Source organism: Acetoanaerobium pronyense (genome assembly GCF_017874355.1).
In the GTDB taxonomy this organism is placed as follows: Bacteria; Bacillota; Clostridia; order Peptostreptococcales; family Filifactoraceae; genus Acetoanaerobium; species Acetoanaerobium pronyense.
In genome coordinates this window covers 1-57671 of sequence record NZ_JAGGLI010000002.1, presented here as the reverse complement: position 1 = coordinate 57671, position 57671 = coordinate 1, and the positions used below count along the sequence as shown (strand labels likewise).

The 57671-nt window shown below is 33.1% G+C and carries 54 protein-coding genes and 1 pseudogene (1 of these 55 running past the window's edge); 36 read left to right on the top strand and 19 right to left on the bottom strand.

The window, feature by feature from the left end; all coding sequences use genetic code 11:
- The 4 genes in view from J2Z35_RS01495 to J2Z35_RS01480 are tightly spaced (at most 44 nt apart) and all read left to right on the top strand, a layout consistent with a single transcriptional unit that may run on beyond the window.
- On the top strand, positions 1–1943 hold the 3' end of the coding sequence (locus J2Z35_RS01495) for an acyl-CoA dehydratase activase (protein ID WP_209658645.1). It extends 2095 nt beyond the left edge of the window; the window shows 1943 of its 4038 coding nt (coding positions 2096–4038); its start codon lies off the left edge, out of view; it ends in the stop codon at positions 1941–1943.
- Positions 1936–2658, top strand: coding sequence for an ABC transporter ATP-binding protein (locus J2Z35_RS01490; protein ID WP_334300514.1), 723 nt, complete (start codon positions 1936–1938; stop codon positions 2656–2658). The genes J2Z35_RS01495 and J2Z35_RS01490 overlap by 8 nt, the downstream gene beginning before the upstream one ends.
- 44 nt (positions 2659–2702) lie before the next feature.
- Entirely contained in the window at positions 2703–3707 is a 1005-nt protein-coding gene (locus J2Z35_RS01485) for an ABC transporter substrate-binding protein (protein ID WP_209658644.1), read from the top strand.
- The gene (locus tag J2Z35_RS01480) at positions 3682–4434 is read left to right on the top strand and encodes an ABC transporter permease (protein ID WP_209658642.1); all 753 of its coding nucleotides are present in this window, start codon (positions 3682–3684) and stop codon (positions 4432–4434) included. The genes J2Z35_RS01485 and J2Z35_RS01480 overlap by 26 nt, the downstream gene beginning before the upstream one ends.
- A gap of 63 nt (positions 4435–4497) precedes the next feature.
- Here the strand turns inward: J2Z35_RS01480 and J2Z35_RS01475 are convergent, their stop codons facing one another.
- Complete coding sequence (locus J2Z35_RS01475) at positions 4498–5391, bottom strand: LysR family transcriptional regulator (protein WP_209658639.1); 894 nt, start codon at positions 5389–5391, stop codon at positions 4498–4500.
- A 254-nt stretch (positions 5392–5645) separates the two neighbouring features.
- Here J2Z35_RS01475 and J2Z35_RS01470 point away from each other — a divergent pair, with 254 nt between their 5' ends.
- From J2Z35_RS01470 to J2Z35_RS01435, 8 genes are all read left to right on the top strand, one after another.
- Positions 5646–6557: a hydroxymethylglutaryl-CoA lyase gene (locus tag J2Z35_RS01470; protein WP_209658637.1), complete on the top strand. Its 912-nt coding sequence runs from the start codon at positions 5646–5648 to the stop codon at positions 6555–6557.
- Between the two features lie 82 nt (positions 6558–6639).
- Complete coding sequence (locus J2Z35_RS01465; RefSeq protein ID WP_245330700.1) at positions 6640–8112, top strand: aldehyde dehydrogenase family protein; 1473 nt, start codon at positions 6640–6642, stop codon at positions 8110–8112.
- Positions 8113–8124: 12 nt separating this feature from the next.
- A complete protein-coding gene (locus J2Z35_RS01460; protein ID WP_330623316.1) occupies positions 8125–9942 on the top strand; it encodes a thiamine pyrophosphate-binding protein in 1818 nt (605 codons plus the stop codon).
- Between the two features lie 22 nt (positions 9943–9964).
- Positions 9965–10786, top strand: coding sequence for a sugar phosphate isomerase/epimerase family protein (locus tag J2Z35_RS01455; RefSeq protein WP_209658636.1), 822 nt, complete (start codon positions 9965–9967; stop codon positions 10784–10786).
- 47 nt (positions 10787–10833) lie between these two features.
- Complete coding sequence (aroE, locus tag J2Z35_RS01450) at positions 10834–11706, top strand: shikimate dehydrogenase (protein ID WP_209658634.1); 873 nt, start codon at positions 10834–10836, stop codon at positions 11704–11706.
- 52 nt (positions 11707–11758) lie between these two features.
- Positions 11759–12331 (top strand): TRAP transporter small permease, encoded by a 573-nt coding sequence (locus J2Z35_RS01445; protein WP_209658633.1) that lies wholly within the window; start codon positions 11759–11761, stop codon positions 12329–12331.
- Entirely contained in the window at positions 12331–13614 is a 1284-nt protein-coding gene (locus J2Z35_RS01440) for a TRAP transporter large permease (protein WP_209658631.1), read from the top strand. Before J2Z35_RS01445 ends, J2Z35_RS01440 begins: the two co-directional genes overlap by 1 nt.
- 34 nt (positions 13615–13648) lie before the next feature.
- Positions 13649–14710 carry a TRAP transporter substrate-binding protein gene (locus J2Z35_RS01435; protein WP_209658629.1) on the top strand — a complete coding sequence of 354 codons (1062 nt, stop codon included), beginning with the start codon at positions 13649–13651 and terminating at the stop codon, positions 14708–14710.
- A gap of 146 nt (positions 14711–14856) precedes the next feature.
- Here J2Z35_RS01435 and J2Z35_RS01430 read toward each other — a convergent pair whose 3' ends face one another.
- The 5 genes from J2Z35_RS01430 to J2Z35_RS01405 all read right to left on the bottom strand — a co-directional run bounded on the left by J2Z35_RS01430 (position 14857) and on the right by J2Z35_RS01405 (position 20476).
- Positions 14857–15327, bottom strand: a complete 471-nt coding sequence (locus J2Z35_RS01430) for a peroxiredoxin family protein (protein WP_330623315.1) — start codon at positions 15325–15327, stop codon at positions 14857–14859.
- A gap of 14 nt (positions 15328–15341) precedes the next feature.
- The gene (locus J2Z35_RS01420) at positions 15342–16181 is read right to left on the bottom strand and encodes a nitroreductase family protein (protein WP_209658623.1); all 840 of its coding nucleotides are present in this window, start codon (positions 16179–16181) and stop codon (positions 15342–15344) included.
- Between the two features lie 167 nt (positions 16182–16348).
- Positions 16349–18277, bottom strand: coding sequence for an ABC transporter ATP-binding protein (locus tag J2Z35_RS01415; RefSeq protein WP_209658621.1), 1929 nt, complete (start codon positions 18275–18277; stop codon positions 16349–16351).
- On the bottom strand, positions 18270–20021 hold the full coding sequence (locus tag J2Z35_RS01410; protein ID WP_209658619.1) for an ABC transporter ATP-binding protein: 1752 nt from the start codon (positions 20019–20021) through the stop codon (positions 18270–18272). The genes J2Z35_RS01415 and J2Z35_RS01410 overlap by 8 nt, the downstream gene beginning before the upstream one ends.
- Before the next feature lie 11 nt (positions 20022–20032).
- Complete coding sequence (locus J2Z35_RS01405; protein ID WP_209658617.1) at positions 20033–20476, bottom strand: MarR family winged helix-turn-helix transcriptional regulator; 444 nt, start codon at positions 20474–20476, stop codon at positions 20033–20035.
- Positions 20477–20662: 186 nt separating this feature from the next.
- Here J2Z35_RS01405 and J2Z35_RS14750 point away from each other — a divergent pair, with 186 nt between their 5' ends.
- Both J2Z35_RS14750 and nadE read left to right on the top strand, forming a co-directional pair.
- Complete coding sequence (locus tag J2Z35_RS14750) at positions 20663–20791, top strand: hypothetical protein (protein WP_281063607.1); 129 nt, start codon at positions 20663–20665, stop codon at positions 20789–20791.
- Positions 20763–21557 (top strand): NAD(+) synthase, encoded by a 795-nt coding sequence (gene nadE / locus J2Z35_RS01400; protein WP_209658616.1) that lies wholly within the window; start codon positions 20763–20765, stop codon positions 21555–21557. Before J2Z35_RS14750 ends, nadE begins: the two co-directional genes overlap by 29 nt.
- 58 nt (positions 21558–21615) lie before the next feature.
- Here the strand turns inward: nadE and J2Z35_RS01395 are convergent, their stop codons facing one another.
- Entirely contained in the window at positions 21616–23037 is a 1422-nt protein-coding gene (locus tag J2Z35_RS01395) for a sensor domain-containing diguanylate cyclase (RefSeq protein ID WP_209658614.1), read from the bottom strand.
- Between the two features lie 227 nt (positions 23038–23264).
- Here J2Z35_RS01395 and J2Z35_RS01390 point away from each other — a divergent pair, with 227 nt between their 5' ends.
- The 10 genes and pseudogenes from J2Z35_RS01390 (at position 23265) to J2Z35_RS01345 (ending at position 32029) form a co-directional block, all read left to right on the top strand.
- Positions 23265–23984 carry an ABC transporter ATP-binding protein gene (locus J2Z35_RS01390; protein ID WP_209658612.1) on the top strand — a complete coding sequence of 240 codons (720 nt, stop codon included), beginning with the start codon at positions 23265–23267 and terminating at the stop codon, positions 23982–23984.
- Positions 23977–25572, top strand: a complete 1596-nt coding sequence (locus J2Z35_RS01385; protein WP_209658610.1) for a putative ABC transporter permease subunit — start codon at positions 23977–23979, stop codon at positions 25570–25572. Before J2Z35_RS01390 ends, J2Z35_RS01385 begins: the two co-directional genes overlap by 8 nt.
- An 11-nt stretch (positions 25573–25583) precedes the next feature.
- Entirely contained in the window at positions 25584–25976 is a 393-nt protein-coding gene (locus J2Z35_RS01380; protein WP_209658608.1) for a GntR family transcriptional regulator, read from the top strand.
- A 1-nt stretch (position 25977) separates the two neighbouring features.
- Positions 25978–27087 (top strand): DUF1648 domain-containing protein, encoded by a 1110-nt coding sequence (locus tag J2Z35_RS01375; protein WP_209658606.1) that lies wholly within the window; start codon positions 25978–25980, stop codon positions 27085–27087.
- A 59-nt stretch (positions 27088–27146) separates the two neighbouring features.
- Positions 27147–27767, top strand: coding sequence for a phosphatase PAP2 family protein (locus J2Z35_RS01370; RefSeq protein WP_209658604.1), 621 nt, complete (start codon positions 27147–27149; stop codon positions 27765–27767).
- 63 nt (positions 27768–27830) lie between these two features.
- Positions 27831–28901 carry an EAL domain-containing protein gene (locus tag J2Z35_RS01365; protein ID WP_209658602.1) on the top strand — a complete coding sequence of 357 codons (1071 nt, stop codon included), beginning with the start codon at positions 27831–27833 and terminating at the stop codon, positions 28899–28901.
- Between the two features lie 57 nt (positions 28902–28958).
- A complete protein-coding gene (locus J2Z35_RS01360) occupies positions 28959–29348 on the top strand; it encodes a hypothetical protein (protein WP_209658600.1) in 390 nt (129 codons plus the stop codon).
- Between the two features lie 12 nt (positions 29349–29360).
- A pseudogene (locus J2Z35_RS01355) lies at positions 29361–30242 on the top strand (sigma 54-interacting transcriptional regulator); the annotation flags it as partial.
- A gap of 145 nt (positions 30243–30387) precedes the next feature.
- Complete coding sequence (locus tag J2Z35_RS01350) at positions 30388–31560, top strand: RNA-guided endonuclease InsQ/TnpB family protein (RefSeq protein WP_209658596.1); 1173 nt, start codon at positions 30388–30390, stop codon at positions 31558–31560.
- Positions 31561–31642: 82 nt separating this feature from the next.
- The gene (locus tag J2Z35_RS01345; RefSeq protein ID WP_330623314.1) at positions 31643–32029 is read left to right on the top strand and encodes a DUF871 domain-containing protein; all 387 of its coding nucleotides are present in this window, start codon (positions 31643–31645) and stop codon (positions 32027–32029) included.
- On the opposite strand, the gene J2Z35_RS01340 is transcribed toward J2Z35_RS01345, so the two are convergent.
- The 5 genes from J2Z35_RS01340 to J2Z35_RS01320 form a co-directional block, all read right to left on the bottom strand.
- Positions 32007–32813: a prolipoprotein diacylglyceryl transferase family protein gene (locus tag J2Z35_RS01340; protein WP_209658592.1), complete on the bottom strand. Its 807-nt coding sequence runs from the start codon at positions 32811–32813 to the stop codon at positions 32007–32009. The two genes, J2Z35_RS01345 and J2Z35_RS01340, sit on opposite strands and share 23 nt — an antisense overlap.
- A gap of 27 nt (positions 32814–32840) precedes the next feature.
- Positions 32841–34985 (bottom strand): hypothetical protein, encoded by a 2145-nt coding sequence (locus J2Z35_RS01335; RefSeq protein WP_209658590.1) that lies wholly within the window; start codon positions 34983–34985, stop codon positions 32841–32843.
- Between the two features lie 194 nt (positions 34986–35179).
- Positions 35180–36103: a chemotaxis protein gene (locus tag J2Z35_RS01330; protein ID WP_209658588.1), complete on the bottom strand. Its 924-nt coding sequence runs from the start codon at positions 36101–36103 to the stop codon at positions 35180–35182.
- An 85-nt stretch (positions 36104–36188) separates the two neighbouring features.
- Positions 36189–37481, bottom strand: coding sequence for a sensor histidine kinase (locus J2Z35_RS01325; protein WP_209658586.1), 1293 nt, complete (start codon positions 37479–37481; stop codon positions 36189–36191).
- A complete protein-coding gene (locus tag J2Z35_RS01320; RefSeq protein WP_209658584.1) occupies positions 37478–38161 on the bottom strand; it encodes a response regulator transcription factor in 684 nt (227 codons plus the stop codon). Before J2Z35_RS01320 ends, J2Z35_RS01325 begins: the two co-directional genes overlap by 4 nt.
- A gap of 198 nt (positions 38162–38359) precedes the next feature.
- Here J2Z35_RS01320 and J2Z35_RS01315 point away from each other — a divergent pair, with 198 nt between their 5' ends.
- The 6 genes from J2Z35_RS01315 (at position 38360) to J2Z35_RS01290 (ending at position 43843) form a co-directional block, all read left to right on the top strand.
- Positions 38360–39052, top strand: a complete 693-nt coding sequence (locus J2Z35_RS01315) for a zinc metallopeptidase (protein WP_209658582.1) — start codon at positions 38360–38362, stop codon at positions 39050–39052.
- Positions 39053–39063: 11 nt separating this feature from the next.
- A complete protein-coding gene (locus J2Z35_RS01310) occupies positions 39064–39855 on the top strand; it encodes a GTP pyrophosphokinase (protein ID WP_209658580.1) in 792 nt (263 codons plus the stop codon).
- A gap of 259 nt (positions 39856–40114) precedes the next feature.
- Positions 40115–40939 carry a DUF169 domain-containing protein gene (locus J2Z35_RS01305; RefSeq protein ID WP_209658578.1) on the top strand — a complete coding sequence of 275 codons (825 nt, stop codon included), beginning with the start codon at positions 40115–40117 and terminating at the stop codon, positions 40937–40939.
- Positions 40896–41741, top strand: a complete 846-nt coding sequence (locus J2Z35_RS01300) for an ABC transporter permease (protein ID WP_245330698.1) — start codon at positions 40896–40898, stop codon at positions 41739–41741. Before J2Z35_RS01305 ends, J2Z35_RS01300 begins: the two co-directional genes overlap by 44 nt.
- Before the next feature lie 31 nt (positions 41742–41772).
- Positions 41773–42807 (top strand): ABC transporter substrate-binding protein, encoded by a 1035-nt coding sequence (locus tag J2Z35_RS01295; protein ID WP_209658575.1) that lies wholly within the window; start codon positions 41773–41775, stop codon positions 42805–42807.
- Between the two features lie 19 nt (positions 42808–42826).
- The gene (locus J2Z35_RS01290) at positions 42827–43843 is read left to right on the top strand and encodes an ABC transporter ATP-binding protein (protein WP_209658573.1); all 1017 of its coding nucleotides are present in this window, start codon (positions 42827–42829) and stop codon (positions 43841–43843) included.
- A 107-nt stretch (positions 43844–43950) separates the two neighbouring features.
- Here the strand turns inward: J2Z35_RS01290 and J2Z35_RS01285 are convergent, their stop codons facing one another.
- Both J2Z35_RS01285 and J2Z35_RS01280 read right to left on the bottom strand, forming a co-directional pair.
- Positions 43951–45294, bottom strand: coding sequence for a TldD/PmbA family protein (locus J2Z35_RS01285; RefSeq protein WP_209658571.1), 1344 nt, complete (start codon positions 45292–45294; stop codon positions 43951–43953).
- Positions 45295–45299: 5 nt separating this feature from the next.
- Positions 45300–46682: a TldD/PmbA family protein gene (locus J2Z35_RS01280; protein ID WP_209658568.1), complete on the bottom strand. Its 1383-nt coding sequence runs from the start codon at positions 46680–46682 to the stop codon at positions 45300–45302.
- A 240-nt stretch (positions 46683–46922) separates the two neighbouring features.
- Between J2Z35_RS01280 and J2Z35_RS01275 the strand changes: the two genes are divergently transcribed.
- The 4 genes from J2Z35_RS01275 (at position 46923) to J2Z35_RS01260 (ending at position 50324) form a co-directional block, all read left to right on the top strand.
- Entirely contained in the window at positions 46923–47480 is a 558-nt protein-coding gene (locus tag J2Z35_RS01275) for a TetR/AcrR family transcriptional regulator (protein WP_209658567.1), read from the top strand.
- 100 nt (positions 47481–47580) lie between these two features.
- Positions 47581–48270: a hypothetical protein gene (locus J2Z35_RS01270; protein ID WP_209658565.1), complete on the top strand. Its 690-nt coding sequence runs from the start codon at positions 47581–47583 to the stop codon at positions 48268–48270.
- A 74-nt stretch (positions 48271–48344) separates the two neighbouring features.
- On the top strand, positions 48345–49571 hold the full coding sequence (gene dpaL, locus J2Z35_RS01265) for a diaminopropionate ammonia-lyase (protein ID WP_209658563.1): 1227 nt from the start codon (positions 48345–48347) through the stop codon (positions 49569–49571).
- 15 nt (positions 49572–49586) lie between these two features.
- Entirely contained in the window at positions 49587–50324 is a 738-nt protein-coding gene (locus J2Z35_RS01260) for an NAD-dependent protein deacylase (protein ID WP_245330697.1), read from the top strand.
- A 61-nt stretch (positions 50325–50385) separates the two neighbouring features.
- On the opposite strand, the gene J2Z35_RS01255 is transcribed toward J2Z35_RS01260, so the two are convergent.
- The 4 genes from J2Z35_RS01255 to J2Z35_RS01240 form a co-directional block, all read right to left on the bottom strand.
- Positions 50386–51345, bottom strand: coding sequence for an ABC transporter ATP-binding protein (locus tag J2Z35_RS01255; RefSeq protein ID WP_209658562.1), 960 nt, complete (start codon positions 51343–51345; stop codon positions 50386–50388).
- A 4-nt stretch (positions 51346–51349) separates the two neighbouring features.
- Positions 51350–52900 (bottom strand): ABC transporter permease, encoded by a 1551-nt coding sequence (locus tag J2Z35_RS01250; protein WP_245330696.1) that lies wholly within the window; start codon positions 52898–52900, stop codon positions 51350–51352.
- Between the two features lie 121 nt (positions 52901–53021).
- On the bottom strand, positions 53022–54068 hold the full coding sequence (locus J2Z35_RS01245; protein WP_209658558.1) for an ABC transporter substrate-binding protein: 1047 nt from the start codon (positions 54066–54068) through the stop codon (positions 53022–53024).
- A gap of 261 nt (positions 54069–54329) precedes the next feature.
- Positions 54330–54989 carry a YczE/YyaS/YitT family protein gene (locus tag J2Z35_RS01240; protein WP_209658556.1) on the bottom strand — a complete coding sequence of 220 codons (660 nt, stop codon included), beginning with the start codon at positions 54987–54989 and terminating at the stop codon, positions 54330–54332.
- A gap of 240 nt (positions 54990–55229) precedes the next feature.
- Between J2Z35_RS01240 and J2Z35_RS01235 the strand changes: the two genes are divergently transcribed.
- Positions 55230–56198 (top strand): dipeptidase, encoded by a 969-nt coding sequence (locus J2Z35_RS01235; RefSeq protein WP_209658554.1) that lies wholly within the window; start codon positions 55230–55232, stop codon positions 56196–56198.
- A 108-nt stretch (positions 56199–56306) separates the two neighbouring features.
- On the top strand, positions 56307–56645 hold the full coding sequence (locus tag J2Z35_RS01230) for a hypothetical protein (protein WP_209658552.1): 339 nt from the start codon (positions 56307–56309) through the stop codon (positions 56643–56645).
- A gap of 63 nt (positions 56646–56708) precedes the next feature.
- On the opposite strand, the gene J2Z35_RS01225 is transcribed toward J2Z35_RS01230, so the two are convergent.
- The gene (locus J2Z35_RS01225) at positions 56709–57506 is read right to left on the bottom strand and encodes a copper amine oxidase N-terminal domain-containing protein (protein WP_209658550.1); all 798 of its coding nucleotides are present in this window, start codon (positions 57504–57506) and stop codon (positions 56709–56711) included.
- Between the last annotated feature and the right edge of the window lie 165 nt (positions 57507–57671).

Genomic DNA, 57671 nt, shown 5'->3' with positions numbered 1-57671 from the left:
TAGATTATATATTTATGCCAAGTATATATACTATGGCTCATGAAGTTTCTAAGACAAGACAAAACTATGGATGCGTCTATATGCAGTCATGGCCAAAGCTTATTGATAAAACCATGGGATTAAGAGAAAAGGGAATAAAGCTACTTACTCCTGAACTTTCATTTGAGTTTGGGAAAAAATACATGATGAAGACACTTCTAAATCTTTCCCAGGAGCTTGGAAAAAATACTATCCAAGGATCAATTGCCCTTGCAAAAGGGATGAAGGCACTAAATACATTTGAAACAAAGGTTGAAAAATTAGGAGAGCAAACTATTAAAGATCTTGGAAAAGATGAAAAAGCTTTTGTTATAGTAACTAGAACTTATGGAATAGTAGATCCTATACTAAACATGGGCATTCCAGAAAAGTTAGAAAAGCTTGGATACAAAGTCCTCACCCTTTCTAACCTTCCAGCCCATGATCATGATACATCAAAGGAGCATCCAAATATGTACTGGCCATTTGGACAACATATACTTTCGGGAGCACAGATAATCAAAAACCATCCGAATCTCTATGCCATATATATTACGAATCATGGATGCGGCCCTGATACTGTGGTTTCCCACTATTTTAAAGAAGAAATGAAGGGAAAGCCCTATCTAAATATAGAAGTTGATGAGCATTTTTCAAGTGTAGGAGTATTAACGAGGGTAGAGGCTTTTGTAAATAGCTTAAAATCAAAAATAGTAAAAAATGAAGATGCAAAGACACTTAAATATTATTCTGAGCAAACTGCTCACATACCTACAAATATAAAAAACTCAATTAGTGAGATTGATAAGGATGCTACAATATTGATTCCATATATGTATCCATACAGCAGTCTTTTTAAGGCATATCTTGAAGCAAATGGCAGGAAAGCTAGTGTCCTTCCTATGACAAACGAAAAATCTTTAGATATGGGAAGAAAATATACTCTTTCCAAAGAATATCTTTCTCTTACAGCCCTTTTAGGGGACTGTATATATAACCTAAAGGATAAAAAGGAAAAAGAGAAATACTCTCTTTTAATTCCTGCAACAGAAGGGTCAGAAGCTGATGGACAGTATAGCAGACTTATAAGAGATAAACTCAATAAAGAAAATTTAAGTGATGTAGATATAGTATCTCCTTTTGCAGAAGAAATTATAAAAAATGACAGAATCTCAAAAGATACATTTTTAGTGCTTCTTCTTGGAGACATTATAAATCTAGCAAATATAAAAGATAGAGAAACTTTTTTAAAGGAAGCTGAAAATCTAATAAAAGCGAAAAAACTTTCAATAGATACTTTAAAGGACATGGCTCTTAGGGTTAAAGCTTCACTTAGTAAAACAGTCTCAAAAAAACTTTTGGCAACAGGAGAAGTAAGTATTCTTTTCAATAACTTCTTAAACAACAATATGTTAAAGAATCTAGAAGAAAAAGACATTAAGATACTGTATCAACCTCTGAGCGAATATATGTGGTTTTTATGGATGGACTATCTAAAGCAAAAGAAAAATAAAGAAGAAAAGACGGCCCATACCTTAATGGACAAATTTAAATCATATATTAAAATCATTTCAAGTATATTTGGAGAGTCTTCTTTTGAAGAAAATCTAGATGAACTAGAGCCTAGAGCAAATAAAGATATGGGCCTTTACTCAGGGGCAAATGGAAGATACAGATACTCTAAATTAACAGGAAATATAAATGATATTAATGGAATCATTAACATATCATCTATGTATGAAAATACAAATACAATCATAAACATTTTACATCAAGACACTGATAATGATAATCAAATTCCAATACTTAATATGACATTTGATGGCAATGAAAATGAAATTGATAAATCAAAGATAGATTCTTTTGTTTACTATGTACTTCAAGATGAAAAAAATAAGGAAGATATAGATAAAAGGGGTGCTTAACTTGAAGCTTCAAGGTATTCACAAAAGCTATGATGATTTAGTTGTTATTGAAGATTTAAACCTAACTATAGAGGAAAATGAAATAACCTGTATACTAGGACCATCAGGGTGCGGGAAATCAACCCTTCTAAATATACTTGCAAATATTTTAAAGCCTGATGAGGGAAAAATCCATGAAAAAAAAGAAAAAATAGGATATGTATTTCAAGAGGATAGACTGCTTCCATGGAAGAGTGTTTATGAAAATATAAAGCTTGTCAACAAAAATGCCAATGACCTAAAGATAAGAGAGCTTATAGAAATAGTAGGACTTGAGGGTTTTGAAAATGCCACTCCCTCTAAACTAAGTGGAGGAATGAGACAAAGAGTTTCCATAGCAAGAGCATTTAATTTTCAGGCTGAGATGCTTCTTATGGACGAACCTTTCAAATCCTTAGACTATGATTTAAGACTAAATATGGTAAACAGCCTAGTGGAAATATGGAACAAATGGAATAACTCAATTGTATTTGTGACCCATGAGATTGATGAAGCACTGCTTCTTGGGAACAAAATAGTAGTTCTTGATAAAAATCCATGCACAGTAAAAGAGATAATAAAAATAGATAAAAGTCAGCACCTAAGAAGCTTAGACAGTATTGAGCTTGTGAATATAAGAGGGAAGTTGATAAATCTTTTGCAGGGAAATGGTAAAAAAATTTTTAAAACAGCATAAATCATTATTAAAACCTATAAAACATTAGACGAGGAGAGGTATGTATGAAAAAAATTATTAGCATGATTATGATATTAACTCTAGGAGGGATGCTTTTAGCTGGTTGCTCCCAAGAAGCACCAAAGGTAGAAGAAAATATAGTAGATGAAATAGTTCTAGAAGAGATGACTATAAATGTAGCAGGTCCATCAGGAGCCCCTACACTAAGTATGATAAAAATGTTTAAAGAAAACCCATCATTTGGAGATCATATAAATATGAACTATGAATCTGTAAAGTCACCGGATTCTATGGCAGCCAGAATAATATCTGGAGAGATTGATATTGCTGTAGTTCCTACGAACCTTGCAGCATCGCTTTATAACAGAGATGTAGAATATACACTTGTAGGGTCAAGCGTATGGGGAATACTATATATGGTTGGAAATGAAGAGATAAGTAGCTTTGAAGATTTGAAAGGGAAGGAAATACATACAATAGGAAGAGGCCTTACTCCTGATATAGTATTAAGGTATGTTTTATCAAACAACGGAATAGACCCAGAAAATGACGTTACTCTTACATATATGGGAGAAGGGGCTGAGCTAGCTTCAGGATTTATATCAGGAAATTCTCATATAGCAGTGATTCCAGAACCAGCACTTTCAAATGTAATGCTAAAAAAACCAGACACAGTAATGCTATTTGACCTTCAGCAGGAGTGGAGTAAATTGACAGAAGAAGATAGCTATCCACAGGCTTCCCTAATAATAAAAAATGAACTAATTGAAAATCATCCTGAATTTGTGGAGCAATTTATAAAGGAATATGAAGAATCAATAAACTGGTTAAATCAAAATCCAGAGCTAGCTGGAGAGTATAGCGAAGAGCTTGAAACTGGTCTTTCAAAACCAGCAGTAATAAATGGTCTTGAAAGATCAAATATAAAATTTGTAAGAGCAAAAGATGCAAAGAGTGCTATAGAGAAATATTTAACTGTGCTTCATGACTACCAGAAAGAGACTGTAGGGGGGAAACTTCCTGATGAAGGATTCTATTACCAAAAGTAAAAAGGATAGGGAGTTACTATATACAATAATATCAGTAATAGCTCTTATTGCCTTATGGAAAATACTATCAGCTTTAGTGGGGAAGGAAATACTTGTTCCTTCTCCAGAAGCTACTCTAAGGGAAATCATAAGGATAACCACTTCAGAAAGGTTTTTACTAGCTGTATTTAATACAACAAAAAGAGCAGTTATAGGGTTTGTACTTGCTTTGATATCGGGGGTGATACTTGGACTTCTTGCAGGTACATCAAAACCTGTATATTATCTTTTAAGGCCTCTTGTTACAATGATTAGAGCACTTCCTACTATGGCAATCATACTACTTGCCCTCATATGGCTTCAGTCAGAGAAATCCCCTATACTAGTAGGCTTTGTTGTGATTTTTCCAGTGCTTTATGAAAATGTGGTTCAAGGTATTAGAAATGTAGATAAAAAGCTAATAGAGATGATGGATATATACGAAGTTGATAGATTTACACGCCTCAAAGACCTTTATTTTCCATCAATAAGCTCGTATCTGAAAAGTGGGATGTCAGCAGCTATGGGGCTAAACCTGAAGATAATAATAGCAGCAGAGGTACTTAGTCAGCCAAGAATATCCATGGGCACAAGCTTTCAAATAGAGAGGGTTAATCTAAATACTCCGGGGGTATTTGCTTGGTCAATTATTACTGTAGTTCTGGCAGCGATTTTGGACAGAAGTATATTATTATTTTCTAAGAATTAAAAAGGACTTTAATAGCTTGTAAATTTTTCAGGCTATTAAAGTCTATTTTAATTTATAATATCATCAGCCAATATTTTTTCTGGAAGCATCAAAATAATCTATGAATTTTTTTAACGCCTCGTGTTTGGGATTTTTTTTATTCCATAAGAGGCTTATGGTTCTTGACATTTTCTTATCTTTAAAAGGAATGGCTATAACTTTATAATTATCAAGGGAAGGTATTTGAGGCATAATAGCAACTCCAAGCTGAGCTCCTACAAAAGCTGCCATTGAGTTACATTCATCAACCTTAAAAACTGTTTCTGGGAATATATTATGTTTTTTAAATAGAGCTTCGGTCTGCAAATATAGATTTGTTTTTTTATTTATCATTACAAATTTTTCGTTTTTAAAATCATCAGCTGTGACAGAGGGTTTATTTGCAAGGGTATGACCTTCATAGACCAAAAGAAAAAGTTCTTGCTCTAAAATAGGAATAGAATCTATAAAGTCATAAGAGACATCAGGAGGGGGGGAAAGTATTACATCAAGAGTTCCTTTTTCAAGTTCTTCAATAAGGGAATTTGTCATATTAACCTGAAAGCTAAAATTTATCTTTCTATCTCCCTGGGATATATAAAATTCATCAATTAATTTGGGAACTACGTCAAAACTCACACTATATATGTATCCTAAATTAATATTTTTTATTTGAGGATTTATCATATTTTTAATCTGTTGTTCTCCCTGTGCAAGTATTTGAAGTGAACTTTCAACATAGGTTTGAAATACTTCTCCGTATTCTGTAAGGAGTATTTTTTTGCCATTTTTCTTAAAAAGTGGAGCCCCTAGCTCATCAGACAGCTGATTGAGCGCATAGCTTAGACTAGGCTGCGATATATTTAGATTTTCTGATGCCCTAGTGTAGTGGAGAGTGTTGCATACTTCTAAAAAATATTTAAGTTGTTGAAGTGTCATAAATGCCTCCTTATCAGAATTAAAGATAATAATTTTAAAAATCATAGAAAAAATCTAAAAAAAAATCTAGTGAAAATACTTTAAAACATAGCGAATTACAGTATGTTAGCAGATTAACAAAAAAATACTTTATAAAAAATCATAGAGAGAAACTATCATTATTATACAAAACAGGTATTAGACTTGCAATAGAAACTACTATAGAATTATCTTAAATATAGAATATACTGAAAATTTTGAAAGGAGTTTAGCTAATGAAACTTCCATCGGAAGTAGTACTTTGTGAGGTTGGGCTGAGGGATGGACTTCAAAATGAAGCAAAGATTTTAGACACCTCCCAGAAAATAGATATAGGGAAGAAATTTATTAATTCCGGATTTAAAGTTATTGAACTTGGATCTTTTATGAATCCCAAGGCAGTTCCACAGATGGCAGATACTGATGAACTTTTTCTAGCATTTAAGGATTTTAATGAAGTAGAGTTTAGAGCGTTAGTAGCAAATGTAAAAGGTATAGAAAGAGCTATAGCATGTGGATGCAAAAAGGTAAAGCTAAATGTTTCTGCAAGTCTAAGGCACAATCTAGAAAATATAAATATGACGCCACAGGAAAGTGTAAGCTCTTTTAGTGAGATGACCAACCTTGCGACTTCAAATGGCTTAGAGGTATCTGGTTCCATTTCAATGCCATTTGGCTCTCCATGGGAGGGCGACATCAGCCAAGAAGAGGTAATGAGTATAATAGATGCATATTTAAAGGTAGGAATCACAGAGATATCACTTTCTGATGCATCAGGTATGGCAATGCCAAAGCAAGTCTATGAACTATGCGTCAAGGTTAAGGAAAAGTACCCTGAAGTAAAATGGTGGCTTCATTTTCACAATACAAGGGGCATGGCAGTTGCAAATATAATGGCTGCAATGGAAGCCGAAATTACAAACTTTGACACATCGATAGCGGGTCTTGGAGGGTGTCCATTTATACCAGGAGCAGCAGGAAACGTAGCCTCTGAGGATGTGGTACACATGCTCGATGAGATGAATATAAACTCAGGGATAGATATTCTTAAGCTACTGGAAATTGGTAAAGAGATTCAAAACATAGTAGAGCATGAAACCGATTCTTATTTATTAAGAGCTGGAAGATCAAAGGATCTTATAAAATAACTATATTTTTCTAAAAATTTTTCTAAAAAAGAAAATCGTTTTCCTTACTTAAATATTTTAAAGATAATGCGGAGGTAATATAATGAGTAGAATGAATTCAATGGAAGAGATCTATAAAAAATTAGATCAAGACCAAATAAATGAGATTGAGGAAAAATTTGCAAAAGCTGATGCTGCTCAGAAGATTTTTGAACTTTGGAGTCAAGAAGATGTGGATAGAGCAATAAGAGCTATAGCTTGGAAGGTTGCAAATAAAAGGACTTTTAGAGAGCTAGTTGAGATGAGTATAGAAGAAAGTAAGCTTGGAGATCCTGTAAGTAGAGAAAACAAGAGATTTAAAATAAGAGGAGTACTTAGAGATGCACTTAGACAAAAAAGTGTGGGAATAATTGAAGAAATACCTGAAAAAGGAATTGTAAAATACGCTAAACCAGTGGGAGTAATTGCATGTGTTGTTCCAGCTACGAACCCTGACCTTACTCCAGCTGGAAACTCAATATACGCACTTAAAGCAAGAAATGCAATAATATTCTCACCTCATCCAAGAGCAGTAAAAACTGGTGGAAGAACAATTGAGCTTATGAGAGAAGGACTTAGAGAGGTTGGCGCTCCTGAAGACTTAATTCAAATATTAGGGCAAGGCAAAGCTAAAGTTAATAAGGCTTTATCAGAAGCTCTAAATAGCAAATGTGATCTTGTAATTGCAACAGGAGGACAAGGCGTTGTAAGAAGAGCATATAGTTCGGGAACTCCTGCATATGGAGTAGGGGCTGGAAACTCTACTATGGTATGGGACGAGACAGCAAAAGATGAACTTGCTCAAGCAGCCATAAATACTATGCTTTCAAAAACCTCTGATTATGGATCTGGATGCTCGGCTGATGGAAATATAATAATTCAGGAAAGTATATTTGAGGATGCTGTATCAGCACTTGAAGCTGCAGGGGGATATTTACTAAGTGAAAAGGAGCAAGAAGCAGTAAAAAAAGTGATGTGGGATAAAGATTGTCATAGGTTATCTGATTCTGTTGCCCAATCCCCTCAGAAAATGGCAGAGCTTGCAGGGTTCTCAATTCCAGAAGATAGAAAATTCCTCGTAGCTAGAGGTACAGGCTCATACACAGAATCTTATGAAGATGTATGGTGTAGAGAAAAATTAACTACATTACTTGCAGTTCATAAATACAAAGGTGAATTTAAAAACGCAATAGAGATAGTAAAAGCAATCCATGAGGTTGGCGGAAAAGGACATAGTGTTGGGATATATTCATATAATGAAGAAAATATTCATGCCCTTGCCCTCAATGCTCAAGTTGGAAGAATTATGGTAAGACAACCTCAGTCAAAAGCAAATGCTGGTGCATTTACAAATGGAATGCCAATGACATCAAGTATAGGCTGTGGGACGTGGGGAGGTAATGCTACTTCTGAAAACGTAAACCTAAAACACTATATGAATATAACATGGGTATCTAAGGAGATTCCAGAAGATAGACCTTCAGATGAAGAGTTATTTGGAGAGTTTTACAACGAAGAGCTTGAAAAGGATATATAAGGAGGCAGTAACGTGAAAAAATTAGTTTCTGAACAAATGGTAGATTATTTAGAACGAAGAGGTGTTGAATATATATTTGGACTTTGTGGACATACTGTAATAGGTTTTTTAGATGCACTTTCTAGAAGTGAAAAACTTACGTATGTTTCATTTAGAAATGAGCAGCTTGCAGCAATGGCTGCCGACGGATATGCAAGAGTAAAGAAAAAGGCAGGGGTTGTCCTTTCTCATCTTGGGCCGGGTCTTACAAATACAGTAACTGGAGTAGCAAACGCATCTTTTGACTCTATACCTATGGTAGTAATAGCAGGAGATGTTCCTAGATACTACTATGGAAAGCATCCACACCAAGAAGTTAATATGCACAGTGATGCATCTCAGTATGAGATACTAAAGCCTATAGTAAAAAGAGCGTGGAGGGTTGATGATCCTGAGGCCATGCCTGAAATACTAGATAAAGCATTCAGACTTGCAGAAAGCGGAAGACCTGGTCCTGTACTTATATCTGTTCCTATGGATATTTTCTCAGAAAAAATTGATGAAGAGTTATTTCAAAGAACATATAAAGATAGTAGGGAAACTATAAAACCGGCACTTGCACCATCTGCTGCAAAAAAAATAGCAGAAAAATTAATCAGTGCTAAAAATCCTGTAATTCATGCTGGAGGAGGGATACTTCTCGCAAATGCTTCAAAGGAGCTTCAGGACCTTGTTGGGTTCTTAGATATCCCCGTATCTAGAACTCTTTCAGGACAAGGTTCTATGCCTGATAATCACCCTTTAATGCTTGGACAGACTGGATTTTGGGGCCTTGAATTTACCCATAAATTTACAACAAATGCAGATGTTATTTTGGGACTTGGAACTAGATTTGCTGAGGCTGATAGTTCTAGTTGGTATCCAGGAGTAACATTTGATATGAGCAATACAGAATTTTTACAGATAGATATAGATCCAAGTGAAATTGGAAGAAATTATCCAGTAAGCATAGGTGCAATTGCAGACTTAAAGGAAGCTTTAATGCAGATTTTGGATGAAGCCAAAAAAATAATACCGGAAGGCTTGGAAAAACCAGAAATCAGAGATTTAATAAGAAAAGAAAAGGCAGACTTCAAGGCTTCAAATAAATCTATAGCAGATGACAGTAGATTCCCTATGACTCCACAGCGTATATTGAAAGATGTAAAACAGGTTATCCCTGAGGATGCAATAATATTCACAGATGTAGGTTGGAACAAAAATGGAGTTGCACAGCAGTTTGATATTACTATTCCAAGTACTATACACCATAGCTCAGGATTAGCTACTATGGGCTTTGGGGGTTCAGCTTTGATTGGTGGAAAGCTGGCAGCCCCAGATAAAGTAGTATTAACTCTTGTTGGAGATGGAGGATTTGGCGTAAATCCTGGGGCTCTTGCAACAGCTGTAGAGCAAGGTATACCTGTAATATGGGTGGTTATGAATAACTCAGCATTTGGAACAATAGCAGGTCTTGAATATGCAAATTATAAGACTAAATTTGGAACAGTGTTTACTACTCCAAATGGGGATTCGTATTCTCCAAAATGGGCTGATGTAGCTAAGGCATATGGAGTTGATTCAATAAAAATAAATTCGACAGAGGAATTTTTACCAGCTCTTGAAAAAGCGGTAAAAAGTAATAAGCCTTATCTTCTGGATGTACCTATGGAAAATATAGTGGTTCCTACACCAGGTTGCTGGAATATAAACGACATCTATACACCTAAGCAAAATGTAGTTAATGGTAAGGTTGTAAAAAATGAAAATGGAGAGCTAGTTCCTCCAAATCACTCTACTTCTCATAAATAAGGTGAGGGAAAGGAGATTACTTATGTCAAGAAAATTTTCTCTTCCGTATCTCACTATTCCTGGAGTTGATCCCGTGACTCAGATTAAAATAGGAGCAGAGGCTGGATATGATTATGTAAGTCTAAGGCCTATCCCTATGTATTTAGAGGGTGAACCACTTTTCCGATATGGTGAAGATAGGAAGCTATTTAATGAAGTGAAAAATGCACTTAGAGAATACGATATGAAAATAATGGATATAGAGCTTGCAAGAGTTAGAGAAGATTTAGATGTAGCCAATTATGAAAAGGCATTTGAAGCAAGTGCAGAGCTTGGAGCTACAGATGTACTATCAAGCATATGGTCAAAGGACAAAAATTTTGCTGTAAATGAGTTTGGAAAAATCTGTGATATGGCAGCAAGGTACAATTTAAAGGTGAATTTGGAATTTGTGACATTTTCAGCTGTTCAAGGGCTTTCACAAGCCCTTGAAATACTAGATGAAGTAAAAAAGCCAAATGCATTTTTAATGGTGGATACTCTTCATGCCTATAGGTCTCATGTGGTACCTGAAGATTTAGCGAAGGTTGATAAAAGTAGATTTGGACTCATTCATCTTTGTGACGGACCCTTAGAAATTCCTCCTCTTGAAGACCCAGAGATGATTAGGGTTGCAAGAGAAGGTAGGCTTTATCCGGGGATTGGAAAAATAGATTTAAAGGGATATCTAAATGCCATGCCAAAAAATCCGATATCAATAGAACTTCCTAATATTAAAGAGTTTAATGCAAGGGGTGCAGCAGGGCATGCAGAGCAATGCCTTATTCATACTAAAAAATATTTTGAAGAAAATAAAATTGACTAGAAAGTAAAAAAAAAATGTAAAATCATAGACGAGGAGGGAAATAAAAAATGTCAGTAGATATAAACACCAAAATGGTAACGCTATTAGGAAAACCACTTAACCAATCATACGCTGCAAGAATGCAAAATTCAGCATATAAAGCTGCAGGACTTAATATGTTATACTTCTATAGTGAAGTTGAAAACGATCACTTAGAAGATATAGTAAATGGTATTAGATACATGAATTTTGCAGGTTTTGCAGTCACAAAACCAAATAAAGTAGAAATAATGAAGTACGTGGATGAAGTAGATCCACTGTGCCAAAAGATGAATGCGAGTAATACAGTAGTACTTAAAGATGGAAAATTAAAAGCGTATAATACAGATGGAATAGGATTCTTTAGATCTTTAATGGAAGAGGTTCCTGATTTAGATGTTAAAGAAACTGTATTTTTCTGTATGGGAGCAGGAGGTGCAGGAAGAGCAATATGTAGTGTACTTGCATACAACGGAGCAAAAAAAATATATATAACAAATAGGTCACTCTCAAAGGCTGAGGAACTGGCAAACGATATCAATGAAAACTTTGCAAATATAGCTCAGGCTGTAGATATAGAGGATATGGAGCTATATAAAGCCACTATAGGAGAATCAGATGTAATCATGAACAATACAGGACTGGGAATGCTTTCAAGCCTAGATATGACACCAGTACCAAAAGAATTTTTAAACAAAAATCAAATTTGTTTCGATGCTACATATAATCCAGAAAAAACAAAATTCCTTGAAGATGCAGAATCCATAGGTTGTAAGATAATAAACGGCCTAGGAATGTCTCTTTATCAAGGGGCACAGCAAATAGAACTTTGGAGTGGAAAAGAAGCACCGATTGAAGCAATGCGCAGTGAGTTATTGACAATTCTTTCAGAAAAAGAATAGCTCTAATAAACTACAAGGTGTATTTGACTTCTGAAAAGAAAAGGAGGAAAATATGTCAGTTATAAAATGGATAGATGAACATCTGGAAGAATCTATATTGATTATACTATTAGCTGCAATTTCGTCAGTTATGATGATGCAGATAATAGCACGAACTTTTTTTAGCTCTTTTAGCTGGCCAGAGGAGTTTGCAAGGTACTGCTATATATGGACGGTTTTCTTATCATTAGGATATACAATTAAAAAAGGAAATATGCTTAGAGTTGGAGTTGTTATGGATCTTCTTCCAATTAAAGTAAGAAAATCCATAGAAATAGCAACTAATATATTATTACTTGTAATATTTCTTATTTTTACTAAGTACTCCGTGGACTATACAATGAGAGTAATGGGAACTGGGCAGTCCTCTCCAGCAATGCAAATCCCTATGTGGATAATGTATCTTTCTACTATTGTAGGATTTGGACTTGGAGCTATTAGAATGCTCCAAGAGATAATATCTAATTTCAAAAACTTCAATAAAAGACCAGAATCTACTCTTGAGGCTACTATAAAAGAGGCACAAGAAGAGATAGAGATGACAGGAGTAAAAAAAGGCCTAGATACACCAGGAGGTGAAATTTAATGGCATTGTGGATATTTTTAGTCTTTCTAGTAAGTCTTGTGTTCGCAGTACCAATAGCAATGAGTATGGTATTAGGAGCACTTACACCTCTTGTTTTAGGCGGTACAGGAAGTTCGATTCAGCAACTTATTGCCAATAGTTTTTCAGGCTCAGATACAACGCCCATACTAGCAGTTCCACTTTTTATATTAGGTGGAGTACTTATGGCAGAAGGTGGAATATCAAAAAAATTATTTAACTTTTTCGCATATTTTGTAGGTAATCTTCCAGGAGGACTGCCTTGTGCAGTAATTCTAACTTGTCTTTTTTATGGGGCTATATCTGGTTCTGGTCCTGCAACAACTGCAGCGGTAGGAGCTATGACAATACCATTTTTAGTGGAGATGGGTTATGACAAGACGTGGTCAGCAGGAATGGTTGCAACAGCAGGGGGGCTAGGAGTTATTATACCTCCATCAATACCTTTTGTACTTTATTCCTTGGCAACCGGTGTTTCAACTGGAGCATTATTTCTAGGAGGTATAATACCTGGAATAATGATAGGACTATTTCTTATGATATATGCGGTTGTTTATAGTTTAAAAAAAGGTGAAGATAAGGAAAAAATAAGAATTAAGATGAAAGAGCTTAGATCAATTGGGCTTTTGAGACTCTTCAAAGAAAGCTTCTGGGCATTATTATCACCAATCATAGTACTTGGAGGTATTTATGCAGGATTTGTAACACCTACAGAAGCGGCAGTAATTTCAGTATTTTATTCATTAATAGTTTCTCTCTTTATATACAAGACATTTACTTACAAAGAGATTATTCCTTTTTTAGGGAAGGCAGTTAAAACGTATGCTCCTCTTTGTTTTGTACTAGCATTTGCAATTGCATTTGGAAGAGTTCTTGCTATGGCAAGAGCACCAATGCTTATTGAAGGATTTATTTTAAATAATTTTACATCGACTCTTTCAGTACTAACAGGAATTGTAGTTATTTTCCTAATTCTTGGAATGGTAATGGACACAGGTCCAGCTATAGTAATACTTGCTCCAATAATATTACCTGCTGTACAAGCCATGGGAGTAAATCCAGTACATTTTGGGGTAATAATGGTTTGCTGTTTATCTATAGGTCTTGCCACGCCACCATTTGGACTTGATTTATTTGTTGCAGGGACAATCTCAGATGTTCCGCCAATGAGTGTAGCAAAAAAAGCAATACCATTTATATTATCTTTTGCTGTAGCATTATTTTTAATCACATATGTACCATGGTTTAGTCTTGCTTTCTTATAGTAAACTCTAAAAAATAAAAAGAGGAGGAAAGAAAATGAAAAAAAGATTAGTACTTATATTAGCTTTACTTATGGTTGTTATGGCAGTAGGTTGTGGAGCTGGTGAGCCTCAGGCAAGTGAACCTAGCGCAACTGGTGAGGCTACAGGGTTTGATAGTTTAGAACCAGTAAAATTAATTGGTGCTGATAATTCCGGAGTAGGGGCTGTAGCACAACTTTATGGAGAATTAGTATCTGCAAAGGTAAATGAGATTACAGGTGGAAAACTGACTGTAGATTATTTTCCAAATAGTCAGCTTGGAAATGATCAAGAGCTTCAAGCACAGATGCTAGCTGGAGACATAGATTTTGTAGTGGCTCAGACAGCTCAGACAGTATCATTTGTTCCAGAGGTTGCTATATTTGACCTACCTATGGTATTTGCAAAATATGACGCAGCAACTATAGATTATGCACTAAATAATAGCGAATTTTATACGAAGATAAACGAAGCGTATAAAGCAAAAAATATGCAAGTGCTTCACTATTTACAAGGTGCTACATTTAGAGAGACAACTTCTAACAAAAAGATAGAAACAATAGAGGATTTTAGAGGATTAAAAATAAGAACGATGGAAAATCAAAATCACATGGCATTTTGGAGAGCTCTTGGAGCATCACCAACACCACTTCCATGGCCAGAGGTTTATGTATCCTTGCAGCAAGGACTTGTAGACGCACAAGAAAACGCTACTGATACAAATGTTGGAGCGAATCTTCATGAAGTTCAGGATTATTTATTAATGACACATCACATCCTATACTGTAATCAGTTTTTAATCAACTCAGAAAAATTTGAAAGCTTAGATCCTTTATATAAGGAAGCTCTTATGCAAGCAGTAAAAGAAGCAGCAGCCGAAATAGAAGGAGATTTAGCAAGAGTAAATGAAGAAAACAAGGATATTTTAGTTTCAGGAGGTATGGAACTGGTTGAATTCGATGAGTCTTTTATAGATGAAGTTGTAAGTATATCTCAAGGTGTATATGACTCAATAGGTTCATCTATTGGACAAGACTATGTAGATGCACTTCTTAATGCTCTTGAAAATGCAAACTAGCTTATAAAACAAAATAGTTTTTCATTGAATACCCCCTTAAAATACAAGAACCCTATGGATAAGCAAATTTTTCTGCTTATTTCATAGGGTTCTTGCTAATTACATAGTGAAATAAGATGTATTTTCCATATTTTATTAAAGTATTATTAATCTAACTTCATACTTTCTATTAAATCAAGTATTTCAGAAGTTTCAGGAATATCTTTCATTGAGTGACCGAAGTGATCGTATTTTAGTACTCCATTTTTATCTATAAGCATCTGTGCAGGCATCCTTCCAAGCTTGAATATATTAATCTTTTGATCGTAAAGCTTAAGGATAGACTGACTTTCATCTGGAATCCCATAAAACTCTAGTTTATACTCATCCCAAAAGCTCTTAAACTTGTCTGTTTTTTCAGGACCGATAGCTACTATTATTGTATCTTTCTCATCGAACTTTTTATAATCTTGATGCAACTGCATCATATGCTTTCTGCAAAAAGGTCATACAAACCCTCTGTTTAACACAACTAGGATATTTTTCTTTCCTTTAAAGTCTGATAGCTTAAAAGTCTCCCCTTTAAAATCTTTTGATTCAAAATCTGGAGCAATCTTGTTTACTTCGATACTAGCCACTTCATCCATCTCCTTTACTTAGAAATCCAAGAAAAAACATATTCTATATTTTCAGGAAGCTCAATATTATTTGATAATATCTTAAATTCTCCATCTAGGGTTTTTTCCTTTACTGCAAAATCAAAATGAGCTGCAGCTATTCCCATATCAACTCTTTGGATATCGTAAGGAAAGAAATCACTATATCCTGGTTCCTTATATTCATAAAAATGAAAATCTCCATCTTTTAAAACTATTCGCCATGGCTGTTTATTAGAAGCAGATGGGCCAAGCCTTACCATTTCAAGAGGGAAAGAAAATTGACCTGCCTCATCTTGAGAAAGTGGGGTGTTAAAATCATCTTTGAAGAAAAGTTCACCCCAGTCTTTACGTTTATCGGCTTGGATCATCTTTCTCATTTCGATTTCTTTTTCATGCTTACTTGGTGCAGCGTAACCATAAGGGGTGATTATTGGAAAAAGCTCACCTTCTTTAATATTCATAGCATCTGCAAATCCTTTTCTGTCAAAGGTTCCTCCAAGCCAGCAACTACCTAAATCAATAGAGGCAAGGTAAAGAACAAGAGCTTCAAACTCATAGCCAAGAGCCTCCAAAGCCATACCTTCTAACTTTATTGTAGTTCCGATATACTTGCTGGCCCCTTTTATTACACCATAGGTACCGAGCTTTTCTTCGTTGTTTATATGGGATTTGTCAAGGTAATGAAAATTAATCTTATTTCCAAATGGATTATCTAAGTTTTCTATAAAATCTTCAATAGCCTTAATCTTTTCTTGTTCAATAATTTTGTCATCATAGTTTCTAACGCTATAACGCTTGATTACAGTTTCTTCCAATGGGAAATTTACATTCATAAAAAGCCTCCTTGAATAAAATGAATTTTACATAATTATATTGTATGCAATTAATAATTTATTGTCAAGATGGATTTTAAAAAACTTCCATTGATATTAGAGAGCTCTATTTTTACTTCTAATACAAGGGAAGTTTTTAGTTCTAAATATTATACAACTTTTTAAAACTAATTAAGTTCAAATATTCCTGTATAGAGCTGATAATATTTACCCTTTTCAGATATTAGCTCTTCATGATTTCCTCTTTCGATGATTTTTCCGTTATCAAGAACCATTATGACATCAGCATTTTGAACAGTAGATAATCTATGTGCTATTACAAATACTGTCCTGCCTTCCATTAAGGCATCCATACCTCTTTGGACTATAGCCTCTGTTCTTGTATCTATTGATGAGGTTGCTTCGTCGAGTATCATTACAGGGTGATTTGCTACAGCAGCTCTTGCTATAGATATAAGTTGCCTTTGTCCTTGTGAAAGGCCGCTTCCATCTCCAGTGAGCATAGTGCTATATCCATCAGGAAGAAGGTTTATGAAATTATCCGCATTTGCAAGCTTTGCAGCCTCTATGCACTCTTCATCAGTTGCATCTAATCTCCCATATCTTATATTTTCCATTACTGTTCCAGTAAAAAGATTTACATCTTGAAGTACTATTCCTAGAGAGCTTCTCAAATCAGATTTTTTAATCTTATTTATATTAATTCCATCGTATCTAATCTTGCCGTCTGCAAGGTCGTAAAATCTGTTAATAAGATTTGTTATAGTAGTCTTGCCGGCGCCTGTAGCTCCTACAAAGGCTATTTTCTGTCCAGGCTTGGCATAAAGAGAGATATTTTGAAGGACGAGCTTGTCTTCGTTATATCCAAAATCAACATCAAAAAACTGAACCTCTCCCTTTAGGGGAATGTATGATATGCTTCCGTCTTCATGGGGGTGCTTCCATGCCCAAATATCAGTTTTTTCAAACGACTCCACAAGCTCTTTATTTTCATATCTTCCATAGACAAGACTCACATATCCTTCGTCTTTTTCGGACTCTTCATCCATAAGCTTAAATATTCTTTCAGCTCCTGCTATTGCCATAACCACAGAGTTGAGTTGCTGTGAGACTTGTGCTATGGGATTGATAAAGCTTCTTGAAAGCTGAAGAAAGGACGCAATCATCCCTACTGTTATTATGTTTATTCCACTAAGACTTATATTGGTTATTTTAAAGACTGCCAAAGCTCCTCCTAAAACTGCAAGAAGAACATAAAGTATATATCCAATATTCATCATGACTGGCATTAGTATGTTTGCATAGGTATGGGCCTTAGTGGCATTTTCTTTAAGAGCTTCATTTTTCTTGTCAAAATTTTCTTTTGATTTATCTTCATAATTAAATACCTTTACAACCTTAAGACCGTTAATCATTTCCTCTATATATCCATTAATTTCTCCTAGAGATTTTTGCTGGGCTGTAAAATATTTTCCACTTTTTCCGGCGATTAGCTTTACCACTTTAAGAACTATAATCAAAAACAATATTACGAATATACTCATCCATATACTAAGATAAAGCATGGCTCCCATTACGGCTACAATTGTAATCAAAGATGAAAGCACCTGAGGGAGACTTTGTGATATCATCTGACGCAGAGTATCTATATCATTGGTATAGTGACTCATAAGGTCACCATGACTATGACTGTCAAAATATCTTATAGGGAGTTTTTGCATTTTAGAAAACATCTCATCCCTTATTTTTTTTAGAACACCTTGAGAGATAGAAACCATAGTCCAAGTATAAAATAAAGAGGCTATAACACCTATTAGATAAATCCCAGCCATCATAAGAATAACTCTAAAAAGACCTGAAAAATCAGGGACAGCTTCTATTAATAGGGGAGTTATAAAATCATCTATTAGAGTTCTAAGGAAAAGTGATGCTAGAGCTCCTGTAAAAGCACTTATTATTATTGAAATAACAACAAATATAAGGCGTATTTTATAGCTGCTTACATACCCAAGAAGTCTTTTTACGGTTTCTTTGTTAACGTCTTTTAAATTTACAGGACCCATTTGTCTATTGCTTCTCATTATTCCTCTAGACATTAATCATCTCTCCTTTCATCTGAGATTCATATACTTCTTTGTATATCTCATTACTTTTTAAAAGCTCATCATGGGTTCCAAGCCCATTAATGCTTCCTTCGTCCATGACTATTATCTTATCAGCATGCTTTATAGAAGATATTCTCTGAGCAATTATTATTTTAGTTGTGTGAGGGATATCGTTCATAAGAGCATTCCTAATAAGTGAATCGGTTTTAGTATCTACAGCGCTTGTTGAATCATCTAAAATAAGTATTTTAGGATTTTTCAGAAGAGCTCTTGCAATTGAAAGTCTTTGTTTTTGTCCTCCAGATACATTGCTCCCGCCTTGCTCTATATGAGAATCGTATTTGTCTGAAAAAGTTTCTATAAAGTCATTTGCCTGTGATAACATAGCTGCATTTTTTATATCTTCATCAGTTGCATTTTGATCTCCCCATCTAAGGTTTTCCTTTATAGTTCCAGAGAAAAGAATGTTTTTTTGAAGTACTACGGAAACTTGGTCTCTTAGGGTTTTTAAATCATAATCCTTTACATCTATCCCAGCGATTTTAACACTTCCATCTGTTACGTCGTAAAGTCTTGGGATTAGCTGCACAAGAGTTGTTTTAGAAGAACCAGTACCTCCAATAATTCCCACAGTTTCCCCAGAATTTATTTTAAGATTTATATTTTTAAGTGCCATTTTATCGGATTTTCCGACATAAGAAAAACTTACATTTTCAAACTCTATACTTCCATCCTTAATTTCTTTTATTGGATTTTCTTTGTTTTTGAGGTCCGTATCTTCGTCTAGAACTTCAACTATTCTTTCCGCAGATGCTCTAGATATAGAAACCATCACAACAACCATAGAAAGCATCATAAGACTCATCAAAATTTGCATAGTATACGTCATTAGACTCATAAGCTGTCCTGTACTAAATCCAATTGCAGGATTATTTCCAGATGCCACTATAGCTCTTGCTCCAAACCATGAAAGAAGTATCATACTTGCATACATACAAAACTGAATAAGAGGCATATTAAAGGCCAAGATTTTTTCTGCAAGGCTAAATTTGTCATATATCTCTTTTGATATACTAGAAAATTTTTCTGTTTCATAATCCTCTCTTACAAATGCTTTTACAACTCTTATTCCCCTTAGATTTTCCTGAACCACGTTGTTTAGTTTGTCGTATATTTTAAATACTTCTCTAAAAATAGGGTGAGCGTATTTTATAATAAAAAATAGTCCAATCCCAAGAACTGGGAGAGCACCTAGAAAAATAAGAGATAGACTTTTATTGATAGTAAATGCTGCCACCAAGGCAAATACAAGCATTACTGGACTTCTAACTGCCATCCTAAGTATGAGCTGATATGAATTTTGTACATTTGTTACATCGGTAGTAAGCCTTGTAATAAGACTTGATGAAGAAAATTTATCAATATTTGAGAATGAAAAGGTCTGTATATTGTAAAACATATCTTCTCGTAGATTTTTTGCAAATCCAGCGGAAGAGATTGCTGAACTTCTTCCAGAAAGGGCTCCAAATATCAGTGAAAAAAATGCTGCAATAAGAAGCAGTCCTCCAAGTCTTAAAATCACTGTCATATTTCCAGAATCTATTCCAAAATCAATCAAGTATGCTATCAAAAAAGGTATCATTACTTCAAGAAGTACCTCAATAGTTACAAAAACTGGAGTAAGTATTGAATGCTTTTTATACTCCCTTATGCTTTTTGCAAGTGTTGTTATCATTCAAAAACCTCCTAAGCTTCTTCAGTTCCCATATTTTTTTTCATCTTGTCAAAATATAAAAATAAGTTTTCCTTTTCCTGCTCTGTAAATCCTTCCATCAATTTATTTTCTATATCCTTTAAATCTTCTACTATGGCTTTATGCAAAGCTTTTGCTTTAGGAGTAAGAATCAGTTTCTTTAACCTTGCATCGCCTGCAACTGCTTCCCTTTCAATAAGCCCTTTTTGCTCCATAAGTGTAATAACCTTGGATATAGTGGAGCGAGTTATGGTGAATTTTTCTTCAAGGTCTTTTTGATATATATCCTTTCCTTCATTTTCAGCGAGGTAAGCTATAATCCAGCCGTTGGTACCTGTTATCTTCTTTGCATACTCAAAATGCTTAGAATTTTCGATATACCTTTTTATTAAATTATTTAAAGAGCGTAACTCCATTCCAATCGTTTTATCTTTCATTTTATCCTCCAGGGTGTAGATATAATTTTAATTAGTTCGATGTAAAACTGTTTGACGTCTAACATAATATCATTTCTTGCTTTATTTTGTCAATGTGATATAAAAGTGAGAAAGTAAAAAAAGAGGGTAATTATAAAAAATCATATTAAATATAAATATTTTTATTTATAATATGGAGGTGGAGAAATGCTTGTTGTCATTGACATGCAAAATGATTTTGTGGATCCTGAAAAGGGAATAATGTATGTTGAGAGAGCTGAAAAGTCTAAACATGGAGGTAAAGTAAATGAATTTATCGGGAAGTCAAATTATTGAAATCAAAAATGATTTAATCAGATGGATAAGAGAAACTATGGAAAATACAGGTGGCAAAAAAGCTGTTGTAGGTATATCTGGAGGAAAGGATAGCTCTGTTGTAGCAGCTCTTTGTGTAGAAGCTTTAGGAAAAGACAATGTTTTTGGAATATTAATGCCCGATGGAGAGCAAAATGATATTGATTATGCCTACGGGCTATGTAAATTTTTAGGAATTAAGCATCAAGAGGTCTCAATAAAGCCAATGACAGATGCCTTCAGAAACTCTCTAAATGAGATAAAAGGGGATTTAATAGAGGATGTATCTAAGCAAACTACTCTGAATCTTCCACCAAGGGTAAGGATGACACTACTTTATGCGATTTCCCAATCAATAGCCGAAAGTAGAGTGATTAATACAAGTAATCTTTCTGAGGATTGGGTAGGCTATGCTACTATATATGGAGATACTGCAGGTGCTTTTTCTCCACTAGGTATGCTTACATCAGATGAAATCATACAAATAGGTAGAGTGCTTAATATACCTGAAAAATATATTATAAAACCACCTGCAGATGGGCTTACGGGGAAAACAGATGAAGATGTATTAGGATTTTCATATAAAGAGCTAAATCAGTATATAAGAGAAGGAACTGCAGAGGGAAATTTAAAGGAAAAAATAGATAAAATGCACAGATTAAGTGCATTTAAATTAGAACCAATCCCTATGTTTGACCCAAAGCTCTCAATCAAAGCCGAAGATGATACTGATATATATAAAGGATAGATTTTCAGTATTTTACGCTATAAAAAGCCTTATCTCACAAGTTTATGAGATAAGGCTTTTAAGCATTAATGACTATATTTCGTCCACTTCCTTTAGCAAAATAAAGAGCTTTATCCACCTCACTAAGTAGATGATTAGGAGGAAGACTGGTCTTATTGTTGAACGTAGCTACACCAATACTTACAGTGACAAAATCCGATACTTCAGATAAAGGATTAGGTATTTCAAGTGATTCTATATTGTTTTTAAGTTTATTTGCAATCTTAAAGGCTGCACGATTGCTAGTATCAGGGAGTAAAATTACAAACTCTTCTCCTCCGTATCTTGCCACTAAATCAGTACCCCTTTTAACGCTTTTTTTCAAAAGCTTAGAAATTATTTTTAAACATTCGTCTCCCTCTAAATGACCAAATGTATCGTTATATTGTTTAAAGAAATCCACATCAATCATTATTATGGAAAGCTCTATATTACATCTTTTCATTCTCGAATACTCATAACATATCCTATCTTCCAAATAACGTCTATTAGAAAGGCCGGTCATAGAATCAGTTAGTGAATTTTTTTCTGCAATTTCCTTTTCTCTTCTAAGTTGAGAAGCTAGATCACGAGCTGCAAATTCAGCTTTTTTCTGATCAGAAATATCGATAACACTCGTCCTGATTCCTTTAAATATCTGATTTTCATCATAAACAGGTCTCCAAGATAGCAAGACCCATCTTTCACCAGAAATTTTATGATTAATTTTAAATTCTTCTTTTCCGCACTCATCTTTTGAAAGTTCATTTACAAATCTTTTAGTGATATTGCATTTGTACCTAGGAATTACTATATGCCTCATAATATCATTGATTTCAAATGTTTCATCTACATCATAGCCAGTGATTTCCTTAACCATATCATTAGTCCAAAGCAGCCAGCCATGTTCATCGTACCAAGCCTCCCAACTTGCAGAGGATAGGGCAATAGCCTTATACTTTTGTTCACTTTCAATCAATCTGCTCTCAGTTTTTTTAAGCTCTGTAATATCTCTTATTATTGAAACTATATATTGTTCACAGTCTAAAGTTAAGATATTTGAAGAAACGCTACCTAAAAAAATTGTCCTATCTTTTGTATAAAAATACTCTTCAAAATTTTGTATGGCAGTATTATTTCTCAGTTGATTTATAAATCTATTTCGAGACAAATTATTTGTCCAAATATTTAACTCTAAAGATGTCCTCCCAATTATTTCGTCTTTTGTATATTTGGTAGTATCTAAAAATTTTTTATTGGCAAGGATAATTTTACCGTCACTGAATCTTGTTACCACTATAGAATCTGGGCTAGCTTCTAAAATAGTAAAAAACTTAGATCTCTCTTTTTTTATTAAATCTGTAAGGTTTCCATTTCTTTTTTTTATATAGAGAAAAACAAAAGAATGAAAACCAAAGATTATAATAATTAAGAATATCAAATCATAAAAATCTATATTCATTTTGCTCCCCCTGTCTTCACAGTAAGAGTGCTTACTATGAAAGCAAAATAAAAAACCAAAATTAATGGATATTTAAACTATATTATAGCATAAAAAATTAAGCATAAAGTACTATAAAATATAATAAAAATAAAAAATATTGAAACTAACTTATATCTGTTATATATTATATATAACAGATATAAGTGTTAATAGAATAAATTCATGAATATAAAGAGGTGAACGTCATGCTTGTATTAAAAGATGTATCAAAATCCTATGATAAGCAAAAAAATGTGGTAGAAAATATATCACTAGAGGTTAAAAAAGGAGAGATAATGGGTTTTATTGGACCAAATGGGGCTGGTAAGACCACAACTATAAAAATGATTACAGGGATACTGTCTCCAAGTTCTGGTATCATTAAAGTCAATGGCTTTGATATTTCAAAATCACCAGTAGAGGCAAAGGGAAGCTTTACCTATGTTCCTGATTATCCTGCTATATTTGATTCAATTAAGGGAATAGATTATCTAAACTTTATAGGGGATATGTATGATGTGTCTGTAGAGATGAGGAAGGAAAGGATTGAAAAATTCACAAAGGAATTTCAAATTTATGATGCTTTAACACAACCCGTAAATTCATATTCTCACGGTATGAAGCAAAAACTCATTATATCAGGGGCACTTCTTCCAAAACCTGAAATTTTTATACTTGATGAGCCTATGGTAGGTCTTGACCCATACTCTGCAAAAATTTTAAAGGATTTAATGAAAGAGCACTGTGATAATGGAGGGACTGTATTTTTTTCATCCCATGGGTTAGAGGTTGTGGAAAATATCTGTGATAGAGTGGCAATTATTCACAAAGGAAAGCTTATAGTTTGTGATACTGTAGAAAATATTAAAAAAAGTGATGATACTACCCTTGAAAAAGTATTTTTGGAGATGACAAAAGATGAATAAATTTATTGCACTTACTAAAATTCAGATAAAGGATTTTTTAAGCAAGTATACTCAAAGTGCCAATGTGAAAAATAAATGGCTTTCTTTGATAATTATTCTAATACCAGTATTATTAATCATACCTGCATTTCAAATTGTAAAGAAGGTAAATGAAGTATTTTTAGTTATAAATCAAGGGGAGCTTACAATAACCTATATGTATATAGGGACTGTGATGATGATGTTTTTTGCATGTATCCCTTTTATTATATCTGTATTCTTTTACTCCAAGGACCTCAAATTTCTGGCAACCCTTCCAGTAAAAGCCGATTTTATTGTTTTTTCTAAACTTGCGGCAGTATACATCTATCTTTTTATGATTGGAACTTTTTTCCTTGGAACTTCAATTATCGTACATATCTTAGGGACAGGGATAGATATTTATGTTATATTTACAGGAATAATGGCTGTTTTTATGGCTCCTATTTTGCCAATGATTTTAGCAACCCTTATAATTATTCCTTTTATGTCCTTTGTTGGAGGAAGCAAAAAAAGAAATATCCTTGCAATAGCTGGAAATATAATGCTACTAACAGGGATTATTTTTATCCAGCTTTTGATTGCTAAAATGGAGATGAGTCCTGAGACTCTAAATCAAATGCTTTTACAGGAAGATGGAATACTTAGATTAATTGGAAGAAGCTTCCCACCTAGTATTTGGCTTACTAAGATGATTACAGGGTCATTAATAGACGCAGCGTTATTTATCCTTCTAAACGCAGGTTTTTTTTATCTTCTAAAAATAATAGCAAGGCATATATATATGAAGGGTCTTTTAGCTTTTAATGAGGAAGGCTCAGGGATAAAAAGCAGAGGTAAGATTTATTATAAAAAACGAAGTAAAGGATTACAGCTAATCAAAAGACATATTGGAATAATATTTGGAACTCCAGTATTTTTGTTAAACTCAGTTCTTATAATGTTTTTACCAATAATAATGTTTTTTATGCTGTCTTTTACTGGAGAGCTATCAAATGAGATACTCTCATCACCATATTTCTCTTCATATATTGTGTATATATATGCTGGGATAATTACAACTCCTGCTATTGTTGGGAGTCTTTCAGCTACAGTAATTTCAAGAGAAGGAAAAAGCTTTTGGGAAACTAGAGTTATGCCGATTTCTGGAAAAGATAATATTAGGTATAGAGTATATTCAACCCTTATAATCACTTTTTTTGCTTCTATTCTTCTTGGAATTACAGCGGGAGTATACCTAAATATAAATATTGAGACCGCTTTAAATGCTTTTGTATTTTGCATAGTTGCTACTTTGTTTTTATCTACGGTAGATATATTTATAAATATTGAAAGACCTTCTTTAAACTGGCTTAGCCCTACGGCAGCAGTAAAAAATAATCTAAATGTACTTCTTTCACTAGTTATTAGAGCTATAGTTATTGGAGGGTTTTATCTTTTATATAGAGGTATATCAGATAAACTTTCCAATGTTATTCTTTTTTTCAGCTTTATTCTTTTTATTTTATATATTATCTCAAGCTATATTTTATATAAATTTTATCCAAAAAAATTTGAAGAGATTAAATAAAGGGGGATACCATGCTTTTATATATACAGTTTGACTCAGAAGTCCCTATATATCAGCAAATAAAAAATCAAATAATAAGGGCTATTGCATCTGGAGAGCTAAAGCTAGGTGAAGACTTGCCATCAGTAAGACAACTTGCTGCAGATATTGGAATCAACTTTCATACAGTAAACAAGGTATACAACCAGCTAAAACAAGAGGGCTGGGTTGTGATTCATAGGAAAAGTGGAGTGATGATTAACCCAGATTTAAAGGCCGAAAAAACAAAGGAGTATATAGAATATCTTGATGAAATCATTAAAAATATCTCGGCTGAAGCATATCTAAGAGGGGTATCAAAAGAAGAATTCATGAATATTGTTGAAAAAAATTACGATAGCTATAATGTAATAAAGGGGGACTAAGATGTTTGTATATATTTTTTTAATTAACTTGCTAACAATATATATCCCCCTTATTTTACTGGGTCTACTCATGCCAAAATTCATTAGAAAAACCTTGTTATTTGGAGTGGTTATTCCTGAAAAAGTAAATAATGAACAAGAAGTAATAGATCTTAAAAATCTCTATAAAAGAAATTTTATCTATAGTTCTGTGGGATTTTCAATAATTATAAATAGTACAGCTTTTATTACAAAAAATTATAATCTACAGATGATGGGTATATTTTTACTACTGGCTATTTTGTGGGTAAATTATATCTATGTTCATAAAAAAGCTAAAGAATTAAAAAAAGCCAAGGGATGGACTCTAAGTAAGAAACAAATGGTAGTTGTAAATACATCAAAAAAACCAGATATTAAATTCATATCACCTTATTTATTTATGCTTCCGCTTTTAGTTTCTATTACTACATTGATGATTACTTTTTTTAATTATGAAAGCTTACCTAATCAGATACCAATAAACTTTGATTTTACAGGAAATCCTACAACCTATGGAGAAAAAGGGTTTTTAACAGCCTATTCAATACCTATAAATCAAATTGGTATGACAGGTCTTTTTTTTGGAATATATAAAATGATAGTGAGAGTAAAGCCTAATATTCAAGCGACAAAGCCTAAAACATCTTTAAAACAAAATCTAATTGCAAAAAATTACTGGGCTAAATATATAGCTTTTTTAATAATACTACTTACACTTCATTTTATGTATATGCAGCTTGTAATAATTGGAATTTTTAATCAGGGGAATAAATTCCATATATTCGCAAATGTTCTTGTGACTCTCAGCCCAATGATAGGAGCTATTTATGTGGCATTTAAAACCGGCCAAAGTGGTAGCAGGATCAAAATAGATGAACACGAAGAGGTAAGCGATAAAATAATTGATAGGGATGATGATAATTTCTGGAAATTTGGAACCTTTTATTATAATAAAGATGATTCGAGCATATTTGTAGAAAAGAGATTTGGAATAGGATGGACTATTAATTTTGGACATCCCATAGGAATCATCATAACAGCTATACTTCTTATTTTAATTTTAGGAAGCTTTTTCTTTTCAATGAACTAAAACTAAAAAAGTTAAAGAAATATATGGCATTTTGCAAAATATTAAAGTGAGGCATAAAAATGGATACTACATTAATTGCAGCAGGAATTAACGAAATTTTTTATAGGTTTGATTATACTATACTTAATATACTTCATGAACTGGCAGTAGCTACGAAGAATTCTCTAACCCCCTTCTTTACATTTATAAGTATGACTGGAGACTATGGAGTGGGTTTGATTTTAATAGGACTAATAATGATATTATTTAGAAAGACAAGAAAAGCTGGAATAGCAGTTTTATTGGGAATGGCTTTAGGAGCCATTTTGACAAATATAATATTAAAGCCCTTAATTTCAAGACCTAGGCCGTATGAAGATATAAGTAGTATCTATCATACATGGTGGGAGTATGTTGGGGGCAGATATTACTATGGCCATGCATTTCCATCAGGTCATACTACAGCGGCTATGGCAATGATGAGTGCTATATTTTTAAGCTTTAACAAAAAATATAGTTTTATAGGTTTTTTATTTGTAATCCTTATGGGAGTTTCTAGAAACTATCTTATGGTTCATTATCCATCGGATATACTCGGCGGAATACTTATAGGAGGGTTTGCAGGGTATGCTGGTGTTTTTTCAGCCAAATGGATATATATAAAGGCAAAAGGAACGAGATTTGAAAAGAAGCTTAGTTAATAGGCATGGATAAAAAAACTATAATATAGATAAAAATACAGTAATATTTTAGGGGGTATAAAATTGAATTGTGACCGCTGCTCAAAAATCCCAATATTTGAAGATTTATCAGTTTGTATATTAGTACCTACAGAGCATCATATTGATCCAGTGAAAAATTCTCTTTTACTTAAAAATATAAATTTCAAACTAGTTAATGATATTTTTTTAGTAGAAGAAGAGAATTTAGAAAAAATTATAAATCTATTTTTAGAAATGAATCTTAGTTGTATTGAAAAAAGAGATATAAAGCTAATGCCTTTGTCTGAAAAAAATGAAATAAAATATGAAAATCTCAAAAAATTAAAGTCCCTTCAGTACTATATAGATTTTTTTTCAGGAAAAGATATACTCTATGTACTTGATAAATCTAGTATAAAAACATTTTTCCAACCTATAATAAGTGCAAATACGGGTGAGATATATGGATATGAAGCACTTTCAAGAGGGATAAGAGAAGATGGGAGTATAATTCCTCCAAATGAACTTTTTAGTAAAGCCAGAAATATGGATTTATTGTTCTTTTTAGATAGATTATGTAGAGAAACCGTAATTAAAAATGCGGCTAAGCAAAATATAAGTAAAAAAGTATTTATAAACTTCATACCTACATCTATTTATGACCCTGAGAAGTGCTTGAAATCCACTGATGAAGCATTAACAAAATATAGACTAGATCCTAAAAATATAGTATTTGAAGTGGTAGAAACAGATTATATCGAAGATTATCCTCATCTGAATAACATTCTTTCCTACTATAAAGGTAAAGGATATTCTACAGCTTTTGATGATATAGGAAGTGGGTACTCAGATATAAATGCTCTTCTAGCTCTGAATCCGAAGTATATGAAGATAGATATGAGCCTGATTAAAAATATAGATAAACAACCAAAAAAACAAGAAAAAGTAGTAAATTATATAAAAGTAGCAAAAGAAAATAATATAATAGCTCTAGCAGAAGGAATAGAGAGAAAAGAAGAGGCTGATGTACTCATTGAAATGGGAATAGATTTGCTTCAAGGGTATTATTATGGGAAACCTTGTGAAATACCTCAGACGACTGTGGCTATAGAAACTAAGTTATTTAACAAATAATAAAGCATTGAAATATTCTTTTATCTAATCAAAGTCTCTAAGTGTGAGGTGTTTATTATGAATAAAAAATATGAGGTACTAGAAAAACTAGAAAAAATTTTTGAAAAAGAAAGCCATGTGAACGCCAAGCTTTTAGGAGATTTTTTAAAAATTGATCGGTCTACTGCAAGTAGGTATTTAAATGACCTTGTAAAAGAGGGATATCTAGAAAAAATACTTACTAGGCCTGTTCAGTATAAACCAGCATTAGATAAAAGTATAAGATTTGAGGAAAATATAAAATCAAATGAAAAATCGGTGGCAGTAGACATCAAAATTTCTAAACTAAAAGAAAGCTCTTTTAAAAGCTTAATTGGAGAAAATGATAGCCTTTTGCAAGCTGTCCAAAAGGCAAAATCAGCTATCTTGTATCCACCAAATGGACTACACACTTTAATACTTGGATAGACAGGGGCCGGAAAGTCGTATTTTGCAGAAAAAATGCATGAGTACGCAATAGCCTCTAAAGTAAAGCCCTCAAATGCACCTTTTGTAACCCTCAACTGTGCGGACTACTCAGACAACCCTCAGCTACTCTTAGCTCAGATATTTGGGTCAAAAAAAGGCTCATATACTGGAGCTGAGAAAGATAAGGAAGGGCTTTTAAAAGTCAGTAATGGCGGAATATTATTTTTGGATGAAGTCCATAGGCTATCCCATCAAGGACAGGAGATGCTATTTACATATATAGACAATGGAATATATAGAGAGCTTGGCAGCGTTTCTAATGTAGAGGGAGTAAAGGTTCAAATCATAGCGGCGACTACAGAAGAACCAGATTCTTTTTTACTGGATACATTTAGAAGACGGATTCCAATGGTTATTGAGCTGCCTCCTCTTTCAAGGAGAAGCTTTTCTGAGAGATATGAGCTTATAAGCTACTTCATTGTTCAAGAATCAAAAAGGATTTCAAAGGCAATATACTTTTCAAGAAATGCACTGATTAGTTTTTTGATGTATCAATGTAAAAATAATATAGGTCAGCTAAAATCAGATATCCAGCTCTCATGCGCGAAAGGTTTTTTAAACTTTATGGCAAATGAAGAAAGCTATATAAAAGTGAGAAGTAAAGAAATCCCAGATATAGTAAAAAAAGGACTTTTTAGTTATAAGGACAATAGAGATTTAATTGACAGGCTGATTCCAATGGAAAAAGAGTTAATAAAATTTCATTATGAAGAATATCCTCAGATTAAAGCCAGATATTTAGATGAAGATAAATCCCATACAGAAAATTTAAAGGAGATTGTTGGGAAAAAGTTTTTAGATTTAACAGAATTTAGGCAATTCATCCCCCACTGAGTTTTTTCTTAAATTCAGTGGCGGGATGGATTGCTTTTTTGTCTTAAAACAAAAAAATAATTAAGAATCCAGTTTTTTGTGTGAAATATTTGGGTAGATATAGAAGAACATATGTTTTGTGAATCTGAGAGAAAGGAGGACTAAAATGATTAGGTGCCTTAAAACTGAGTTTTTTACAACTAAGATCAATCTAGATAGACTATTTGAGTGTAATCGTATTTCAGCTGAGATATATAACAGCTGCCTTAAAATAGCTAAAGAGTACTCACTTGCAAATAATGGTAAGTGGATAGGTAAAACTCAACTTCAAAAGGAACTAAAAGATAAATATCCCCTTCATAGTCAATCAGTACAAGCTGTTTGTCATAAGTATCTATTTTCAAGAGACGCTGCATTTAAAGCAAGAAAGGCTGGCCTTAAAAGTAAATATCCATACAAGAAAAAGAAAAACTTCAATACTAAATGGGTGGATAAAGCCTTTACAGTTCATCTAAATGGAAAGATAACTTTATCTATGGGCACAGGAAATGGCAAAAGAAGGGAGCATATTACAATACGGGTAAAAAACCTTCCAGCTCATGATATTAAAGAAATAGAGCTTATCTATGACAGAAAGCTTATGGTTTCAATAACATATGATGATGAAGCAGTTATAAGTCCAAATACTGGAGATAATATCTGCAGTATTGACCTTGGAGAAATCCATACAATTGCTGCCTATACTAAAAGTGAAAACGCCCTAATTATAACTGGCAGAAAGATGAGGTCAGTAAATAGGCTAAGAAACAAAAAGTTGGCTGAGCTTCAAAGACTTATGAGTAAATGCAAGAAGGGCTCTAAGCAGTATAAAAAGTACAATAAAGCTAAGAGATACATTTTGTCAAAATCAGAGGCTCAAATTAAAGACATCCTTCATAAAACAACTAAAAGCTTTGTAGATTTTGCTGTAAATGAAGGAGTTAAAGAAGTTGTCATTGGTAAGGTTGAAGGGGTCCAAAGAAACACAAAGGGCAAAAATACAAAAAAGGTAAACCAAAAACTATCCAATTGGAACTTTGGAAAGCTAAAGGATTACCTTAAATATAAGCTAGAAAGCAGTGACATAACTATTAATGAGATAGATGAAAGCTATACAAGTCAAACATGTCCTGTTTGCAGTAGAAGAAAAAAGGTTTCTACTAGAAATTACAAATGCAGTTGCAGTTATACAGCTCATAGAGATATCCATGGTGCTAGAAACATACTATCTAAGCATTTGTATAAAGACATTAGATACATTGGAGATATCAAAGAAACAAAGTATCTACGGATAGCGTAAGCTAAAAGTAGTAGATGGCGTGTTCCCGCCCACTTAAACAGTGTTGCCTATTTAGAAAGCTTAGTATATTCACATGCCTTGCATGAAACAAAGAAGCAAACCTTCTTTACTCTTGAAATACCTAGCTTTTAATGATAGGAAACCCCCACTGAGCTACTGCATCAGTGGTGGGAGGTTCATTAGAGGAGATGTATCTAGCTATATGATTAGGTCGACTCAGAGCAGGGTGAAGTACAAGGACTATACTTTTGAACTAATAAACCCCAAGCCAGTTATTGAAAAAGGAGATATAATCATTGAATCAAAGGAATATACTAGGTATTCTGGAGAGCTTCAAGTCGCACTAAATCAGATGAAGAACTCAGGAAAATCAAGTATAGTGGGGAGAGTCTTAGAGGAAGAAATATATCTCCTTGATGAAATAAGGCCTTGGCAAAAATTCAAATTTATAGAATCTTGTGTTTTTTAAAATGAATTTTGATTAGCATACGAAAGGTATATACAATAATAAGAGTATAAAGTGTTGGATAAAACCAAAGCTTAATAAAATCCGAATAGGGAAGCTGTCTATAAAATATTACTATAAATCTTAAAAAGCTAAAAAGCATGGCAGAAAGTAGAAAAGTTTCACCCTGTAAAAGCTTTTTTCTAAGAAGAAATAAGATTATAATTATTAATAGAGCTCCGATACCTTCCATTAACTGAGCCGGATAAACCCTCATAGATATATTTCCAAATAAGGAGGAAGCAAATGTATTTTGGGAGAGTCTAGCTTGCTCTTTTATAGGTAGTGGTATAGAAAACCAAGAATCTGTAATCTTTCCATAGCAGCATCCATTTAAAAGGCAACCGATTTTCATTATAAAAAAGCTAATCAGAAAGCAAGGGGACAATTTATCCAATACATCATAATAATCAAGGTGTAATTTTTTTATTAGTAGTAACAAAACTAAAAAACTAAAAATGATTCCACCATAGAGAGAAAAATAAGCTAATCTGAATGTAAAAAAAGAAATTCCAATTTCACTATAAGTCTTGTATTGTATAGCGTAGTTTAAGGCTCTAGCGCCAAATAAAAAACTAAAAGTTATAATCATATAGATTAGCAAAATGGCCTTTAGAGAAAGACCATTTTGCTTTAAAACTTTAAAGGATAAAAGAAACCCTGTTACTATACTTAAAAAAATAAATATATCATAGGTTTTTAGAGTTATTAATCTTTGTAATATAGTAAATTCAACTGATGGTAACATAAAAGCACCTCGTGGCAGTCTCTATTGTTAGTATTTTTGACCTGTTAAAGTAAAAGGAAGAGAAAACTTGGAACCATCATCGTTTACTCCAGAGATAGTTGATTTTGTAACAAAACTTATATTACCATCGCTTCCTTTCTTTATTTCAAAATTAAAAGGAAATTCAGCGCCTTCCATAAATACAGTAGAGCTCAAAACGCCATCTTTATAAGTGGCAGTTGAATTTACGGGAGGTTCAGGGTCTATATCAAGAGACTCACCGCTTGAGATATTTACTCCACTTACTACACCAAATACTAAAGTAGCATTATTTTCATCTATCTTTTGAATTTCAAATTTACATTTAAGCTTAGCTGTTTTAAAAAGTCTAACTATCTCTTCGTTTAGATCACATTCCCCTTCTTCGTTTGAAGGATTCTCAGATACTACTACATCTGGGAATGTCATATAGACATTTTCCCAGTTGCCTGTAATTTCATCCATAGTAGGATGCATTTCCTTTAAATTGATCTGCATATTTGGAAAACTTACAATAAAGCTAAATTCTTTTTCGGGTGCATCCGTATCTGGATTAGCATCTGGTTTATATAAAAATAGTTTATCAGGAGCACCTGATTGTATATGACCAAGGGCTGTAAATCTAGTTTGAACTGTTCCATCACTTTTTATTGTTCCGGTCCAAGAACTTGCATTTGCTGTATCATTTAAAGGTCCAAACCTTACAATATAACCATCGTAAGTTGCCTTTTCATCAGGCTTTAAATTTTCAGTTATTAAAACTGTAGTTACTTGATTTAGATAATTTCTTAAGTTAAGAAGTTCTTTAGAATACTCATCCATTAGCTTCCATCTTATATTTCTTTCGAGTACATCAAAAACAGGCTCTTGTAGATCTTTTACAAGTTGTGCTTTATGAGCATTACTGATATCTCTTTTCAGAGCTTCGTTTAGCCCTCCTCCGCCACTAAATCCTGTTTTTTGAACCTCAGATTGCCAAAAAGCTTGATCTACTTCATCTAGTCTCCAAAAAGCATTTATATAAGAATCCAGCTCATCATTGATAGCATCTTTTAAGAAATTAGGATCTTTGCTACTATCACTTTTTTCCCATAGAGAATAGATTGTTCTATACCAATCTGGAGCAGATCTTTTATTTTCCCTCTGATAATAAAGGTTATATGCACTATACCAGATTTCATTTCTACCATCCCATGCACTAGCTGCAAATTTGCTGAGTGAGTAATCTATTGCATAAACTCCAACAAAGCCTAACTGAAGAGCATTATAGCCCCATTTCCCAACAGAAAAATAAGATAAGTTTTTAGTAAGATTAGAAAAAAGTGCGGCATCTTTCCCACTACTAAAATCATAAGCGGCCTGAACCATAGCAGCAGCTAATCCAACATTATTAAAGGCATTTCCAAGACCTTCAGCAAATTCAGATACATAAAGAACTTGAGTTATAGTAGTTAAAGTTGCACCACTTATACCTAGCCAATCAGATACAGCTCCTTGACCTAGCTCAAAAGCCTTTTGACCCGGACTCATATTGTTGTTCATAGCCTCATTAATTACATCTTCAAATACACCTGAAACTCCACTTGGAAGAGTAGGGTAAGAATTGACTTTAACTATCTGGGCAGCTCTAGTATTTTCATTTCTAACAGTAAAAATACTATAAGTAGATAGATGGTTAGTAAATATTCTAACTTTTTTATTATTCTCATCTATCTCAAAAGGGATAGGTGTCCACTCCTGTAAGGATTCATCAAAGTACATAGCCCCAACATTTTTAGAAGGGCTCCCAACTTCTATAAAATCCTCATCATAGGGTATTTCTATGTCTATTAATCCCGTAAATGAATTTATTTCAGGAGTTTTTATTTCAAAGGCTTTTATTAATACATCTTCCTTTGTCACATCCTCATCGTATATATTTTGAGGCTCTACTTTCTCTACAGTTACAGTTGATTCTGCCTGAATATCATATGATGTAAATATAATATCTATACCATCACCATTTACAACGGGATTGTCAGACGTTATCTTAAACTCTTGTCTTGTATTATTGCTAGAGTTGTTATTGTAAACATTATTACTAGAACAGCCAATACTCATATTTCCTAAAATAATAAAAAATAAAATAAAAGAAATGCTCCTTTTTTTATTCATATAAGTCCCCCCCCTAAAAAACTTCAAACCCATAATATAATTCTGAAGTTATAGTATTTGTACCTAGATAAAAAAACTATATGCCTATATAATAAGATTTTTAAATATAGATTTTTTTATTGAATCACTAAAAAAATCTCACTAGCAAGGAAGTAATATTCCAGCCAAGTGAGACTTTTATATATTAAATAATATTATTTATTTTTAGATGCAATATTAATGAAGGTATCTATTGTTTCAACTAAATTTTCTACTTCAGGTTTACTCATCTGAGCGTCTGCTCCCACAGATTCACCTTTATGACGAAGGTCCCCAGTAATTAAAGATGAGAAAATTATTACAGGAAGCTTTCTTAAAACTCTATGCTCTTTTATAGTTCTAGTCAATGTATGTCCATCTAGCTGCGGCATCTCTATATCTGTTATTAGAAGATTTATTTCATCCATAAAATTATCTCCAAGTCTATCATATACAGAATTAATATAATCAAGAGCCTGCTGTCCATCATCAAATATTCTAAGATTATTAAATCCAGAATTTGTAAGATTATCAAGAAGAACTTTTCTGATTAAAGGGGAATCATCAGCCAGAACTAGCTTGTAATTACTCCTATCTTTATTTGCCTTGACATCTATCATTCGCTCAGAATGAATACCTGATTTTGGACTTATGTCCATAACTATTTTCTCAAAATCCAGTAGCATTAGGATTTTACTTTCTAAATTTATATTTCCAATAACCAGTGATTCAGAAGTCACTACACTAGGTTTTTGAATATCACTCCATTTTATTCTTGTTATACCTAAAACTTCATCTATTGAGAAAGCAACTTTGATTTTATTGAACTCACATAACAAAATCATACTTTTTTTAACATTCTCATTGATTTCTTTTTCTAAGACATATTTCATATCAATTATAGGAATTACATCTCCTCGAATTAGAGAAATACCAGGGACAGCCTTACTAGTATTAGGCACTTTCGAAAGATTATCTATATGAAGAATCTCTTTTACCTTTACTACATTAATAGCATAATTCTCATTGTTGACTGTAAAATGAAGTATTTCTACCTCGCCAGTTCCACTTTCTAATAAAATTCCGCCATCAGTCTTCATATTTTAATCCCCCTATTAACATTTTATGCATTTTTAATATGATATCATATTCTGACAAATCTAAAAAGCAATAATATAAATGATATTAGTTTATATTTAAAGTAACACTAAACTCAGATCCTTCCCCAAGAGAGCTCTCTACATTAATCTGGGCTCCATGAAGGTCTAAAATTCTTTTTACAAGGGATAGTCCAAGACCGCTTCCCTCTACATCGTGTGCTTCTTCACCTTGATAAAATTTTTCGAAAATACGTTCCTTGGTCTTACTGCTCATTCCTTTGCCAAAATCTCTTATTGAAATTTCCACACCTTCCTTCAAGTGATTGAGAGAGACAATAATCTTCCCATCATTTGAGGAAAATTTTATTGCATTGATTAAAAGGTTTATCCATACTTGTTGCAGGAGTTCTTCATCAGCAGTAATCATGGCTCTATCAAGATTGATTTCCCAATCAATGGATTTTTTGCTCCACTCTGGCTCAAGTAACAAAATACATTTTCTAATCTGCTCATCCAGATAAAAACCCTTGTGCTTTTGTATTATCTCTTGATTTTCAAGCTTAGAGAGCTTTAACATGCTACTTGTAAGATGTGAAAGCCTTGAAGATTCCTCAGATATTATACGGGCATATTCTTTTCTATTTTCATCAGAAAGATCATCTTGCTGGAGTAATTGTGCAAAGCCTTGAATTGATGCAATAGGGGTCTTAAATTCATGGGAAACATTACTTACAAAATCTTTTCTTAGAGTATCAATTTTTTTCAGCTCATTAATCATTCTATTAAAGTTAGTAGTAAGCTGTCCTATTTCGTCCTTATTATTATAATTTATCTCTACATCAAAATTTCCAAGTGTAATCTCTCTTGTAGCGTTTGTAAGTTTTATAATAGGTCTTACTGCATGTCTCACCACAAAAATGATTAAAACTGAGCCAATAATTACAAAGGATATACCGGGAAACCAAATTCTAGAAGCCGCTATTTTCCATATATTTTGATTCTGTCTCAATTGTATTCTCATAATATCATCATCAATCATAAGATAAGTACTAACGCCACTAAATCTTCTAAAAGGCTTGTGAATCATACCCCCATCAAGAAGAATAAGATATTCCTGTTCATTAATATAAGCCTCTTCCTCATGAGTTAAAATACTAGTTTCATAGGTATACCAAGAGATAATATCTGAAATCTCTTCATTACTCAAATCTGTTTTTTCAGATAAATCCTTAATTAATATTCCTATGGCTTCCTGACTTTCCTTTATTTCCTGCTGAAGATTTGGCATATACACAGCCGAGGTTAAAAAGGAGAGTAAAGAAGAAAGCAAGATTAATATAATAAAGGCAACAGCTAGTTTTACTGATATTTTTTTCATTCTTTATTCTCCAGTTTTTCGGCTTTGTATCCAAGGCCTCTCACAGTTATGATTTCAAAATCAGGCCAATCGCTAAAGCGCTCTCTTAATCTTTTGATATGAACATCAACTGTTCGTTCATCACTTTCAGCATCAAGTCCCCATATCTCATTCATAAGCTGTTGCCTTGTAAAAATTTGGCGAGGATAATTAAGAAGCTTGAAAAGAAGAAGAAATTCTTTTTGAGGAAGAGTAAGATTAATATCCTCCCTAGATACAGTTAAGGTATCATAATCCAAAACTGTCTTTCCTATAAAAATCCTATGCTCGTTCATAATACGGGCTCTTCTCAGTAAAGCAGATACCCTAAGAATGAGCTCATCCATATCTACAGGCTTTACCATATAGTCATCTGTTCCACACATGAATCCCCTTTTTTTATCCTCCATACTCTCTTTTGCAGTTACCATAAGAATTGGAAGCTGATAATCCGATTTTCGCAAAGAGTCTGTCAGCTCATATCCATCCATATCAGGCATCATAATATCACTAATCATTAAATCTATATGATTTTTATCTAAAACCTCAAGAGCGCTCAATCCATTGGAAGCACAAAACACCATATATCCATTTTGCTTAAGTACGGTCTCCATAAGTCTTTGAAGATTTTTATCATCCTCTACTACAAGAATATTAAACATAGTAACCTCCATAAATAATTATATTAATACATTAATTAAAAACACTCTAAAATTAAATGAATTATATCTGCAGATTATGAACTAAATATGAATTTATATTTTGAATATATTTGCCTAAAAAGTTCATGTTAGGTTCATATTTTGGATTTATACTAATTATAAAATTTGATATTTTAATTTTCAAAAGGGGGAATTGATATGTATCCGTATATATTTTTTGATCAGACAATGATTGTTTTAATACCTGCAATCCTACTTACATTATATGCACAGGGAAAGGTGAAAAACAACTTTTCAAAATACCTTCAAGTACAAACTAGAAAAAATTATACAGGAGCTCAAGTTGCAAGAATACTTTTAAATGAACAAAATCTAAGTGAAATTTCAATAGAGATTACACCTGGGCATATGAGTGACCATTATGATCCAGTAAATAAAATATTAAGACTTTCAAAGGAAGTCTATGCAGGAAGTTCTATTGCATCTGTGAGTGTGGCAGCTCACGAAGTAGGACATGCTATTCAACATGACAAGGGGTATGTTCCTCTTGAAATTAGAAACAAGATATTCCCTATAGCCAGCTTTGGTTCATCCGCTGCATGGTTTTTTATATTTGTAGGATTTTTAATTCCAGCTTTAGGTGGTATGATTGATATAGGAATATTATTATTTTCAGTTGCAGTATTGTTTCAGATAATTACTCTGCCTGTAGAGTTTAATGCAAGCAATAGGGCTATGAGTCTACTTGCTGAAAATGATTTTATAACTGTAAATGAAAGGGTTGGTGCAAAGAAAGTACTTAATGCAGCTGCCCTTACTTATGTAGCAGCTATGGCTGCTGGGATTGCTCAGCTTATTAGACTTATTTTAATTAGAGATAGAAGAAGATAAGGGAGGGAAATATGTCACAAGATCAGTATTTCAAAGACTTAGAAGAAATAGAAAATCTCCAGAAATCTTTAACTAGATATATGATGTACTATAAGTTTGCAATGGAGGAAATTGGAACTAAAATTAGCATACTTCAGCAGGAATTTCAATATATTCATTCCTACAATCCTATTGAACATGTAAAATCCAGACTCAAAAATACTCAAAGTATAATTAACAAACTAAAAAGGAGAGGCTATGAGTTTAGCATAGATTCAATAAGACAAAATGTCCTTGATATCGCTGGTATTAGAATCATATGCTCTTTCACTTCCGATATATATAGAGTTGCAGGAATGCTCATGCAGCAAAGGGATATTGAAGTAATCGAATACAAAGATTATATAGAAAATCCTAAACCAAACGGGTATCAAAGCCTCCATATGATTTTAAAAATCCCTGTTTTTATGTCTGATAGAGTAGAGCAGGTTTATGTAGAAGTACAAATTAGAACTATTGCCATGGATTTTTGGGCTAGTCTTGAGCATAAGATTTATTATAAATATGACAAAGAAGTACCTGAAAATCTAAAGGAAGATTTAAAAGATGCAGCAGATCAGATTGCACATCTTGATCATAAAATGGAAAAGATACACAAGGAAATGCAAAAACTAAGACATGAAAATGAAATAAAAGGTAAAGCTGAGGATAAAGAGACAGAAAGAGTAAAACCCGAAGCTAAAGATTATGAAGATGAAAAAGATTCAAGTAATATTTCTATGAAATATTTTAGTATGATGCTTACTAATTCTATGGAGACATAAAAAATCTATAGTAAATGTTTTGAAAAATAAGAAGTTGTGAAATCTATCTAAAAAATATAAATAGGACAACATTAAATTTAAATAAGCCTAATTCAGGCTTATTTTTTTGCATAAATATAATTTATAAATAGAATAGAAAAACTTAATTAGACACAAAAATAACAACATGATAACTTAGTGAGTGTATGAATAATACATATTTATGTAAATTAAAAATTGGGGATAGAAATACATACTTATTTAAAAGAGGAGGTGAAAAATGAGAGAGTTTGAAAAAGATGTAAAAAAAGTCTATGCACTTTTAAATATAAATAGAAAAATTGTAGGGGTTAAATTCTTGAAAAACTTAGAAGAATTTAATTCATATAACGCTGTAGAGCTTAAAAGACCTATGTCCTATTGTGTGGTTGTAAAATCAGCTAGTCATGGACATAGAATTAAGTTTGATAAATCGACATCTGGCTGTGGGGGAAGCACTAGGGCGTTAGGATTTGAAAAGCCTACAGATGAGTTTTTAAGTGGAGAATCGCCATACAAGCTAGGACTTTTTTCAAACCAAGAGGTAGCGAAGAGGGCTGCTCTTGAAACGAGCAATATTTTATCAAATACATATGGGATTTTAGTACAGCCTTTAGAAGATTACATCGATAAAGAAACACCAGATGTTGTATTAATCATAGGAAGCCCTAGGGAGTTAATGAGAGTGATTCAGGGATATACATACCATAATGCAATACATAAAGAGTTTAGCATGTCTGGAAATCAAGGTATATGCGTAGAAGCAACGGCCTATCCTTTAATACATAATACTTTGAATATGTCACTGCTTTGCTCAGGAACTAGATTTTTAGCAGCTTGGAGTGAAAATGAAGCAGCAATTGGAATACCTTTTAGTTTATTTAATGAGGTAGTAGATGGAATATACAAGACTGTAAATGCCGTAGAGATGGATGAAAGAAAAACTCAGATAAGCGAATCTTTACTCTCTCAGAATATTGACAGTATAAAAATGCAGTATGGAAAAACATATTATACGGAATATGAAGAAGAAAAAAGGAAAAATAGAAAAAATGAAAAAAATTGATAAGGAGAAAAAAAGATATTTTATAATAGTTTTAATCAGGAGCCTTCTTATTATTTTCGGGCTTTTACTTTGGGAATATAAAGCCACAAATGGTAGTTATAATCCAGTATTTACAAGTTATCCTAGTGCAATATTTAAAGACTTAATAGTATTTTTTTCAAGTGGAGAGCTAGCCAAGCATGCGTCAATAACACTGACGGAGGTGTTTTGGGGGCTGTTTTTAGGAAGTCTTATAGGAATAACTTTTGCTATAATATTTGGATATTTTTCTTTCATTGGAGAGGTGCTTACGCCAATAATTTCTGGATTTAGCTGTATACCTCAGCTTGCTCTTGCTCCTGTTTATGTATTATGGTTTGGACTGGGACTTACCTCTAAAATATTTTTGGCAGGATTAATGGTGTTTTTCAATGTTTTTTCATCCACTTATGGAGCCATAAAATCTATGGATAAAGGAATACTAGAGTCAGCCAATCTTCTTGGTGCTGGTCATTTTCAAACCCTTAGAACAGTAGTAATACCATCTTGTATGCCCTGGATACTTTCAGGTATCAGAGGAGGAGTAAGTGCAGCTCTAGTTGGAGCTATAATAGGAGAATATATAGGTTCAAAGGGTGGATTTGGATGGATGATAACATACTCCACTTCTTATTTTAATATCAGTAGAGTGATGTCGTGCATAGTAATATTATTATTTGTAGGTCTTGGACTAAACAAAGTACTTGATATTATGGAGCAAAAGCTTCTAGTATGGAGGACAGTGACTTCACTTCGCATGGAAAATCTAAAAAATCAAGATTAATCTGTATTTAAATAAAAAGGAGATGAAATTTATGAATAAAAGATTTATTAAGTTTACTAAAATTGCTTTGTTATTCACACTAGCTATGAGTATTTTTGCAGGGTGCGCAAATAATTCGGGAACACAAAGCGAGGGATCTGCTCAAGAGGAACAAAAAGAAATGACAAAAGTAGTAGTTTCTGAATTTAGAGGTATGAATTACGCAGCCGTACATATAGCAGATGCTCTTGGTTATTTTGAAGAAGAAGGTATAGAGGTGGAATTTGCAGTTTATGGAGATGGACCTGTTGCTTTTCAAGGTATGCATGCAGGAGATTCACAATTTTGTATGCTATCTATAGAGCCAGTTTTTAGAGCCTTTGATGAAGGACTTGAGTCTAAGGTAGTAGCTGCGCTTGATACTACTAGACTTTATGGATTTGCAGGGTCTAAAGATATAACAGAAATCTCTCAGTTAAAAGGAAAGACGGTATTTGCAGGAGCTCCTGGATCTGCTCCTTACTCATTTATATGGAGCATATTAGAAGAAGGTGGACTAAATCCTGCTGAAGATGTTACATTTGCACAAATGCAGTATGGTGCTTCGATGGCGGCACTAGAGCAAGGTACTATAGACGCTTCATATATGGACCACTATAACAGAAATAAGTTTTCAGCTATAGGGGCAAATTTCCTTGTAGATGGGGCTGACATGGAAACTAAAAAGAGAGTTTTTGGTTCAGAAAAATTTGAAGGCTCTATAATTACAGCTACTAAAAAGTTTGTAGATGAAAATCCAGAAACTGTACAAAGCTTTATTAATGGTGTAGCAAAAGGTGCTAAATGGCTTACATCACATAGTGATGAAGAGGTTGCTGAAGTGTTAATGCCATATCACGACGGAAGCACTAAGGAAGACCTTATAGAGAGAATATCACTGATAAAAATCGCATATTCACCAGACCTTAAGATATCAGAAGAAGGATATGAGGCTATGGAGAATTTTTCTTTAAAGACTGGAGTTTTAAAAAACAAAGTAGGATATGAGAATATCATAGATATGAGATTCGTTGAGCAAGCACAATAAGCAAAGCAAGGTGTTGTAAATGTCTTATATAGAGGTTTTAGATGTAAGTAAATCCTATGGAGACCATAAGGTTCTTCATAATATAAATTTGTCTGTAAAACAAAATGAATTTGTTACATTATTAGGGTCTTCAGGATGTGGGAAAACTACCCTACTTAGGTCTATAGCGGGGCTTGGTAGTATAGATTCTGGAAAAATTATATTAGATTCAGAAGATATTACTCACAAAAGCCCTAGAGATAGAAATATAGGTATGATTTTTCAATCATACTGTCTTTTTCCTACCATGAATGTGTTTAATAATGTTTCTTATGGACTTAAATTAAGGAAAGAATCTCAATCAAAAATCAAAGAAGAGGTAATGAATGCCCTAGAATCCGTAAACCTTCATCAAAAAATAAAGAGTTATCCTTCTCAGCTTTCAGGAGGGGAGAGGCAAAGAGTTGCACTTGCAAGAGCTCTAGTAATGAAACCTAAGGTTTTATTACTAGATGAACCGTTTAATGCAATAGATGCAAAGCTTAGAAAATCCCTGCAGCTTAAAGTAAAGGAACTTCATAAAGAGTATGAAATGACATCTATTATGGTAACTCATGACCAAGATGAAGCAATGAGAATGTCTGACACTATTCATTTGTTTAAAGATGGAGCTATAGAGCAATCAGGAAGGCCAACAGAACTATATCTAACTCCAAAAAGTAAATATGTGGCTTCTTTTATGGGGAACTACAATGTACTTGAGGCAAAAGATTTCTCAATCATTACAAGTGGGAAGTATAAAGGTATAAAAACTGTAGTATTAAGACCAGAGGCTATAGAAATGAAAAATGAAAGATTTGGTGAAATTACAAATGGATATAGCTTTGAGGGTGTAATAAGTGATTATATACCTCAAGGAAATATAGTTAGATTTACTGTAAATATAAAAAATATAGAGCTAAATGTAGATATCCTTGTAGATAGATTTAGGGATTTTTCTCTAAATCAAAAGATATATATGAAAGTAACAGAGGATAAAATTTTATATTATGATTAGTTAATAGATGCCTTGAAAATAAGGCTAAATTAAATACAGTATATTTTGGTTTGAGTTTGAACCAAATATACTGTATTTTTCTTTACTTTATAGTAGTTTTTAAAAATCTAGTTTCCAGAGATGCTAAGTGAGGATACACTTACGCTTGGAGAGCCACAGCCTACTGTAAGTGGAGATAAAAGAAAATCATTTGCTACTCCATTTATATCTTTTAGGAGTTCAAAAAAGTTTCCAGATACAGTAATTTGGCTTACTGGTTTTGTTAAATCTCCCTTTTCTATTAAATATCCATGACACTGAAGGGAGAAATCTCCAGAAATACTATTAATTCCAGCATGAAGTCCTTGTAGTTCTGTAATGAAAACCCCATAATAATTTTGTTTTAGTAAATTGCCAAGACTTATTTCACTAGGCTCAAGGCAAAAGTTTATAGGAGCTATTTCTACAGAACCTTTATAAGATGACTTGGCAGCATTTCCTGTTGACTTTACTTTGTCTTTTTCTGCAGTTTGCAAGTTATATAGATATGTTTTTAATACTCCATTTTTTACTAAAGGCTTTACATAGGTTGCAACACCTTCGTCATCAAAAGCTGTAGAGTTTAATCCTTCTTTGATGTGAGGGTTATCAGTAATATTCACATATTTAGAACCAATAGAGGTTTCGAGTTTATCTACTAAACCCGATAATTTCTTTTGAACCTGCTCTGCACTAAAATGGTTTGTAAACTGGGATAAAAAGCTAGCAAAGGCTTTATTTTCAAAAATTACAGGACACTTCACAGAAGGTATTGCCTTAGCTCTCAGCATACCTAAAGCTTGGTTTACTGCATCATCTGCAATGCTTGGGTACGAAATAGAGGAAAAAGAGTCGCCTGTAGATAGTCCTATTCCTGTTCTAGTATCATTTCCTTCCTTAGCTACAGCAACGGCATAAGCGTAGATATGTGATTTATTTTCCTTCATATCAAGGCCTTTTGTGTTTTTAATCCACTTTTCATAACGAGACTCTACATAGCTATTATTTGACAACCTAAGTATTCTAGAATCTTTATCCAAGATTTGTTTCTCTAAATTTAACATAAACTGGATTTTATCTTCAACAGAGACAGAGTTATCAAGGCTACTGCAGTCTAAAACACTATATTCTCCTTTTCCGTCATGAAGACAAACAGGGTCCAGGGATTCTATAGCTAAAGCATTTTCATAAGCCTCATCTACAAGCATTTTTATGGCTTCATCATCAAATGTTTCTGTAAAAGCATAACCCATCTTTCCATTTACTATCCCCCTATAAGAAAGACCACCTTCTTCTGAGAGGTTAAATTTATCCACATTTCCTTCAAATACCGAGATTTTCAGACTATTTGATGACTCATAGTAAATCTCCTGATTCTCAAATCCCTTATCTTTTCCTATAGCAAACAGCTCATCAATCCATTTATCCATCATAAGATTTACTCCTTTCCACCAACAGTAATCTCAGAAACCTTTAGGGCAGGCTGACCCAGTCCAGCAGGTATTACTCCGCTCACTGAGCCGCACATACCCTCTCCTGAATCAAAATTATTACTTACCATTTCTATTTTTTGAAGGACTTCAAGACCTGTGCCTATAAGAGTGGCACCTTTTATAGGTTCCTGTATTTTACCATCCTTTACAAGATATGCTTCAGATGCTGCAAAATTAAATTCCCCTGTAGCTGTATTTACAGAGCCTCCACCAAGATACTTGGCATAAACTCCATAGTCTATAGAGCTTATCATATCTTCGAAACTGCTTTTCCCATTTAAAATATAGGTGTTTGTCATTCTTGATGTAGGGGGGAGTTTGTAAGATTCTCTTCTGCAAGAACCAGTTGCTGGCATTTTCATTCGCCTTGCATTTAGCTCATCTATCATATAATTTTTAAGTACTCCATTTTCAATTAGTACATTTCTAGTAGGTTTATTACCTTCATCATCAAAGCTAAGAGAGCCCCATTCATTTAAAATAGTACCATCATCAACTGCAGAGACAATATCTGATGCTATTTTTTCACCTAATTTTCCGGCATATACAGAGTTTCCTTTTGCAACTGAAGTTGCTTCAAGACCATGGCCACATGCCTCATGAAAGATTACTCCACCAAACTTATTATCTAGTACAACTGGAAACTTGCCACTAGGAGCTGGCTTTGCACCTAGCATAGTCACAGCGACTCTAGATGCTTCCCTTGCAATGTCTTCTACTGATATCTCATCATAAAGCTCAAACCCCTTTCCAGAGCCTTTGCTAATCATACCGTACTCCATTTTATTATCCTTTGATGCTATAGAATTCACTGCAAATCTAGTTCTAACTCTTTGGTCTTGCACAAATTTTCCCTTAGAATTTGCAATAAGGACGTTTTGACAGGAGTCAATGTAGTTTATTTTTACTTGATGTATTAAATTAGAGTAGCTTGAAGCTGCCTCATGGGCTTTTTTCATCAGCTCTATTTTTCTAATTTTTTCAACATTTTTAGGATGAACTTTCACAGGATGTACTATACTTGGATTTTCCATTACAAAATCAATCCTTAGATTTTGAGAAACTCCTTTTAGAGATTTAGAAGCGTTTTGTGCAAGGCTAAGCAGTGTCTCTCTATCCAATTTGTTAGAATAGGTATAAACACTGTTGAATCCATTAAAAATCCTTATACCAATGCCACCAGTTTTTCCAGATAGAGAACGTTCTACCTTTCCTTCAATCATACCTATAGTAGTATCTGTCCTGTTTTCTACGAAAATCTCTGCAAAGTCCCCTCCAAAAGAAAGTGCTGCAGAGAGTATATCGTGTGCTAACCTCTGATCTATCATGATTTCCCCCCTATAATATATTTGAAACTATTTTTATTGAATATATTGATAATTCAAACTTTATCTTATTGTATCCAATAATTACTAGACTCACAATAATAAATTGAAACATAAAAAATAAATTATTTTGTTAAATGGATTTATTATATAATTAAGCATCATATAAAGAAAAATAAAAGTATATTGACATAAATAATCAAAAAAGTTATAATGAACCATGTTCACTTTGGGGGGATTAAGTTGAATAAAGCAGTAACATCAAAAGAAGCAATAATTATGGCTAGCAAAGATTTAGTAATGGATTCAGGAATGCATGCGTTAAATATTAGAGAAGTTGCAAAGAGATGCAATGCTTCAGTAGGCTCTATATATAACTATTTTTCATCTAAAGAAGATTTGATATTGGAAACGGTAGGGTCAATTTGGTCTGAGATTTTTCAGAAAAAAGGAGATGATATATCGCAAAAAGATTTTATCTCACAGGTTGAAGCCTTATTTAAAAAAATTCAAAAAGGATCACAGGAGTATCCTTTTTTTATAAGTGTTCATGGAATGAATTTTACAGAAGCTAATAAAAGCAAAGGTAGAGAAGTGATGAATCAATTTTTTAGTAGGATTGAATCTTCTTTGCTGGAAGGTTTAAAAAAAGATAAAAATGTAAATTTGAATATTTTCAATGAAGAATTTACAGAGACTGACTTTGTTAGGTTTATATTTTCAAATATAAGAAACTTAGTTATAGAACAAAACGAGTCATGCAAAGTATTATTAGAAGTCATAAAAAAAATAATATATTAATAAAATTTCAAACTGAAGATATAAGATTGGGAAAACCCACCTGTTGGTGGGTTTAAAAAAACATTAAAATGAACAACGTTCATATTCTAGGAGGTAAATTATGCAAGGTATTATGGAAGGTCTATTTGATGCTGTATATCTAACTACGGTGATTACATTAGGGATATTAATGATCAGAAGATCAAATGGAAATAAGCAGTACAAACTATTTGGGATTATGGCAGTATTACTTGGAGCAGGAGACTCATTTCACCTTATACCTAGAGTTGTTGCCCTAAATACTACAGGCCTTCAAGATTACACCTTTTCTTTAGGGTTAGGCAAATTTATAACATCAATAACAATGACCATATTCTATGTAATATTGTATTATGTTTGGAGGGAACGTTATAATATTGTGGGAAAGAAAAAACTTACAATGTCTATATACTTCCTTGCAGCAACTAGAATTATCTTATGTCTTTTCCCTCAAAACGGATGGACAAGTACTAACTCACCATTATCATGGGGGATATATAGAAATATACCATTTGCAATGATGGGAATATTAATAATATGGCTATTTTTTAAGAGCTCAAGAGAAAATAATGATACAAGTTTTAAAAATATGTGGCTAACTATAGTACTAAGCTTTGCTTTTTATGTTCCAGTTGTAATATGGGCAGACACAATACCTTTAGTAGGGATTCTTATGATTCCAAAGACATGCGCCTATGTATGGACTGTGTGGATTGGGTACTCTGATATGAAAAATAATTCGGAAGGTGAAGGAGTGAGTAGTTTTGCATAAGTATATTGTTAAAATTTTTATATAGGAGATAATATACTTACAAGGGAAGAAAAAATATTTGGGGAGTGATTTACTTGGCAAATAAAAATAAAATACAATATGCAGTTAACAATTCATTAAAAGAAAACAATCACAATAAAACCTCAACAGCATTTTTAGACAAAGAAATAATAGATAAAATAAGAACCTTTCATAAAGGATTTTCCCAGTATGAAATCACACCACTCCAAAGCCTAGATGAACTTGCAAAAAAACTAGAAGTGAAAAATATTTGGATAAAAGACGAATCATATAGATTTAACCTAAACGCATTTAAAGTGCTTGGAGGGTCCTACGCAATTGGAAAGTACCTTGCTGAAAAATTAGGACTTGATATATCTGAAATCACATTTGATAAGCTAAAATCAGAAGAGACTAAAACGATTTTAGGAGATATTACCTTTGTGACAGCCACAGATGGAAATCACGGAAGGGGCATTGCATGGGCAGCTAGAGAACTTGGACAAAAATCAGTTGTATATATGCCTAAAGGTTCGTCCCAGATCAGGCTTGAAAACATTAGAAAAGAAGGGGCAGATGCAAGTATTACAGACCTTAATTATGACGACTCCGTAAGACTTGCAAGTAAATATGCAGATGAAAATAATGGAGTTCTTGTTCAAGATAGCTCATGGGAAGGATATGAAGAGATACCTACATGGATTATACAAGGATATGCTACACTTATCGATGAAGCAATGGATCAGATTATAGAAAAAGGGGAAGATATGCCAACCCATGTATTTCTCCAAGCAGGAGTTGGTTCATTTGCAGCAAGTATACTTGGCTACCTTGAAGCTAGATTTAAAGAAAATAGACCGATTACTATAATGGTAGAGCCAAGTGAAGCAGCATGTATATACAAGTCCGCCCTTGAAAACGACGGAAATCCCCATGCTGTAACTGGAGATATGCCGACAATAATGGCAGGGCTTGCATGTGGAGAGCCAAGTACAGTTGGGTGGGGAATCCTTAGAGATTATGCAAATGCCTATATATCTTGCCCAGACTATGTAGCAGCAAAGGGAATGAGAATACTTGGAAATCCACTTGGAAATGACCCAAGGGTAATATCTGGAGAATCAGGAGCAGTAGGACTTGGAATACTAAGTCTTATAAAGGAGCAAGAAGACCTACAGGAACTAGCAAATAAATTAAAATTAGATAAAAACTCAAATATTCTTCTTATAAATACAGAAGGAGATACAGACCCAGATGGATATAGAAGAATTGTATGGGATGGAGAGTATCCATCATTTTAGCTAGGAGGTTTTATTATGGATATAAAATCAATTGAAGAGCTAAGTAGAATTTTAAAAGAGAGTAATAATATAGTATTCTTTGGTGGGGCGGGCGTATCCACAGAGAGCGATATTCCGGACTTTCGTTCAGAAAAAGGTATATACAATATCAAAACCAAATATAGTCATCCACCAGAAGTGATGCTAAGTCATAGTTTTTTCATGAGTAATACAGAGCTTTTTTATGACTTTTATAAAACCTCAATGATATTTAAAGAGGCAAAGCCCAATCTAGCCCATAAAGCGCTATTTAAGCTGGAGCAGATGGGAAAACTAAAAGCCATAATAACTCAAAACATAGATGGACTTCATCAGATGGCGGGATCAAAAAATGTACTTGAGCTTCACGGCAGCATATATAGAAACTACTGTATGAGATGCAGTAAATTCTTTGACCTTGATTATATGCTAAGCACCAAAGGTATACCAAAATGTGATGCTTGCAATGGTGTAGTAAAGCCAGATGTAACTCTTTACGAAGAAGGACTTGATATGGATGTGATTGAAAAGTCAGTATCTGCAATAAGTAGGTGCGATACTTTAATAATTGGAGGGACATCCCTAAGCGTATATCCAGCAGCAGGACTTATAGATTATTATAAGGGAAATAATCTTATTCTTATCAACAAAGGAGAAGTCTATAAACAAAACAGGGCAAGACTAATATTTAAAGAGAGCATAGGGGAAGTTTTGGAAAAAGCAATAGAATTTTAAAAATAAAGCTAATTGGAAGAAATTGTTTCTTCCAATTAGCTTTATTTATGACATGAAATTGTTAAAGGTAATGAATACTTTTAAAATCAAAAAATACTTCATCTTTTATTTCAAATTCATTTTCACTGCCAAGTAAATCTGAATATATTATATGCTCTTTTTCATCAAAGAATGATTTAATTCCATAAGTTGTGAAAAATCCTAAATAGTTTTTTTCGATAATTTCACCTTTATATGATTTTTCTTGAAAACTGAGCTGCACATTCTCTGGCCTCACAATTATTTTTTCACCTTTGATGATTAATGTATTAGCTCTTCCTATAAAATTTGCCACAAATATATTTTCTGGTTTCTCGTAGATTTCTTTAGGGGCTCCTATCTGAATTACTTTTCCTTCATTCATAACTACTATTTTGTCAGAGATACTAATTGCTTCTTCTTGATCATGAGTTACAAAAATCATAGTTATTTTCAATTCTCTTTGTATTTTTTTAATTTCTTCTCTCATCTTAACCCTTAGCTTTGCATCAAGATTTGATAGAGGTTCGTCCATGAGAAGAACCTTAGGTCCCAAAACCAAAGATCTAGCAAGAGCAACTCTTTGCTGTTGTCCACCAGAGAGTTCACTAACACTTCTGCTTTTATATTCAGTCATACCAACTATATCAAGCATTTTAATAGCCTTTTCAAGCATAGCTTTTTTAGATAAGATTTTTTTATTTTTAAGACCATAAAGCACATTTTCCAAAACATTTAGATGGGGAAAAAGTGCATAATTTTGAAAAACAGTGGAAACAGGTCTTTTTTCAGGAGGCGTTTTCGTAATATCTTTATTTTCAAGATATATAAATCCTTTACTTGGATTTAAAAAACCTCCTATCATACGAAGCATTGTTGTTTTGCCACATCCACTTGGTCCTAATAGAGATATAAGTTCCCCCTCTTTGACTTCAAGAGAAAAGTTTTTTACAGCTTCGAATTTATCAAATTCTTTTGTAACATTTTGTATATTAAGATACATGTTATTACTCCTTAGATATTTTAGAATTACCCATTAAAAGTGCTGAAAAAGATACATTTATTATTAATGTAGTGATTATAAGTATACTTGCAAGTACAGATGCAAGACCGTATTTGCCGTCCCTTAGTACATTAAACATTTCAACTGTAGCAACCCTTGATGAAGGGGTTATAAGAAATATGATAGCTCCAACTGTAGTCATAGTTGCAGTAAAGGTATTTACAAAACTAACTAGAAAAGCAGGTTTGAGAAGTGGCATAACTATTCCCCAAATAACCTTTATATTTGGAGAACCAAGGTCTCTAGCTGCATACTCAAGCTCTATGCTTATATTTTTAAGTGCAGCACTTGCAGCTTTTGTACTTATTGGTATCTGCCTAAATATACAGTTTAATACTACTATAAGACCTGTGCCAGTTATTGCTATAGGATTTTTATTGAAAGCAAGGATATAAGCTATACCAAAAAAAGGTCCAGGCATTATATATGGTAGGGTTGATATAAAATCCATTGTCTTTCCTATTTTTAAATTTCGCCTTTCTATATAATATGAAAGGAGTAATCCAATTATACTTGTAGCTATACCAGCTATAAAAGAATATCTGATGCTTCTAAAAAAGCTAGGCATTAGAGAAAATCGAACAGCTTTTATATATTCAGTTGTAAATATAAGTGTACCTGTTCTATAATCAGAAATTGCAGATAAGAAGATAGCTATATACTGAAGCACCATAAATGTAAGAAATAGGGAAGTGATAAACCCAAGAAAAAAAGTAAGTGTTTTTCCCATATTAAATCCAAAGTTATCATTATTTTTAAGCTTTGCTCCAGAAGCAGACAAAAGCTGAGTAGATTCCATATGATACCTATATATCTGAAAAATAAAAAGTGAAGGGATCAGTATAATGACACTTATAGCTGCCGCTCTTGGGAGATTCCCTCTTCCTATCACAGACAAGTAGGCTTCTGTTGCTAGTACGTTGAATCTTCCACCAATTATTATAGGAGTACCAAAATCTGAAATTGATTTTACAAAGGTTAAAAAACTAGCAGCCACTATACCAGGCTTTGCTAATGGAAGTATAACTTTTTTTACTGTATTTGAGGGACTTTCTCCAAGGTCTAAAGATGCATTAATTAGATTTCTATCTATAGATGACATTATCCCAATGATCAATAAAGCAGCTATAGATACACTTCCAGCTATTTGCATCATAACTATTCCGTGCCACCCATAAGGACTAATGCTAAGGCCAAGCAGCCTATGAGTTATAAGGCCTCTTCTTCCAAAGAGAATAATATATGATAAAGAAGATACAAATGGAGGGGAAATCATTGTCAACATTAGTATTGCTGATATGATTCCTTTTATTTTTGTATTTGAAAATGTAGCATAAAGTGCAATAGATATAGCTATAAATATAGTTCCTAGAGTAGAAAGCGTAGAGACAAAAATGCTATTGTAAATAAGCTGTCTATTATTTTTAAATATAATGCGGTACATTTCTAGTGAAAAACTTCCATCTGGAAAAAAGCTTTTTATAAAAACCTCCATAATTGGCCATAATATGAAGATAAGAATAAGACCTAGTATAATTATTATTGTGGACAAATCGAAAAAATCGTAAAAAGGGGTATCCAGACTTCTGGATCCCCTTGAAAACTTTCTCATAAAATTAATTACCTACTATTTGAGACCAATGCTCAAGAATATCATCTCTTTGTGAACCGAATTTTAATAAATCTATATCCATAAGGTTCGCAAGATTAATATTGCTCATAAGCTCAGGAATAGCTACATCATTTCTTACCATGACTCTAGGGTCCATATCCCTTATAATTTCCTGACCTTTAGCTGAAAGTGCCCAGTCCACAAAGGCTTTTGCAGCTTCAAGATTATCAGCGTTTTTAAATATTGCTAGTCCTGCTGGAACCCAAGGAATTCCATCTTCAGGATAAATAGTCATTACTGGGAATTTATCTTCCATTGCTACAAACTCACCTGACATAGGAATAATACCTATAGCCATTTCACCAGCAGCTACTTTGTTTGGTGGTTCCCCACCTCTTTGGAAGTAAAACGGAATGTTTTCATTAAGAGCCTCAAGATAAGCCCAACCTTCTTCTTCTCCCATAGACTGTAAGATACTATTTACAACTGCATAGTTAGTACCAGAAATAGCAGGATCTGCCATTGCTATCTCATCTTTGTACTCTGATTTTAAAAGATCTTGCCAAGTTTTAGGAGCTTCTATTCCTTTTTCTTCAAGAATGTCAGTATTTACCATGAAACCCGCTGTAACAAGTGAAATGCCTGTCCAGTAATTGTCACCTTTGTACTTATCGTCAACGAACTGTTCTTCTTCAGAAACATAATCTTCTAATAAACCTTTTTCACCGGCAACTATAAAACTATCAGCACCTCCGCCAAACCAAACATCAGCCATAGGTTTTCCGCCTTCAGCCTCAGTTCTTGCAAGGACTTCTCCAGAAGACATATCTAAAAACTCTACATTTACTCCTGTATCATTTGTAAATGCTGCGAATATTTCTTCTTTTCCACCATATGCCGCAACAACGGTTAAAGTAGAACCATCAAGAGAAGTTTCTTCGCTAGAAGAACCTTCATTTACAACCTGGTCATTGTTATTATTTGATGTACAACCTGATAGAGCAACTATAAGCATAGTCATTATCAGAAAAAAACTAGTAAACTTTTTCATTAAATATCTCTCCTTTTTTACTACATATCTAAAATTAGCATTTAGTTCAAATGCTACCTACATGATTATAGATTTAAATTTTCTATAACTCAAATAGAAATAACTTATAAATATAATAAAAAAGTGAAATAATATACATTTTTAGTAAGGGTTTAAGACTTTAAATGAATGCTACTTATAAATTTACAAAGGCTGCTTTTTAAATGAAAAATTCCGGTTACTCAAAATAATAACCGGAAGAAAAAGATTCTTCCGGCCAACTTATCTTATAAACTTTTCTTTTAGCATCACGATATCCTCATCTATATACCTGTGTTTTATGTTATTTACATCAAAATTAAAAATCTTGAAAACAAATTGAACAAAATATCCAATCGATAAAGACATTATGACAGTTCCTATACCTAGAGTACCGCCAAGAAGATATCCAACCAATAAGGCGCTGATTTCTATGGCATTTCTTATGAAGCTTACAGGTTTATTAGTTTTTTTAGTAAGGGCTATCATCAGCCCATCCCTAGGACCAGAGCCAAGCTCAGCTCCTATATATGCTACACTGCCACAGCCTATTACAAACATTCCACCAAACATCATAAAAATTCTTAAAAAATAAGAATCAAAGGTTGGAATCAGATTGTTTAACATAAGTATATCTATAAAATATCCTATAAAATACATATTGAAAACTGTACCCCATCCTATCCTCTCACCAAGGAAAAATGCAATAATTACTATAATAAAACCCACAGCAATACTAGCCTCTCCCATAGTTATGGAAAAAGTACTACTAAGTCCCTTGTGAAATACATCCCAAGGAGCGAGTCCAAGATTAGCATTTATAGTCATTACTATACCTACAGCAAACAAAAATAAACCTAAAAATAACCTAATAATTCTATTGATAGGATTTTTACTATTCAATTCATCATCTCCCAGAAATTTTAAGTATCATAAATCGATTAAATCTAATAATATACCTAAAGAATAAAAAAATCAATTGAGTTAGAAATCAAAATGATAAATGTGAAAATTATATAGTATGATAAATAATATAAAGAGATGTATATAGTATTAAAAAGTATTAAAATAACTTATTTTCCAGTAAAATCCACCATAAAGCCGATTTTTAACCTGAAGATGAGTTTTGAAGGGAGAGATTATATGAAATATATAGATATGCACTGTGATACAGTGATGACAATTCCAGAAAAAGGAAGTAGCGACCTTTTAATAGATAATAAAGAGGTTAGCGTTGATTTTAAGAGATTAAAAGAATCAAATGCAATGGCTCAGTTTTTTGCAATTTTTTTAATGAAAAAATTTATGAAATTATTCTCAAAAAAGAAACTAAGAAATGATGACGAATATATAGAGCACTGCGTTAAGCTTATTAACGAAGCAACTGAGAAGACCGATTATGTGAAGCTTGCATATAACTATGATGATTTAATTAAAAACAATAATGAAAATAAGATATCAGCTTTTCTAACAATTGAAGATGGAAGATCAGCAGATAGCCTTGAGAAAATCAAAAAATATCATGATATGGGAATTAGATTAATAACCCTTACATGGAACTATGAAAACTGTATGGGATATCCAAACTCTAATCCCAAAATGAGAGATAAAGGGCTTAAAGAATTTGGGCGAAGCGCAGTTGAATATATGAATGAAATAGGAATGATTATAGACGTATCCCACCTATCAGATGGTGGATTTTATGATGTGTATAATACATCTAAAAAGCCCTTTGTAGCATCCCACTCAAACTCAAGAGAGCTATCGCCTCATACAAGGAATCTTACTGATGATATGATAAGAAAAGTTGCAGAAAAAGGGGGAGCAATTGGACTTAATTTTTGCCCTCAATTCTTGGATAAAAATATTAAAAATAAGGATAGCAAGATAGAGCTTATGGTTAATCATTTGAATCATATCAAAAAAACAGGTGGAGAAGATGTACTTGCTTTGGGGTCTGATTTTGATGGAATAAGTGGAAAACTAGAAATAAGTGGCTGCGAAAAAATGCCAATGCTATTTGAAGCACTAAGAAAAGACGGATGGACAGAAGATATGATAGAAAAACTAGCATACAAAAACATGCTAAGAGTCATAAAAGACACCCTCTAGAGCCGCGGGGACGTATCTAATGTCCCACTTGAAAGTTAGTATATTTTTCATTTGAATAAGAATTTAGATTATGAGTATAAATATAAAAAGTGAAAAGGAGGTTATTGTATGGAAAAAATATTATTTTATGGAATGACGGGGGAAAAGATGTGTTTTCAGCACATACTTTTAAATGCGCTTGATCTTCACGAAGAAGGGAAAGAAGTGAAGATAATATTTGAAGGAGCTTCAGTAACACTAGTACCATCATTTGAAAGTGAAAAAAATCCTCTGTATATAAAGGCGAAAAACCTTAATCTTATAGCAGGTATTTGTCTAGCTTGTTCAAAAGTTATGGGAGTATATGAAAAAAATAAAGATACAGGGCTGCCTATGTTAGAGGACATGGTAGGTCATGCAGGAATGAAAGACTATATAAACCAAGGCTTTATGATAATAAGTATGTAGTGTATCCATACATAAAAGGCCCTTTGATTCTAACGATAAAGGACCTTTTATGTGTACTATTTTCTAATATAGGGTTTCTGTCTCGGCATAGACTAAATCTCCATTTTTTATACTAAATAAAACGTAATTTTGAGATTCATCATTTATTATTTCAACTATTGAATTTACATCATAATAATTATCTCCAAAATATTCTATTGTTACAATTGAAAGCTCTTTTAAAACTTCAATAAGTTCCTTCCAGTCATTTTTTAGGTTTTCATCTTGAGTGATGCCTCTTACTTCTTCTGCACCACCTTCCATTACAATAGAAATAACTACTGCATTTTCAGTATCATTATAACTAGTTGAAAACGTTATTTCATCTTCTTGAAAATTTCCTTGAATAAAATCAGTGTCAAACTGATCTAGCAAAGCATAAAAATCAGTAGATTCATCTTGTGAGCCAGACAGATAAACCCAGCCATCCTCGAAAGCAACGCTATAACCTATACTCTCAGCCATAAAGCGAAGTGGAACCATAGTTCTTCCATCTACAATTTTAGCTGGAACATCAAGAGTGACAGCATAACCATTTACATATGCCGTTTTGTTTCCAATAGTAACAGATGTAGAATTCTCTCCAAGAAAAGCAGTTGCAGTTTTTGTCTCTTGATCCCAAGTTACGGTAGCACCCATAGATTCAAGAACACCTTTTACAGGGACAAGAGTCCTTCCACTTTCAATTATTGGAGCAACATCTGTTTCAATCTGTTGTCCGTCTAATATTATTCCCTTAGCATATGTAAGAGCACTAGCATCTGCCGGAGCAGAAAAAATAAGAATAAAACCAATTAAAGCTGTAAGTAAAACCTTTTTCATAAACACATCTCCCTTTTGATATTAGCAAAACTTATAAAATATTAAATTAATACTTCAATTTTTACTAATATACTTAAACTTCGCACACAAATAAAACCTATGAACCTTGAAAATTCAATAATTGACAGGTTAATAGTATACTTTAGACATATAAAACAAGCTTTT

Bases quoted from the DNA above. Each gene is read 5' to 3' on its own strand.
- J2Z35_RS01485 (WP_209658644.1), top strand. From the start codon at position 2,703: ATGAAAAAAATTATTAGCATGATTATGATATTAACTCTAGGAGGGATG.
- J2Z35_RS01480 (WP_209658642.1), top strand. From the start codon at position 3,682: ATGAAGGATTCTATTACCAAAAGTAAAAAGGATAGGGAGTTACTATAT.
- J2Z35_RS01475 (WP_209658639.1), bottom strand. From the start codon at position 5,391: ATGACACTTCAACAACTTAAATATTTTTTAGAAGTATGCAACACTCTC.
- J2Z35_RS01470 (WP_209658637.1), top strand. From the start codon at position 5,646: ATGAAACTTCCATCGGAAGTAGTACTTTGTGAGGTTGGGCTGAGGGAT.
- J2Z35_RS01465 (WP_245330700.1), top strand. From the start codon at position 6,640: ATGAGTAGAATGAATTCAATGGAAGAGATCTATAAAAAATTAGATCAA.
- J2Z35_RS01455 (WP_209658636.1), top strand. From the start codon at position 9,965: ATGTCAAGAAAATTTTCTCTTCCGTATCTCACTATTCCTGGAGTTGAT.
- aroE (WP_209658634.1), top strand. From the start codon at position 10,834: ATGTCAGTAGATATAAACACCAAAATGGTAACGCTATTAGGAAAACCA.
- J2Z35_RS01445 (WP_209658633.1), top strand. From the start codon at position 11,759: ATGTCAGTTATAAAATGGATAGATGAACATCTGGAAGAATCTATATTG.
- J2Z35_RS01440 (WP_209658631.1), top strand. From the start codon at position 12,331: ATGGCATTGTGGATATTTTTAGTCTTTCTAGTAAGTCTTGTGTTCGCA.
- J2Z35_RS01435 (WP_209658629.1), top strand. From the start codon at position 13,649: ATGAAAAAAAGATTAGTACTTATATTAGCTTTACTTATGGTTGTTATG.
- J2Z35_RS01420 (WP_209658623.1), bottom strand. From the start codon at position 16,181: ATGAATGTAAATTTCCCATTGGAAGAAACTGTAATCAAGCGTTATAGC.
- J2Z35_RS01415 (WP_209658621.1), bottom strand. From the start codon at position 18,277: ATGTCTAGAGGAATAATGAGAAGCAATAGACAAATGGGTCCTGTAAAT.
- J2Z35_RS01410 (WP_209658619.1), bottom strand. From the start codon at position 20,021: ATGATAACAACACTTGCAAAAAGCATAAGGGAGTATAAAAAGCATTCA.
- J2Z35_RS01405 (WP_209658617.1), bottom strand. From the start codon at position 20,476: ATGAAAGATAAAACGATTGGAATGGAGTTACGCTCTTTAAATAATTTA.
- J2Z35_RS14750 (WP_281063607.1), top strand. From the start codon at position 20,663: ATGCTTGTTGTCATTGACATGCAAAATGATTTTGTGGATCCTGAAAAG.
- nadE (WP_209658616.1), top strand. From the start codon at position 20,763: ATGAATTTATCGGGAAGTCAAATTATTGAAATCAAAAATGATTTAATC.
- J2Z35_RS01395 (WP_209658614.1), bottom strand. From the start codon at position 23,037: ATGAATATAGATTTTTATGATTTGATATTCTTAATTATTATAATCTTT.
- J2Z35_RS01390 (WP_209658612.1), top strand. From the start codon at position 23,265: ATGCTTGTATTAAAAGATGTATCAAAATCCTATGATAAGCAAAAAAAT.
- J2Z35_RS01385 (WP_209658610.1), top strand. From the start codon at position 23,977: ATGAATAAATTTATTGCACTTACTAAAATTCAGATAAAGGATTTTTTA.
- J2Z35_RS01380 (WP_209658608.1), top strand. From the start codon at position 25,584: ATGCTTTTATATATACAGTTTGACTCAGAAGTCCCTATATATCAGCAA.
- J2Z35_RS01375 (WP_209658606.1), top strand. From the start codon at position 25,978: ATGTTTGTATATATTTTTTTAATTAACTTGCTAACAATATATATCCCC.
- J2Z35_RS01370 (WP_209658604.1), top strand. From the start codon at position 27,147: ATGGATACTACATTAATTGCAGCAGGAATTAACGAAATTTTTTATAGG.
- J2Z35_RS01360 (WP_209658600.1), top strand. From the start codon at position 28,959: ATGAATAAAAAATATGAGGTACTAGAAAAACTAGAAAAAATTTTTGAA.
- J2Z35_RS01350 (WP_209658596.1), top strand. From the start codon at position 30,388: ATGATTAGGTGCCTTAAAACTGAGTTTTTTACAACTAAGATCAATCTA.
- J2Z35_RS01345 (WP_330623314.1), top strand. From the start codon at position 31,643: ATGAAACAAAGAAGCAAACCTTCTTTACTCTTGAAATACCTAGCTTTT.
- J2Z35_RS01340 (WP_209658592.1), bottom strand. From the start codon at position 32,813: ATGTTACCATCAGTTGAATTTACTATATTACAAAGATTAATAACTCTA.
- J2Z35_RS01335 (WP_209658590.1), bottom strand. From the start codon at position 34,985: ATGAATAAAAAAAGGAGCATTTCTTTTATTTTATTTTTTATTATTTTA.
- J2Z35_RS01330 (WP_209658588.1), bottom strand. From the start codon at position 36,103: ATGAAGACTGATGGCGGAATTTTATTAGAAAGTGGAACTGGCGAGGTA.
- J2Z35_RS01325 (WP_209658586.1), bottom strand. From the start codon at position 37,481: ATGAAAAAAATATCAGTAAAACTAGCTGTTGCCTTTATTATATTAATC.
- J2Z35_RS01320 (WP_209658584.1), bottom strand. From the start codon at position 38,161: ATGTTTAATATTCTTGTAGTAGAGGATGATAAAAATCTTCAAAGACTT.
- J2Z35_RS01315 (WP_209658582.1), top strand. From the start codon at position 38,360: ATGTATCCGTATATATTTTTTGATCAGACAATGATTGTTTTAATACCT.
- J2Z35_RS01310 (WP_209658580.1), top strand. From the start codon at position 39,064: ATGTCACAAGATCAGTATTTCAAAGACTTAGAAGAAATAGAAAATCTC.
- J2Z35_RS01305 (WP_209658578.1), top strand. From the start codon at position 40,115: ATGAGAGAGTTTGAAAAAGATGTAAAAAAAGTCTATGCACTTTTAAAT.
- J2Z35_RS01300 (WP_245330698.1), top strand. From the start codon at position 40,896: ATGAAGAAGAAAAAAGGAAAAATAGAAAAAATGAAAAAAATTGATAAG.
- J2Z35_RS01295 (WP_209658575.1), top strand. From the start codon at position 41,773: ATGAATAAAAGATTTATTAAGTTTACTAAAATTGCTTTGTTATTCACA.
- J2Z35_RS01290 (WP_209658573.1), top strand. From the start codon at position 42,827: ATGTCTTATATAGAGGTTTTAGATGTAAGTAAATCCTATGGAGACCAT.
- J2Z35_RS01285 (WP_209658571.1), bottom strand. From the start codon at position 45,294: ATGATGGATAAATGGATTGATGAGCTGTTTGCTATAGGAAAAGATAAG.
- J2Z35_RS01280 (WP_209658568.1), bottom strand. From the start codon at position 46,682: ATGATAGATCAGAGGTTAGCACACGATATACTCTCTGCAGCACTTTCT.
- J2Z35_RS01270 (WP_209658565.1), top strand. From the start codon at position 47,581: ATGCAAGGTATTATGGAAGGTCTATTTGATGCTGTATATCTAACTACG.
- J2Z35_RS01260 (WP_245330697.1), top strand. From the start codon at position 49,587: ATGGATATAAAATCAATTGAAGAGCTAAGTAGAATTTTAAAAGAGAGT.
- J2Z35_RS01255 (WP_209658562.1), bottom strand. From the start codon at position 51,345: ATGTATCTTAATATACAAAATGTTACAAAAGAATTTGATAAATTCGAA.
- J2Z35_RS01250 (WP_245330696.1), bottom strand. From the start codon at position 52,900: ATGGAGGTTTTTATAAAAAGCTTTTTTCCAGATGGAAGTTTTTCACTA.
- J2Z35_RS01245 (WP_209658558.1), bottom strand. From the start codon at position 54,068: ATGAAAAAGTTTACTAGTTTTTTTCTGATAATGACTATGCTTATAGTT.
- J2Z35_RS01235 (WP_209658554.1), top strand. From the start codon at position 55,230: ATGAAATATATAGATATGCACTGTGATACAGTGATGACAATTCCAGAA.
- J2Z35_RS01230 (WP_209658552.1), top strand. From the start codon at position 56,307: ATGGAAAAAATATTATTTTATGGAATGACGGGGGAAAAGATGTGTTTT.
- J2Z35_RS01225 (WP_209658550.1), bottom strand. From the start codon at position 57,506: ATGAAAAAGGTTTTACTTACAGCTTTAATTGGTTTTATTCTTATTTTT.